A 57671-nucleotide genomic window follows, 5' to 3' on the forward strand; every position below is an offset into this window, starting at 1 on the left:
AGCCTTCGACACCGGCATATGTTCGTACAACGTGCTGGAGGCGCTGCCCCGTGACGTGAAGCCGCTGCTACGTGCCGCCATCGCGCTGTATGCCCGCTTCCGCCGCACGCGCGACGAACTGACCGAAGCGCAGGCCTATCGATGGCTCCAGCGCCGGGCCATGCAGACATCGCGTCGCATTGCGGCCGTCGCAGGGGAGTATCTGGCATCGCACAAAAGGGATGAGGCATCATGAACACACCGTTACGGATCGGCGTGCTGAAGCTGGCTGACAGCGCACCGGTGATCATGGGGCGACAGCAGGGCATTTTTGCCCGTCATGGTCTGGAGAGCGAGATCGTCGTCTCCCCATCGTGGGCCAACATTGCCGATGGTCTGGCATGGAACAGACTGGATGCCGCCGTCATTTTCGCGCCGCTGGCCATGATGACCGCTCTCGGGCGGCGCGGGCATGATACGGGGCTGCGCCCGCTGGGCCTGATCAGCCGGGGCGGCAACACGATCATGCTGCGCGGCGCGAACCCGGTGGAAGGGGCATGGAATGCCGGCCGTCAGGGGCGGCAGGCCTTTGACCGGTGGTCCACGGCCATCGGGCGGAAGCCGCGTATTGCCGTCGTGCATATGTATTCCACCCATCTCCTCATCCTCCGGCGCTTTCTGAAGATGATCGATGTCAGCATGGAGGATGAAATCGACCTGTCGGTCATGCCCCCGACCGACATGATCCATGCGCTTGCGGAAAACGCGATTGATGGCGGCTGTGTCGGTCCGCCATGGGGTACCGAGGCGGAACAGCTCGGGCTTGCCTTTCGCGTGGGCGGGTCAGCCACCGTCCTGCCCGGCCATGTTGAAAAGATCATTGTCGCATCGGGAAAGCTGCTGTCATGCACCGCGACGGCGCGGCGCATGTCGCATGCCCTGCGGGACGCGATTGCGTTCTGCCAGCAGCCGGCCCACCGCGCGGACATCGCGCGCGCGCTGGCGGCCCCTGTCGCGGATGGCGGGCTGACACTGCCGCTGGCGGCGACGGACGCCGTCCTGCCCGGTGGGGATGCCCGCGAATGCGTGACCTTTGCCGGGGGCAGCCTGCTGCCGTCCGACCTTGACTGGATCATAAGCGATATGACGGCGCTGGGATGGGTGGACAATGCCGAGCAGCAGATACTCATGCGCTGGATCGGTCCCATGCCCGCGGATCCCCCCCACGCCTGTGCGCGGTCACTGTGAACCGCGCGGGGAGAGGGAGGCCATGCTGTTCAATTTTGAAATGGATTTTGCCCTGTCGTTACGCTGTGTTCCCATGATCGTGCGCATGAAGCTGGACCTGTGCGGGGTAAAACTCAGCCTGCGTCAATGGAGCCGTTTCACGCCGCACGACAGGCAGGCACTGGTGGACCGTCCCGCCACCACGCCGCCGGAACAGGTGGCGTACCGGTCCTTCCTCCTGCACCTGATCAGGACCCGGGCAGGGGAAGAACCAAAACTGCTTCCACCTGCCCAGACCGAAGCATGGCAACTGGCTGCTGGCGTGCCTGATGCGATCAGGCTGAAAGCACAATCCAGCGGGTTGCGGCCTCCTACACCCGAACAGTGGGGGCACCTGTCCTGCCTGCAGCGCTTTGCGCTGGTCAAACTGACACGGCCGGGCCATGAAAACCGGAATTTCGGACCCGCCTTACGGGAATTTCTTGATACGGATGCATGACGAATGCCGCCCGTTTCAAACAGGCGGCATTTTCCAGGAAACCGTCTGAAAAGTCGGCTCATGAAACATCCCGTAAATCTGCTGGATGTTTCTGGTGGAGCCTGCTTCAGGAAAACCCGAAAAACGTCGCCTTTCTGAAAAATGGCGACACCCGGAAACGTTCCATTTTCCTGAAAACCAGCCCGTCACGCCAGAAGCTGGTCATGCCTGTTCATCAAAACCATCGGCAAGCATGTTCGTCAGCGTATCCGCCATGGAATGAAACTGCTCCGTGCGCATGATCGCGGCATCGCGCGGGCGGGGAGAGGGGACGTCAACCTCATGGGCGATGCGACCGGGGCGGGGCCTGAGCACAATGATGCGATCCGCAAGGAACAGGGCCTCGGCGACATCGTGCGTAATCAGCAGGGTGGTGATCTGCTGCGTGCTCCACAGCCGCATGAGTTCAAGGTTCATGCTGCGGCGCGTGACCGCATCCAGCGCACCAAAGGGTTCATCCAGCAACAGCACCTCTGGCGAAAGCACAAGCGCACGCGCAATGGCCGCACGCTGGCGCATGCCGCCGGAAAGCTGGCTGGGTCGCGCATGGGCGAAATCCGCCAGCCCGACCCGCCGGATCAGGTCATCCACCCGCGCCTGATCGACCGGATACCCGGCCAGGCGGAAGGGCAGGCTGATATTCGCCGTGATCGACAGCCATGGCAGCAGCGCCGCATCCTGAAAGGCGACACCAAGACGATGGGCGCGCGACAGTTCGGCGGGTGCCACACCTTCAACCCGGATCTGGCCCGCGCTGGGCGTGGCCAGTGCCGCGATCAGGCGCAGGATCGTGCTTTTCCCGCAACCGCTCGGCCCCAGCAGCGCGACGAATTCACCCTCCCTGATGGCAAGGGAAATATCGTCCAGCGCCAGAATGTTCCGACCGTCATTCAGCTGGAACGTCTTGGAAACGTGGCTCAGCTCGATTGCCGGGACCCGCTGCATCAGCTCTGGACCATCGCGTCAAACCTTTCCATGATCCTTGCCCTGCGTTCATTCACCCTTGCGCGCAGGGCCTCGATATCGATGTTGAGCAGCCTGCGGTCACGCATCACCACGGCGCCTTCGATAATCACATCGCGCACATCCCGCCCGACCACGCAATGCGCTGCAAGGAAAAGCGGGTCCATCGACCCCATGTGATCAAGGTCGGATGTATCCACCAGGATCAGGTCCGCGTGGCGCCCGGCCTCCAGACAGCCCAGTTCGTCCCCCATTCCCACGGCGCGCGCGCCGCCACGTGTCGCAATCTTGAGCAGTTCCTCCCCGGACATGGGAACACGCTGGTGATAGGCATGTCCAATGGCCGCGGCCTGACCGACCCGCGCGGCATGAGCGACCTGAAAGAGGTCGAGCGTAAAGGACGAGGCCGCGCCATCGGTCCCCATCCCGATATCCACCCCGCGCCGCCACATTTCCTGCAGGCGGGGCACGCCGATCCCGTAATTGCCAAAGGCACAGTGGCAGGCGGACATGCGGTGCGTGGCGTACAGATCGACTTCCTCGGCGGACAGGATGACCGAATGGGCGCAGTGCAGGTGTGGCCCAAGTGCGCCAAGGTCGTTCAGGTATTCGGTGGGCCGCTTGCCGTGCTGTTCCAGCGCGTAATCCACCTCATACGTCCCTTCGGCCAGATGGGTGTGGATCTTCACGCCGTGGGCACGCGCCGCGTCCGCCATGCCCGCAATCAGCGTGGGACTGCACACGATGATCTGGCGCAGCGACATCCAGGCCCTGACGCGGGGGTGATCGCGCCACCGTTCAACCAGGGCGATGTTCCTGGCCAGCGCCTCGTCCGTCGTCATCATCATCGACGGCGGCATGTCCCTTCCTGCGAAACTGGTATTCAGGTCCGATGTCGTCAGGGCGACAAAACCGCGAATGCCGGTTTCAACCGCCGCCCGGGCCATTTCATCTGGGTGGGGGCCACCAGCTTCGGCAAAGCAGGTCGTGCCGCACATGATCATGTTGGCATAGGCCAGCAGGCCGCTCAGATAGATGTCTTCGGGATCGAGAAGGGCCTCGAACGGGACATAATAGTTTTTCCATGGCGGGTTGCGCAGCGGGCCGAGGCGGCTCATTTCAGCCAGTTTGCCGCGCAACAGCTGCTGCGCGGTATGGACATGCGCGTCGATCATGCCTGGCATGGCGATCCGGCCCCGTCCGTCGATTACGGTCGTGGCGGCAATGTCGCCAATATCGGCACGAGGGCCCACATGCACCAGCCGGCCGTCGCTTATGACAATCACGCCATCGCGGATGACGTCCCCGGCATCGTTCATTGTTACGATATCGCATCCATGAATGACGATATCCGCCTTAGAGGGAAGCGCCATGTCAAATTCCTTTAAAAGCTTCGGGAACAACCGTGAAATCGGCAATCCGGTCGATATCGGGCAGGGCGGTGCGCCCCGCCGCGCGGGCAGCGGCATACATCGGCCCGGCCATCATGTCCCGGTCGAGGGAGAGTAGCGGGCGCGACGGCATCCCGCGGTAATGGGTGAAGGGGATCTGGCTTCTGTTCTGCAGGATCTGCTGGTCAAGGTCGAAACCGTAATCCTCACCATATTTTTCAACCACCAGACGGGCGGCGACCGCGGGATCGGTTTCGTTGAAGGTCCACCCCTGTATCAACCCGCGCAGGAAGGCCACGACCCGGGGCCGGTTCTGCGCAAGGTAGGCGCGGGTCGTCACCAGAAGGGCGGCAGGGGTGACAAATCCCAGATCGGCGAAATTCGTGAAAATGAAGTCCCGGTCCTGTTTCAGGCCCATCATTTCAAGCGTAAGCTTCTGGTTGGTATCGAACCCCACGAACGCGTCACCCTGCCCATCAAGCAGGGGATCGGGGGAAAAACCGGCGGGGACGAAGGTCCATTTCTGGGGCAGGCCCGCAATGGCGAGTACGGCATTGATTGACGTCGTCTCGTTAATACCCTGCGCAAGGATGCGCAGGCCAAGCAGGTCGCGCGGCACGCGCACAGGATGGGCGGGCAGTGAAATGACCCCGAGCGGATTACGGGGCATTTCGGTGCCGAGGATCACAAGGTCGTTGCCACGTGCGACCGCATCCAGAAACGGCAGCCATGACATGTAGGACAGGTCGGCCCGTCCCGCCGCCAGCATGACGGCCGGGTCCGGCGCGTTGGGACCGCCGGCCGTCCATGTGACGTCCAGCCCCTGGTTACGGAAAAACCCGTGATCAAGGGCGATCCATTCGCCTGCGTACTGGACATTGGCGATCCAGCCGAGCTTCAGCCTGACAACCGGCAGGGACGACGTTTCGGCCGCCCGTATGGAACCGGGCGCCACAGCACGGCACAGGACAAGGCTGGCGAGGAACGATCTTCGATGCCACTTCATGCCATGATCCCCGCCTGCTGTTCCGGCCTGCGCCGAAACCTGTCACGCAATTTTTCCCTGATGAAAAAATGTTACTTTATTTTCGAAATAACCGTCAACGTGTAAATTATATTACTGACATGACGGGGGCAGGCCGCTATCATCGTTTCTGTAAAGTTACGATTCCAATGCAGGCCACGCCATGCATTGCCACGTTTTCCCGCCGACTGTTCATATCCTGAGGGGGAGGGTGCGACATGCCCGTCCGGTATTCACGGAAGCGTAGCACGGGAACTCAACACAGGGGTGATGGCACAGGCCACACGATCCTGCGATCCCGACACGGGCACGCCCCGATACATCGCCACGGTGCGACAGCATGAAATACGTCACCCGCTTCCGTGCAGCCATCACTGCGACCGTGGGGTTCGCCATTGTTCTGGTCCTGTGGCAGGTCATCGGGAGCGCAAAGCTGCTTGGCCCGACCTTCCCGCCACCGAGCAGTGTCATCGCCAGCCTTACGGTGCCATACCGGCGGCATCTTTATATCCGTGCAAGTCTGGCAACGCTTTCAACAGCGGCATGGGGATATGGCATCGGGCAGGCTGGGGGGCTTGCAACTGCGCTGTTCGGGCATCTCCTGCCTTTTTCCCGGGCCGGGCTGGACCGGCTGGCAAGCGTTATCCATGCGATACCCATGATCGCACTGGGGCCGCTGTTCATGGCCGTGCTGTCCCCTGCGTGGGCCGGGACGGCCATCGCCGCAATCGGGGTCTTTTTCGTCTCCTACATCGCCGGCTGTACTGCAATTGAGTCGGCCGCGCCAACACATAGGGATCTGTTCCAGATATTCGGCGCATCCCCCCTGCGCAGGCTTTGGCTGCTTGATGTCCCGTCCGCCCTACCGGCACTGGTGACCGGATTGCGGCAGGCGGTGCCGGTGGCTTTTCTGGGTACCATACTGGGCGAATGGTTCGGCTCTGCCCATGGTCTTGGGCTGCTGATCCTCAGCGCAATGGAAAACTTCCAGATCGCCCTGCTGTGGAGCACGGTCATCCTGTGCTGCGGGCTGTCGCTCGTCATTTTTGTCCTGCTTGGCTATGTCGAGCGTATCGTGGGGCGGCATTACCGATGAGACGTTTCCTTGCGCGCTGGTGGGGCCCCTGCCTGCTGCTGCTGGCCTGGCAGGTCGGGGTGCAGGCCAGCGGGGTCAACCAGATCGTCATGCCGCACCCCATGGCCGTCATCATGGATATAGCGTCCAACCCATTGGTTTATGGCCGCGCCGCAGCAAGGACGCTGCTGGTCGCCGTTCCGGGCCTTACGGCGGGACTGGCGATGGGGGGCATGCTGGCGCTGCTGTGCCAGTTTTCCGCGGTAATGGAATATCTGCTGACGCCGCTTGCAATGATGCTGTCCTCCATCCCGGTTGTCGCCATCATTCCCGTTCTGTCGCGCCTGTTCGGTTACCACATGACAACGCTGGTCGTTATCGTGGCCATCATCTGTTTTCTGCCTGCCTTCGTGTATATGCACGCGGGGTTACGGTCGGTCCCGGCGGGCAGCCTGGATGTCTTCAGCGTGTTCGGGGCCAGCGCACGGATGCGGCTGCTGCTGCTTCGGCTGCCTGCATCCGTGCCATCCTGTATGACAGCCCTGCGCATTGCCGCCCCGACCGCGATCCTGGCAAGCCTGACTGCCGAATACCTCATGCAGACAGGGGGGCTGGGCGCGCTGTTCCGCATTACAACGGCCGAATTCCGGTCCGAACGCGCCTTCGGGTGCAGTCTTGTGGCAATGGTGCTGTCGGTCTGCTGTTTCTTTGTGGCCCTGCATGCCGAACGGGCCGTAACCCGACGCTGGCAATAGGCAAGGGGGGACGTGATGCACATCGCGGTTGTGGCTGACCTGAAAACAACGCTGGGCGAAAATCCGTTATGGGATGCCGGGACACAGCGCATCTTCTGGGTGGACAGCCTGGGCAGGCGCCTGTTCCGCGCGACGGCCGATGGACATGAAATCCGGGCATGGGATTTTCCCGCCAGCATCGGTTCAATGGCGTTACGCCATGGGGGCGGGGCGGTTGTCGCGTTGCGCACGGGGATCTTCATGCTGGATTTCCATACCGGCGCCCTGACCCGTGTGGTGGACCCCGGACATGATCGGGCGCACCTGACGCTGAATGACGGCAAGGTTGACCGGCAGGGCCGGTTTATCTTCGGCTCCATGGTTGTCGATGCGGCGGAAAACCGTTTTGCCGAACTGTACCGCCTTGATGCCGACCTGTCATTACACCGGCTGCGCGGCGGGATTGGTGTCAGTAATGGACCATGCTGGAGCCCGGATGGACGCCGTTTCTATTTCTCCGACAGTCATTCAAACGAAATGATGGTTTACGATTACGACACGACCGAAGGCACCCTGTCGCGCGGGCGGCCCTTCGCCTCCCTGCCGCACGACGGAACAGGCAGGCTTGATGGCGCCTGCGTCGATGCCGAAGGCTGTGTCTGGAGCGCGCATTGTGGTGCGGGACAGATCGTGCGCTACCGGCCCGACGGCAACATTGACCGGGTCATCCAGATACCGGTGAGACGTGTGACCAGCGTTGCCTTTGGCGGGGCCGGACTGGACATCCTGTTCGTCACATCCATGGCGCATGGCCTGCAACCCGACGCGGTGGCCGATCACCCCCTGCGGGGCGCCCTGTTTGCCGTGCACGGCCTTGGCGTGAGAGGCATGGTCGAACCACGCTTTGCCGGTTAAGCCTGTTTTCCTGCGGTCCTGCACGTCGCGCGGAAAACGAAAAAAAAAAGCGACCGCAACGCGAAAACCGGGTTTTGTAGGAGGGAGAGTTGCCACGACGCGCAATGCGCTGCAGAAAACATCCCCCAGGCGCGTATTCACCGTCCTTATGCGTCCGCCCTGCCTGCCATGTCCCATCCGCTGCGAAAGGGGAGGGGGCTAGATGAAATGATGATAAGGCCAAGTCAGGATACTGCCGAATGCAGCCACCCACATCCCTGCCACCACACAGCCCCATGGCGGAACGGATTGCCCGCGTCTATCCGGATCTTACGCAGGCGCTCAGGGATCTTGCCGATTTCGTGGTGGATGAGCCCATCAACGCCGCACGGCTGAGCATTCATGACATTGCAGCCCATGTCGGTGTTTCGACCGCAACCGCCAACCGGCTGGCGCGTGCGCTGGGATTTTCCGGCTATGCGGCATTCCGGGCGGAACTGATCCGCAGTTTTGAATCCGCTTTCGTGCCGGTTGACCGCCTGATCAGGAACCTGGACGGACGGTCGAACGCGCTGGAAGTCATGGCCGCCTCCCTGCAGGAGGACGTGCGCAATATTGAGGCAACAATGCGCGGACTATCCGCAGAGGGCTGCAGCAATGCCGTCCAGGCCATCCTCACGGCACGGCGCATTTATGTGGTTGGCATGGAAAATGGCAGTCATCTTGCAGCCATGCTGTCCAACGGCCTTGATATCTACCGTGACAATATTGATTCCGTTGGCATTACAGGCGGTGGGGTCAGCGCCGCACGCAGGGTGCGCCGATATGGCAGCAAGGACCTGGTCATTGCGGTGGCCTTCCCGCGTTATATGGCTGACACGATCACGGTGGCACGGGATGCCCGGGCACAGGGCGCGCGTGTCATGGCGATTACCGACAGCCCGGCTTCACCACTGGCGGCCCTGACCGATCTTGTCCTGTATGTCACGGCAGAGCGTCAGTTTGCCGCCAATTCGGATGCAAGCGTTCTGGCGATGATGGAAGCACTTTGCGCGGCGGTTGCCCACAGCACGCGCGGCGCGGCAGATTCCGCCAACAAGTATACACGCACGATCCTGCGTTGGCTCGATATGGAATCACGCCCCGGCAACCCCGGCGGGCCCAAGCGGGCGACCGCACCACGGAAATAAGTAAAAGATTAATTCAGAATACAATATTCATATTTCATGGATACTGCTTTTTGAAAAAGCAGCCTGTCTGAAGCTTTCTGAAAACAGCTTCACCAAAAACTTTCCATATGGTTTTCAGGACATGTCACAGGCAGAGGGTCGGGAAGAGGCTACCTGTGAATCTGGTGAAGTCAAAAATGTAAACGACTGCCCATTTCCTGTTGTCGTTTCTGCATGTCCTGTGCCTGGAAACCGCATCTTCCTGATCCAGGCACATAAATATCAAACGCGCCAACCATATTCTTTTGTCGAAAGGAAAGCCTGATCCCGTTCAGGCTTTCCGTCCACTGGCTTCAGAAACCTGTCGAAACCGTTACCATCGCGGCAAATGTACTGGCGACGTAATAGGCTGGCGAGTTCTGCGCGACTGTCTGACCATTGGCGGCCGTCGTCTGATAGGCGTTGGTAGTTACGGCTTCCACGCCTGACAGATAATGGAAGTCACCAAGGTTGTAGATGTTCAGCTGGATCTGGGGATGCTTGAGATACCAGACGTTTTTCAGACGATACCCAAGGGTCAGGTCAAGCTGGCCATGGGCGGGCAAGGCCTCGGTATTCATTTCGTCGGCCCACTGTTTTCCAGTCCAGTGGTAACGCAGGCTGCCGAAGATATGGCCATCATCATAGTTCAGTGCCGCGTTGACCATCCATTCGGGGGCCAGAACCGATGTTTTACCCTTCGTATGAATTGTCGATATGGCGCCGTTTTCGGTTACCGCCGTCACATCATTATCTTCTGACGCATGCAGGTAGGATGCTGAAACGTAAGGCGAGAAGTGATGCCATGGGCGCGTGCTGAATTCCATGTCCGCGCCGCGCAGCGTATTGCCGCCACCGTTCAGGGTGGTCTGGTAGGCAACGGTATTCGAACCGCTACCCATATTGATCACCGAGTTGAGGTTACGGTTCGTGATATTGATATTATACAGCGATACGGCAAAATTCAGCAGCGACCCGTAGTGGCGGAAGCCCAGTTCTTCCGTAATGGCGTATTCGTTCTTGGTGTTATACCCGCCCGGATAACCCGTGCCATCCCACGGGTTGTTATAGAACCCCGTGAAGTAGGTGGACGCCGACGGCATCTTGAAGTTTGTCGTGCCGGAAATATAGACCTGATCATGCTGGTTGATCTTGTAGCTGGCCGATACGCGCGGTTCCGGAACAGCGGTATTCATGCCGACGCGATAGGGGAAGTCGGAGCTTGATCCCGCGCCAGGCAGGTTGTTGGTGCCGCCACGGTTGACAATGACTTCACGGAAACCGGCACTCAGTTTCAGCCTGTCATGAAGATACGATGCCGAATCACCGAAGTAGATGCCGTTTGTCTGCGTGATCAGGTGGTAGTTCACCCCATACAGGATGTTCCCGCCCGATGTGCGCAGCTTGCCGCTGCCCCACACGCTGTTGGGCGATCCGTCCGTTCCGTACTGGGAATAGGTCTCGCTTTCATAGTCATCGTTATAATCATACCACCAGCCAAGGGTCAGCTTGTTGTGGCGATCGGCCTTGAAATCCACCGATGCATTGATGCCGGGGTGGAATTCGATTTCCGTATAATAAGCCTGTCCATTGAAATAGCCGTCAGACGTCTGGCCCGGATAGGGAAGGGCGATGGACTGCCCGGGATAGGCCTGCGACACGGTTTCCGACCCGGTATAGAAGGTGGATGCCGTCCCGGGGAAGGACGAACCATAGCCGCCGCCACCCGCACCATAATAGAAGTACGGCGATACATGCAGCTTCCAGCGATCCGACAGCTTGAAATGCATGGGCATGACAAGGATCAGGTTGCTCCATCCACCTTCCGAGCTTTTCCAGTAGGAAGATGGGTCGGATTTGTCACCTGTATACTCGCTCAGGCCCTTGATGCCCCCCTGTTGCCAATCTGCCATGCTGGGGTTGGTATAGCCGGGCGTGTTGTTTTCGTTATAGGCCTCGACAAAGCTGACCGAGTTCCCGTCACCCCATTCCTTGACGAATTTGGAATCGATATGACGGCGCTGGCCCGACCCGTAACCACGCCACACATCCCATGTCGCGTTGGAATAGGAGATATAGCCACGCAGGCCGGTATTGCCGATGTCACCTGTTTCCAGACGGATGAATTCACGGTTCGTGCGATGCGATCCATATGAATAATCAACCAGGCCACCATAATGGTGGGAGGGGTTGATTGTCTTCACGTTCATCGTGCCGGCCGTGGCGTTTGCCAGCGGCGCATTGATGTCCGACTGCCCCTGCGACAGCTGCACTTCCTGATAGTTTTCGGTATCGCCCCATTCCGTTGTATACGGGGTATAGGTGTCAACGTCCGCGATCGGCGCGCCTTCATACAGGTACCCGATTTCAGACTGCTGCATGCCACGGACATTGATCGATGTGGCATCGGACAGCCCGAACGGATCGGACGATGCGATATTGGCACCCGGTGCAAACTGCAGCATCTGTGCCGCGGATGTGGCGGGCGCCAGCTTCGAAATGAAATCACGGCTGACCGTGGTCTGGGACTTGGCCTCGGTCTCACGGTGCATCAGGCCGCCGCCCATCGCCCGGCCGGTCACGCCGTCGGCGCTGACGCCGCTGCTGGTGACACGGATATGTTCCGCAGCAGGCGCAGCCTGAACGCCGTTGACGGGCGTTGCGTCAGTGGCCGGGTTTGCTTTCGAGGCAGGCGTTGACGCATGCGCACGACCAGTTGCGCGCGCATGCGAGGCCACGGTTGCCGTCTGGGCGCTGGAGGTTGCGCTCTCCGCTATTCCGACCGTGGACAGGGCGGTACTGGCCGCCAGAATTTTTGTAATACGCCAGCTGATCAATGGTTTTACCCTTCGCTGATAACGGCCACTTGATTATGATTTCGTAACATATCAGTCAGGTTCGGTTTGCCTAAGGTAAAAGTTGACCATCCGTACGACATTTTTGGGTATGATGCATTTATACAACATGTTTTGTATACAACACGGCCCGGGCGCGGTCTGTTTGTGCCCCGGGATCCATGCTAAATGCATCATGCGATACGAACCCGACAGAAAAGTAGAGCAAGTGCCATGTCCGTAAATCCATCCATCCTGGTAGGGGACCCCGCCCCATGGTTTGTGCAGCAGGGGTCCGACGCACATGGCGACTATCATTTCGACAAGGCCGCCGGACGTTACAGCGTCCTTTTCTTCTTTCACTCCAGTCTGGAATCGGATGTCACCCCCAGCCTTGAACGGCTGGCGGCCCACGGTTCGCGCATTGACGGCATCCATACTCTTTTCTTCGGCGTTACGAACGACCCGCAGGACAGGGAGCGACTGCAGGCGCTGTCATCCAACCCTGCCATAAGGTTTTTCTGGGATACGGACTGCAAGGTCAGCACCCTGTACGGCTTTGCCGCCGATACGCGCCCGTTCTGGCTGCTGGTTGATCCCATGCTGCGAGTCCGCGCGGTCTTCCCCCACGGCCCGCATGTCATTGATGAGATCCTGCCCATCCTCGCCGCCATTCCATCCATGATGATGCGTGAGACATCCGGACCTGTTCCCGCGCTGATCCTGTCTGATGTATTCGAACCCGAATTCTGCGACCGGCTGATACGTCATTATAAGGAAAAAGGTGCGCGACCATCGGGCATATTCATGGAAAATACGCCCGGCCGTTCGGTGCCCGTGCTGGATTCCATGTTCAAGCGCCGCCGTGACTGCCCCATTGAGGACGCACACCTGGTCAATCAGGTGCAGTTACGCATCACACGGCGAATCGTTCCCGAAATACGCAAGGTTTTCCAGTTCAACGCAACACGGCTGGAACGCCTGATCATTGCCTGTTACGCGGCCCGTGAACGCGGGCGGTTTGGTCCCCACCGTGATGATACCCTGACAGCCGCCGCCCACCGGCGTTTCGCGGTGTCCATCAACCTCAATGACGCCTTTGCCGGCGGGCAGGTCACATTTCCTGAATTCAGTCCGCGTGGCCTGGCGCCCCCGGCTGGCGGCGCACTCGTATTCTCCTGCGGCCTCATGCACAAGGTCGAGCCCATTACACAGGGGGAACGTTTTGCATGCCTGACCTTCCTTTATGATGAGGAAGCCGCACGCATACGCGAAGCCAACTGGCAGGCCGCGCGCGCGTCACGGCGCAACACGGCGGGCTGACCGATGCGCATGGCGCGGGCCATATCGACGGGCGGCGTGTCACGGTGCCCTGCGTACCCGTGCAATTGCCATGCCCGGATTCCATTCATACGGTGGTGAAACGATGATCATGACACAAGCGAATCGAAACCCGTGGCAAAGATAGAAGGTGCCGGTCCGGAAACCGTCGAACGCCCCGTGCCGCCAGAATTGCAGACCATGTCTGCCGACCGGATATTCTGGAGTCATTTCTCCCCCAACCTCGCGCCGGCGGCGTGGGTCATTGGCGTGCTGGTGGTCAGCCTGGGGCTGGGCGGCTGGTCCGCCTTTGTGGTCCTGCTGATCGGCAACGTGCTGGGGGCCCTGCCGGTCGCAGCCTGCGCGGTCATGGGGCCGGATACCGGATTGCCGCAGATGGAAGCATCGCGGTTTTCCTTCGGCAGCAGGGGCAAACGCCTTCCCGCCCTGATCAACTGGGTGAACTGCATTGGCTGGGATGCCGTCAATAACGTCCCGTCTGCCATAGCACTCATCCTGCTGGTGCAGACATGGGGCATGACCCTGCCATTCTGGCTTGCGATGGCGATTCTGGCGTTGGCGCAGCTTCTGGCCAGTGCCGCCGGGCACGACACCGTGCAGACCATTGAGAAATATCTTGGGTGGATTCTTCTGGCGGCCTTTGCATTTAGCGGGTGGATGGCCGTCACGCATCGACCCGATGGCACACCGATGGTCGCCGCCCGTCCCGCACCGGACGGTGCGCATATCCTGCTGGCACTGGGCGCGGTCAGCAGTTTCACGCTGGCCTGGACGGCCTATGCATCGGATTACACGCGCTATGTCTCGCGCCGGACCGGGCGGGGCAAGGTGTTTGCGCTGACTTTTGGCGGCATATTCAGTTCCGCCATGCTCATGGAACTGTTCGGGCTGCTGACGGGCGCCATGATCGCCAGCCCTTCGCCGGAATCCGTCATTCTTGCCCTGCAGTCCTGGATGGGGCCGCTGGCACCCGTTGCCCTTGCGGCCATCGCGCTGTCATCCATCGCCATCAACGCGGCCAATGACAATACGGCCGCTTATGCCCTGATCTCCGCCGGGTCACGGCTGCCCCGTCCGCTCAGCGCCGTGCTGACGGCTGGACTGGCCTATGTGCTGGCCGTCATGGGGGAAGGGCGTTTTACGACCCTGTATGAAAACGCCCTGCTGATGGCGCTGTACTGGATTGCCCCATGGTGCGGGATCGTCCTGACGGACTGGTACGCCCGACCTCCTTCCCTGAAAGCGCGCCGCATGGTGACCCCGCAGGGCTGGAGTCCGTCCGCCATCCTGTTTGTTGCCGTGACGGTGGCCACGATCATCCTGTTCTCATCCACGCCGCTATATATCAGCCCTGTCGCCCGCCTGCTGCAGGGGGCTGACATTGGCTATTTCGTTGGTTTTGCAATGGCCGCGACCGGCCAGTATCTTCTTCTACGCCAGCAGGCGCGAAAGTACCGCCTGACCGGCATCAAGGTGACCCAGGCATGATGGATCTCGTTCTTACCAATGCAACGCTACCCGACGGCACGCGCGCCGATATCGCAATCCGCAATGGGCTGATTGCCGACATCGCGCCCCGGTTCACTGGTGAGGCCGGGCGGAAGATAGACGTGGGCGGCCACCTTGTTTCCCCCCCGTTCGTGGATTCGCACTTCCATCTGGATTCCACGCTTACGGCCGGGATCATACGGCACAACACCAGCGGTACGCTGGCGGAAGGCATTGCAATCTGGAAGGAACTGAAACCGACCCTGACCGAGGAAGACATCTATAACCGGGCAAAACGCCTGTGTGAAATGGCGATTGCCAAGGGAAACCTGGCCATTCGCAGCCATGTCGATACCAGCCCGGAGGAGCCGCGCGCCGTGCGCGCGCTGCTGGCACTGCAGAAAGACATGAAGCCGTGGATCGACATCCAGCTGGTCGCGTTCCCGCAGGATGGATTTTTCCGCATGCCGGGGGCGGCGGCACGTCTGGAGCACGCGCTGGACATGGGGGTGAATCTGGTCGGGGGCATACCGCATTTCGAACGGACCACCAACGAAGGCACGCTGTCGATTGAAGCCCTGTTCCGCATTGCGGCGGATCGGGGGCTGAGTGTCGACATGCATTGCGATGAGACGGATGACGCATCTTCCCGTCATGCCGAAACCATGGCGGCCTGCACGATCCGCTACGGCCTGCAGGGCAGGGTGGCCGGGTCCCATCTTGCATCGATGCATTCGATCGACAATGCCTATGCTGGCAAGCTGATCGGGATGCTGGCGGACTCCGGAATGGGCGTTATCGCGAATCCGCTGATCAACATCACGTTGCAGGGGCGCTATGATACCTATCCCAAGCGGCGGGGCCTTGCACGGATTCGCGAACTGGTGCAGGCGGGCGTGCCGGTCGGTTTCGGTCATGACTGCGTCATGGACCCGTGGTACCGCCTTGGCAGCCATGACATGCTGGAAGTGGCCTCAATGGGCGCGCATGTCGGACATATGACCGGTGAGGAAGAACTGCTGGACTGCTACCGCGCCGTGACGGAAAATGCAGCACGTATCATGGAACTTGACGGATACGGCCTGGCGGTGGGCAAGCGGGCGGATATGGTGGTGCTGCAAGCATCTTCCCCGATCGAGGCACTGCGGCTGCGTCCCACCCGTCTGTATGTAATCCGGGCGGGAAAGGTCATTGCGCAAAGCCCCGCGCAGACAACCACCCTGCATCTCGATACCCCGTTTGAGGAACAGCCAATCCGGGATTCCGGGCAGAACTGACCGGCCCGTACCGTCGGACGGTCGTACAGAAATCATGACCGTTTCCGAATGTCGCCTTTTTGGCAAAAAAGGCGATATGTCCCGACATCTGTCCAGAAAACCTCGACAGAAACATCCGTGGAATTTTCAGGATGTTTCACTGATCTCTTATTAAAGCAACCGGCCATCATTTTTCCCTGATTCCCATCAGGTTCAGTAACGCGGCGGCCCGATCGGGCTGTCGCGACGGAACGCCACGACCCGATCCGGGCAGCATGCCGCGCGTGACGTAATGGCATGGGCAGGCAGGTACGTTCACTCCCAGACCGCTCCGCACGAAACCAAGAATAGATTGTGGTAATTAATAGATATTACGTAACAGAATATGTAATATTACATTTAAAAATACCTGTAATACAATATGTACGTTGCTGATGTGAAATGATTAGGATATGTATACATATGTTGATTTATCCTTGTTCATGATCATTTAGAAAATGGGAGAATTGTCCATGTCTGAAACCGATACCATGCGCGTTGTCCGCTTTATGGAACCCAGGCGCCCGTTTGCCCTGCGCGCGGTATCCGTGCCGTCCCCCGGCCCGGATCAGGTGCGCGTGCGCGTTGCCGCATGCGGCGTCTGCCGGACCGACCTGCACCTGCGTGACGGGCTGCTTGACCTGGGAAAAAGGGATTTCACCGTAGGCCACGAAATCTCCGGCACCATCGAATCCTGTGGCGACAACGTACCCGCGCAATGGCAGGGCAAGCGCGTGGTGATCTATTACTATATCGGCTGCGGCCTGTGCCGGTACTGCCGCAGTGGCGAGGAATATCTGTGCCCCACGCCCAAGGCGCAGCCCGGCTTTTCCAGCGACGGGGGATACGCCGAAAATATCGTGGTACCGCTGCGCAACTGCGTGCCGCTGCCGGACAATGTGGACATGGCGGAAGCCGCCCCCATGGGCTGTGCCGGTTCCACTGCGGTACATGCGGGCAAGATGGCTGAAATCCGCCCTGGGGAATGGGTGGTGATCAATGGCGCGGGCGGCGTTGGCATGGCCGTGGTGCAATATGCACGTTATGCCGGCGGCCGGGTCATTGCGGTGGGCATGGGGGCCGAACGGATGGCGCTGGCCCGGCAACTTGGCGCGGAATACACGATCGACGCAGCGGAGGTGCCCGATGTCGCGGCCCGTGTGGCGGAAATCACGGGCGAGGGGGCGGACGTCGTTTTCGAACTGGTCGGCACCAGTGCCACGATGAAGGCCGCCATCACCATGCTGCGTCGACGCGGGCGGATGGTCATGATCGGGTATACCGCCGAGGACTTCCATGTTCATCCCGTTGAGCTGATCGTGCGTGAAATTACCGTGCGCGGGTCAGTCGGTTCATCGCTTGAGGATCTGTATGAAGCCATCGACCTGCTGGCGCGCGGGGTCATCCAGTCGCCCGTGGCACGTCGTCACAGTCTTGAAGAATTCGAAACCGCATTGTCCGAAGTGCAGGACGGCGAACTGCCCGGTCGTGTCGTACTGCTTCCGTAATCATGGCAGGCAGGGAAGGTCGCTTCCCTGCCTGTAACACCTTACGCCGCGCTGACTACAAGGCGCTGCAGAAGGGGCACGACAACCGCATCGAATGCTTCGGGCTGTTCCAGGTAAGGCACGTGGTTTGACTTATCGATAAACACCAGCTCCGGGTTCCCCAGCGCGGTACGGCACGCTTCACCGACCTCGGGCGGGACAGCCTTGTCCTGCCTGCCCCATACCAGCAGCATTTTCTCTGGCGGATAGAGCGCGGACAGCCGCTCCGCCACATAGTCGGCAGAAATGCCGTTAACCAGATAATCCCCCAGTCGACCGAACGCAGCCCCGGCACCAGGGAATGTATTGATCCGCCATTCTTCCTCGATCATGGCCGGGGTAATGCCCGACGTATCGTACAGGACAAATTTCAGCTTGTTTCCAAACAGGTTTTTATCCTGCACCCGAACGTTCCGGCTGATGGTCTCGGCCACGTCCTGGCTGATCGGCACGACACCCAGTGCGCCGACCAGAACAAGTCCCGGCACGCGCCCGGGGGCAGTACATGCCGCATAGGCCGCGATATGCGCCCCAAGCGATGTCCCGACCAGCGGGGCGGACTGGATATCCAGCGTATCCATGACCTGCAGGATGAAATCGGCAATGGCGGGAACGGTCGAGGGCGCCGTTTCTTCCTTGCTGGCAAACCCGTGTCCGGGCAGGTCGCACGCAATTGCGCGAAAACCCAGCGCACCAATGCGTTCAACGGTCGTACGCCAGCGGTCGGCGCGCGCGCCCAGACCATGGATGAACAGGACGGCGGGACCGGTTCCGGCCTCGATAATACGGGTAAAGCCGTTGCCAACAGCCAGCGGATAGCAGATGGAGGGAGTGGTCATGAAACTGGGCTTTCAGCTAGGGTTGCGATGGCTTCGATTTCCATCAGGGTGCCATCACCAATCAGTCCGGCAACCTGCACCAGCGTGCTGGCGGGACGCCATTCGCCAAAGATTTCGGACCGCACCTGATTCAGCGCGAAACGGTCCTGCAGGTCCGTCAGGAAAAAGGTGAGTTTCACCACATGGCGCAGGTCGGACCCGACACCTTCCAGAATGCGCGACAGAAGGGCGAAAATATGCCGGGCCTGTGCCTCGGCATCATTCACACCCACCAGGCTGCCATCCTCGGCCAGTGCAAGCAGGCCGGATACATGGATCTGTTCCCCCGCCAGCACGGCATGCGAATATGGCCCCACCGGCGCGGACAGGCCGGGGGGGCAGAGGGCACGCGGCATCATATCGGCGTGGCCAGCAGGGTCAGGATCGCACCGGTATCAACCAGAACCCGCATTTTTGCGATCCGCAGCACGCCGTCGACACGCTTCAGTTCGGCATGGTAGCGCCCGACGCTGAACAGCCGCGTCTCACCTGCCTGAATGGACTGGAACAGGGAATACGCGGCCGTGGCGGTCCACATACCGTCCTGCGCCGTGACGCGCACCGGGCCGATGATATGGCAGTCGTAATGAATGTTGAAGACGTTCGCTTCACGCAGGGAATAGACGCGGTCGTCAAGCATATCGCGGCTGTCACACAGCATGAGCGATAGTGGCAGGTTCTGTTCCACGTTTTCCCGGCTGATGATTTCATAGAGGCAGTCGGGCAGGAACAGGGTTGTCCAGTCTTCCAGCCTGTCCGCGTCCAGAAGACGGCCGTATTCCTCGAACAACATCGTGACTTCCAGATGCATCTCGGGTGAGATGCCACATATGGCGTTCATTATGCCGTCTCTCCCGCCCTGATACCCATAAGCTTGCAGTAATAGATCCAGAACCCGCGCATCGGCACGTCACTGATCAGGTTTTCCTGATCCGTTACCGGGCCACGGCCACCGAATTCGACAATGGAATGCTTGTCCATGTCCCGCACGATGGCACGGTGCACCAGTTCAACCGCTTCGCCATCCTCCATCGAGACCAGACCCGCAGGCCCCGCCAGATTCGCCTTGCGCAGGCGGTGACGCGTCATGGCCTCATCATCATCTTCGTAGCCGAAAAAGGTCGAGACGATTTCAAACTCATCGGCTGAACGCGGGCGCAACTGGCGTACGGCCAACGTATTGCCGATCTGCTGCAACGCCGCATTGGCAAACAGCGATGTCACCGCCAGCGTCAGATTGTCGGGAAATTCCTTGTAGTAACGCAGAAGGGAGGGATCCTTCAGCTTGATGTTCATGTCCCCACGGTCGGTCCCGGCATAGCCGCCATCGCTGGCGCCGTCCTGATCCGTGCGTCCCCCCTGTGCAGCCCAGGACAGGTTATGCTTGCCATCGGCGTCCACGCGCGCGCCGCCGGTCCCGCTCAGGCGCGCAATGCCGAAGGTGATCTGGAACATGTGCAGCAGACCGCCATGGTTGGGGTCGCGCAGGTTGTCCGTATAAAGCTTCCAGTTGCCGAAAATCCTCTGGCGCTGGTAGCCCAGGACCTTGACGGGCTTATGAAACAGCCGCTTGACCTGATGGGTGAACACCGGGCCCAGATACTCCTCCAGCGGCGGTGTCTCCTCGCAGAAGGTGCCGAAAATGGCGCCGTTCATCGTTTCCACCCGCAGGCGCTGCAGGTTGTGGCAGGCCTTGTCAAAATCGGCGGGCAGTCCGCCCACCCCCTTGATCCCCTTCTGGAACGGCACGCCGATCAGCTTGCCTGTCAGGTCAAAGGACCACTGGTGGTAGCAGCAGGTGTGCACCTTGGTATTGCCATGCAGGTTGCGCTGCACTTCCGCCCCGCGGTGGCTGCACCGGTTGACAAGGGCATGCAGGCTGCCGTCGCGCGCACGGTTGACGATGACCGGCGTATCGCCCACCTCAATCAGGCGGTAATCACCCGGATTGGGAATCTCCGCTTCCAGCGCAAGGTAATTCCATATCGGGCCACGAAAGATACGTTCCTGTTCCAGTTCGAATACGTCAGGATCGCGGTACATGCCGTATGGTATGCGACTACAGTCAGCCGCGGGGAAAGTATAGCGTGACAGGGCATCAGCCCCGGCGGGTGCGGTCATGAAGGATACTCCGTATGGGTCGATCCGGAATGTGGAAAGGGCACTATGGCAACTGCATTGGCGTATGGCCGGTGGACGCGCGGGTGTATGTCCGCGTCCAGTATCCCTGCGCGTTTTCACAGGGGTGACGTGGTATCTCCATCGGCATGTCAGGCAGCACGACACGCGCACCGCCAAGCCAGACATCCGTCATGCGTTTCCTGTCTTCAAGCTGCGTGATATCGGCCAGCGGGTCACCGTCAAACACAAGCAGGTCAGCCAGTTTTCCCGGTGCTATGCTGTCAAACTCCTGGCCACCACGCAGCAGGCAGCGGTTGCGGTGCGTTGCCGTACGCAGCACCTCGTCGGTCGGCATGCCAAGGAAGCTGACAAGGATCGACAGTTCCCGGGTTGCCCATTCGCCATAGGGCGTCATGGAGAAGCCGGTTTCGGATCCACTCAGGATCGGAACGCCTGCGTCATACGCGCGGCGCAGGTTATCGGTCGCTTCCGCCAGTTCCTGACGCTGCACGTTGGGCCACCAGTCATAGGACGGGTCATCGGGCTGGGCATACTGGATGTTGTTGACCAGCATGAGCAGGGAAGGGCAGATCGTGCAGCCTTCCCCCGCAGCGGCGCGCACGCCTTCGTCATCAATGCGGGAAGCATGATAGAGGATGTCCGCCCCGGCGCGCGCGGCATACAGCACGCCTTCGCGCCCGCGGGCATGTATGGCGACCCGGCGGCCAAGGCGGTGGGCCTCCCGGATCATGGCCGTCGTTTCATCCTGCGTGAAGGTTGCATACAGGCCACCCGAATTGCCGCCCTGTATCCCGTCCATCGCGATCTTGATGATATCGACGCCATCCTTTGTCTGCTGACGGATGGCCTCGATCGCCTCGGGAAGGGATGTGACCAGCCGGCCGGTCGAACATGGCGGGCAGCCGATCCATGACGGATAATAGTCATAAAGCCCCTGGCGGGCCGTCAGGGCCTGCCCGGCTGCGGTAATGCGCGGCCCCTGGAACATCCCGACATACAGGGCATTGCGCAGCGATGGCGTGACCAGACCCGCGCAGGCGGGGTCCAGCAGGCTGGTAAAGCCTGCGGCCAGCATGCGCTGGGCCGCCGCCAAAGCACGGATGGCGCGGTATTCCAGATTGGGGTAAAGATCCACTTCCTCTTCCGAACGGGCATTGCCGTACGACAGGTGGGTGTGCAGATCGCTCAGTCCCGGCATGACCAGGTGGCGGCTGTAATCAACCACCACGTCATCAGGACCGGGAGCGGGCAGGGAGGCTGCGGGATAAAGGCCCACAATACGGCCATCTTCGATCACCAGTGCGTGATCATGGCGGTAGGTGGACTCCGTGCCGGTAAAGACACGCCCGCATTTCAGAATGGTTCTCATGCGGAATATCCGGTGGCTAGAAGCAGAAGGGAAAGCGCTGCGTCCACATCCGCTGCCCGTTCGGACATGATGGCATGACCGCAGTCGCCCAGAAGGGTCAGATCGGCATGGGGCATATGGTCCAGCACCAGTCGGGCCATGGGGCCGGGCGGACATGCCCGGTCCTGCAGGCCGTGCAGGATGCGGACGGGCATGCGTATGGTGGATGCCTCCCTTGCCGGAAGGGATGCCGCCAGCAGGCAGGCATCGGGATCGGCCAGCATGGCGGCAAAGGCGGCGCGGCGCGCGCTGTCGCCTGCGGCCTGCCAGCGGGCCTCCACCACCATGGATGGCGGGGGGGCGCAATCGGCTGTCATCGGGCGCATGGCCGCCGCCAGCGCCGCACGGTCGGCCGGGGCGGACCAGAAATCACGCAGCGCAGGTGTTGCCTGCCGCTGCCCCGCCGGGGCGCCGATAACCATGACCCCACGCAGGGAAGGACGCCGTGCCGCCACGCGCAGCGACAGCGCGCCGCCGACCGAATTGCCAATCAGGTGGGCATCCGGCCCGGCATGGTCCAGCACCCGGTCAACCTGTTCGATCCACAGCGGCACATCGAAGGTACATGTCCTGCCGGGCGGCACGGCGCCGCCAAAACCGATCAGGTCGATAACGTGCACGTCATGGCCAGCGGGCAACCGGGCCAGCAGGGGGGCAAAATTAATCTGCCCCGTCGTGCCCGGACCGATGCCATGAACCAGTACCAGTGGGGGAGCCCCGCCCGTGCCACGGCGGATGCGCCATGAAAAGTTGATGTCGTCCACCCTGTCATGCGCCTGGACCCACTGCTGGGCCGCACCCTGTGCCGGGGCGTTCATCGGGCTGCCCCGCCATTGCCGGGCGCCCAGTACAGGATGCGGCGCAGGACCCGGTCCACCACCGTCCAGATCAGGACCGTCATGACCGCCAGCACGAACAGAGCAGCAAACATGACATCGGTCTGTATGCGGGCATTGGCGTTCAGCATGACATAGCCCAGCCCTGCGGACGCGCCCACCCATTCACCCACGATCGCACCGATGGGCGCGATGGCCGTGGCGACACGCAGCCCGGACCCGAAGGCCGGCATGGCTGCGGGCAGCCGCACATGGCGCAGGATGGCACCCTGTTTCGCCCCCATTGTATGGGCCAAGTCCAGCCAGCCGGGATCGGTATGGCGCAACCCATCGGAAAATGCGGCGGCGACGGGAAAGAAAATGACAATGGTGGCCATGACCACCTTCGACATCATGCCGAACCCGAACCACAGCACCAGAAGCGGCGCCATGGCAAAGGCCGGGATGGCCTGACTCAGCAGCAGCAGCGGCATGATCCAGCGCTGCAGGCGCGGGGAAAAGGCCATTGCCAGCGCACACAGGCTACCCAGAAGCGTGCCGATGGCCAGCCCGAGCGCCATTTCGGAAAATGTGGTGAATGTGGCTGACGCCAGCAGCATGCGCTGCTGCCACAGTGCATGCAGCACGGCGGGCGGCTGCGGCAGCAGGTAGAACGGAATGCTGCCCAGACGTGTCACAGCCCACCATGCGCCGATCAGCACGACAAACGTGACAACGGGCCGGACCAGTGTCGGGATCATGCGCCATGTCCTTCCATGAGAATACGCATGAGGTGCCCCTGTATGTGGAGCAGCGCCTCATCATCCGGTGCGCGGGGTGTCGGTCCCGGCACTTCTATCGGGGGGCCCAGTCGCGCGGGGTGGCCGGTCAGAACCACCAGCCGGCGCCCGATGCGACAGGCTTCAAGCGGGTCGTGGGTGATGAGCAGGACGGTATGGTCCTGCAGCAGTTCGGCGGTCAGGTCCTGCACCTGCGCGCGCGTGAAGGTATCCAGTGCGGAAAAAGGTTCATCCATCAGGACAAAGGGATGGCTTTCATACAGCGTGCGCGCGATGGCGACGCGCTGACGCATGCCGCCGGACAGTTCGGAAGGCAGCGCCTTTGCCCGATCCTGCAGCGAGACACGTTCCAGCAGGTGCCGCGCACGATCGGGTTCCTGCCGCTCGCCACGCAGGCGTGCGCCCAGCATGACATTCTCGATCACGGTCAGCCAGGGGTAAAGCAGGTCCTGCTGGCCCATATAGGCAATGCGCCCGGCCAGGGGCAGCCCGTCCGTCGCCGTGACCGTACCCGCGCTGGCGCGCGTCAGGCCGGCGACGATCTTGAGCAGGCTGCTCTTGCCCACGCCGCTCGTACCCAGCAGGACAACGAATTCACCGCCCTGAACGGTCAGGTCCAGATCGGTAAAGATGGCACGTGTGCCGTATTGCAGACCCAGTCCGGAAATGCGCAGTCCCGGCAGGTCGACCGGCTGGTGCGTGGACGGGCGGGGAGGGGCATCGTTATCGGTCATGTATACAAATTGCCAACGTCGAAACGATAACGCAACATGATTCGATGCTGATTCGAAAAAATTAATCCGTCATGTTCTGTTGTTTTCTTTATTTTACAAATAATTCTTAATCGGGACGCCACGCGTCGGTTTCTTGTTGCGAACCCGAAATGCCTATGTATACATTTTGGTGAATGTTCTTTTTTGGCGACATGTCCGGATGAACAGAAAAGGCAGCACATGAAACAGCAATCAGGGAACGGCGCCGTACAGCGGACCACAGTGGCAGCGCCGCAGGCGGCCCGCCCGGCAGGCAGGGGAATGATCCCGCTGTCCCGGCGCGGCTTTATGGGTGGTGCGCTGGCCATGGGCGCGCTGGGAACGCCACTGGCCCCCGCGCGCGCCGCGGGAGGCGAGAAATTTACGGTCATTCTGGACTGGCTGCTCAATGTCAATCACGCGGTCCTGTTTGCCGCGCAGGAATGCGGGGCATTCACGCGCGCAGGGCTGGATGTGGAACTGATTTCCCCCTCCGACCCCGATTCCCCATCCCGGCTGGTCATGGCGGGTCAGGCGGACGTGGCGCTGGGTTACGGCACACAGATCAACCTGCTGGTGGATCGCGGGCTGCAGCTCCTGCGCTTTGGCACGCTGATTGACCGGCCGATCAATGTCGTTGCGGCGATGGGAAACGGCTCCATCCGCAATCTGGCCGACCTGAAGGGCAAGCGTGTCGGCATTTCGGTCAGCGGGGTGGAAGAAAGCCTGCTGGCGGCAATGCTGCATTCCGTCGGGCTGTCGATTTCCGACGTGACGGTCACCAAGGTCAATTACCAGATGGTGACGGCATTGCTGACCAACCGGATTGACGCGGCCATCGGGGCCTACCGCAATGCCGAGGTGCTGGAGATCGAACAGACATCAGGCGTGGCCCCCGTCATTTTCGCACCCGAAGACCATGGCGTGCCGATGTATGACGAACTGATCGTCCTGACGCGACAGGATCTGCGCAACGATCCCCGCATGGCACGCTTCGTTGCAGCCATTGCACAGGGACGCGAAGCACTCGTCGCGCATCCCGATGACATGCGTCGTGCCTTTGTCGCCAGGCACCCTGAACAGGATACCCCGATCCTTGAAAAGGCGTGGGCCATGACAATCGGGGGGATACCCGAATCCCCCGGTCATCTGGACACGGCACGGTACGAAGCATTTGAAAAGTTCTGCCTGTCTTACGGCGTCATTTCAAAACTGGCGCCTCTGGACAGTTTTGCAATGGAAACCGGCGCATGAGAGCCAACGCCCCCCGGATCGATCCGGCCGACCTTGACCCGGTGCGTGAATTCCGGGCCTGCCCCATTGGTTTGCACAGCCCCGCGCTGGAAGCGATGCTGAATATCCTGCGCGCGGGAACAATGGGCGGGAAATACTGCATCATCTGCCTAGAACCCCACAGAAAATGGGCGCTGGGCCGCCTGTCGGGCATACGCGGCGTACCACCGGAGGTCGTGCCCGCCGTGGAATATGACGACCTTGAAGAAGCGGAATGGGATGTTTTCCGCCGACGGTGGGAGGCGGAAACCCGCACGCGCCTGCCCCCCGAATTCGACGCCCCCCTGCGCGAAACGCCCACGAACAGGGCAGGAGAAAGCCGATGAAAACCCTGCTTGGCTATGCCGACCAGATCAGCGTGACGGCGGGAGACGAAATTGCGTTCCGTGTCAGCAGCGAAACGGCCGAAGCGTATGACGCCACGATCGTGCGGATTGTAAATGGTGACCTGAACCCTGCTGGTTCCGGCTACCGCGAGGAAGAAGTGTCCGGCACCGCATGGCATATCCAGGGCCGGCCACAGAAGATTCACGCGGGTTCGTGCATCGTGGTTGACGCGGCGGTGCCGCTGGAACGCCTGGCCGATGGCTGGAGTGTCACGCTGCTGGCACGTCCGACCCTGCCGGACAGCAGCGGGCAGGACGGGACCGGACAGGTCATGTTCAGCCTGCGCGATCGTATGTCGGGCGGCGGAATGGAAATTGGCATAAAGGGGGAAGAAGGCGCTTACGTCACGGTGCAGGGCAGTCAGGCACGCGTGACCTGTGCCGCGGGCGTGCCCATGCGCCGCCATGAATGGTACAGGCTCCGCGTCGCATTTGACGCCGCAAAGGGCGAACTGACCCTGTCGCAGGCGGCGCTGGAAAGCTGCGCCGGCATTGCCGACAGCGCGGACGTCACGGTTGCCTGCTCCGTTGAACCGGCATGGACATCCGCCGCGCGCATCATCATCGCGGCCCGCGCCACCGCCGAAGGCGAAACCATTTTTGGTGGGTTCTATAATGGCAAGCTCGAAGCGCCCTGCCTGCTGGACCACGCGGGCGCAGTGATCGGGCAGTGGGACTTTTCCATCGGGATCGACGGACAGGACATATGCGATCAGGGACCATTCCACCTGCATGGTCATACTTGGCAGATGCCCGGACGCGCCATGACCGGCCACAACTGGAACGGCAGCATACGCGCATGGCAGGATGCGCCGGAACAGTATGGCGCCATTCATTTCCATGAAGACGATATTATTGACGCGGGATGGGCCACGGATTTTTCGTGGCAGGTTCCCCCAGGTCTGAAAAGCGGGCTTTATGCCGCCCGCCTGCGCAGTGCGACAGACGAGGACCATATCCCCTTTGTCATCCGTCGCACAGCGGGCACAGGGCATGCACCGCTGGTTTTTGTCCTGCCGACCGCAAGTTACCTGGCATACGCCAACGAACATCTTGCCATTGATGCCGCGCTGGCGGAGCGGGTGCACGACCACGTGCCCGTATTTGGCGCGTCGGACGTATTTCTGGCGGAACGGCGCGAATTCGGCGCATCGCTGTATGACCGGCACATCGACGGGTCGGGCATCATGATATCCTCGCGCCTGCGCCCGGTGCTGAACATGCGCCCCAAATATCAGTCATGGCTTGGGGGAACCGGGTCGGGCCTGTGGCAGATGAACGCCGACACGCATATCATCGACTGGCTGGAACACGAAGGTTTTGACTACGACATCATTACCGACGAGGACCTGGACCGCGAAGGGATAAAGGCACTTTCCCCCTATCGGTGCGTCATGCTGGCCAGCCACCCTGAATATGTCTCGACCCGGATGCTTGATGCGCTGGCGGCGCACCGTGCGGATGGCGGGCGACTGGTGTCGCTGGGGGGCAACGCGCTGTACTGGCGCGTGGTCTATCACCCCATCATGCCCGGCGTGATGGAATTGCGCCGTTGCGAGGTCGGCAATGGCTGGATTACCGACCCGGGTGAAAGCTGCCATGCCTTTGGCGGTGAATATGGTGGCCTGTGGGAACGCATCGGCCGTCCGCCGCACGAAACGCTGGGATCAGGCTTTATCGGACAGGGTTTTGACAAATGCACCTATTTCCGCCGGCAGGCGGACAGCTACAACCCGCGCGTGACCTTCATATTTGACGGAATAGAGGGCGACATCATCGGGGATTTCGGGCTGATTGGCGGGGGGGCCGCAGGCATAGAACTGGACCGTGCCAACAGCGCGAAGGGCACGCCGCTGAACACGCTGGTACTGGCGCGGTCGGAAGGGCATACCAACACCTATCTTCCCTCGACCTGTGCGCTGCTGATCAATTACGCGGGGCAGGGGGCGGCGCAGTCCGACCTTGTCCGTGCCGAAATCGTATTTTTCGAAACAGCCGAAGGCGGCGCGGTCTTTTCCACCGGTTCGATCGCATGGAGCGGCAGCCTGTCCCATGCGGATTACGACAATTCCGTCTCCCGCATGACGGGCAATGTCGTGCGGCGCTTTATCGACCCGGCACCCTTTGAACTGCCTGCATCGGCAGCCAGACCCGTCTCTTTCTGAAAAAGATGAAGATACATGATGAAAAGGATTTCGCGATGACGGCTTCCCGCATGGAACCCGACCTTGCAACCCTGCTGGGGCCGGATGCGTCCGCCATCCTGTCAGCGCCGCATCGTAATTTCATTGATGGCCAGTGGCGTGACAGCCTGTCGGGGGAAACCTTTCCCGTGACCGACCCGGCAACCGGGCAGGAAATCACACGCATTCCCCTGTCGGGCAGCGCGGATGTCGACCTTGCAGTGGCCAGCGCGCGCCGTGCGCTGCAGGACGGACCATGGGCGCGCATGAACGGCGCGGAGCGTGGCCGCCTGCTGTGGCGGCTGGCCGACCTGCTGGCGCAGCAGACGGACGTGTTCGCCCGCCTGGAGGCGCTTGATACCGGGCGGCCGGTTTTTGAAACCCGCCTTGTGGACCTGCCCGGATCGATCGGCATGCTGGAATACATGGCAGGCTGGTCCACCAAGATAAACGGGGAAAGCATACCCGTATCCGCCCCCGGCACGTTCCATGCCTATACCGAACGTGAACCGGTTGGCGTGGTGGCGGTTATCGTGCCGTGGAATTACCCGTTGGAGCTGGCAATATGGCGCATGGCCCCGGCACTGGCGGCCGGGTGCACCGTGGTCCTCAAGCCCGCGGAACAGACGGCACTGACCACGCTGCATCTGGGCCGCCTGATCGCGGAAGCAGGCTTCCCGTCCGGCGTTGTCAATATCGTGTCGGGGGAAGGTGAAACCGCCGGGGCGGCGCTTGCCGGACATGGGGATGTCAACGCGATCTCCTTTACCGGTTCCACGCAGGTCGGGCGCGAAATCATCCGCGCGGCAGCGGGGAACATGAAGCGGGTCTTTCTGGAACTTGGCGGCAAATCGCCCATGATCGTGCTGGACGATGCCGATCTGGAACAGGCGGTGCCGGGTATTGCATCCGCCATTTTCTTCAGCGCGGGGCAGGTCTGTACGGCGGGGTCGCGCGTGTTCGTGCACGAACGCATATATGACCGCCTGCTTGATGGCATTGTCGCCTTTGCCCGCAACCTGGAAATCGGGCACGGTCTGAATGATGCCACCCGCCTTGGCCCGCTGGTTTCAGCCGAGCAGCGTGACAGGGTAGCCGGGTATCTGGCGGAAGCAGCGCGCACCGGCACACACTTCGCGACGGGTGGCGCACCGGTTGATGGCCCGGGCTATTTCATGCAGCCGACCATTGCGGTTGATGTCGACCCACAGGCGGCACTGTACCGTGAGGAAATTTTCGGCCCGGTCCTGTGTGTCCGACGTTTTGGCGATGACCAGATCGATGATGTCGTGCGCATGGCCAATGACACGATCTACGGCCTGCACGCCAGTATCTGGACAACCGGCCTGTCACGCGCCCACACCCTGGCGCGGCGCATCAAGGCAGGCAATGTATGCATCAACACGCATAATTTCTTCGATCCTGCGTTTCCCATGGGCGGGTTCAAGCAGTCGGGCTGGGGACGCGCTGCGGGTTTCCCTGCTATAGAGCATTATACGGAACTGAAGGGAATTGTTGCGCGCCTATGACCGATGAAGATGCACTGACAGGAAACGTCACGCCGGCAACAGCCCGGGCGCGGGGCCGCCGCACCGCCCGCAAGGGGACGACGCGCGCGCCCACGCTGGCCAGTATCGTGCAGGAGCGTATCCAGAAGGCGATCGTATCCGGGGTCTTTACGCCCGGCATGTGGCTGGAGGAAGAAAGCCTGGGGCAGATGTTCAGTGTATCGCGCACGCCGGTGCGCGAGGCGCTGCGCCGCCTTGCCGCGCAGGGGACAGTTGAAATCCGCCCCCGTCAGGGCGTGATCGTCACCAAAATGAATGATGCCCGCGTATTGCAGACGCTGGAAGTCATAGCCGAACTTGAAGCAGCAACCGCAAGACTTGCGGCAGAACGCATGAGCGACGCGGAACGCGACAACCTGCATACGATCAACGAAGAACTGTCAGACATCATACGCAAGGGCAGCCGTGCCGGTTTCGACCGGCATAACGAACGCCTGCATGCCGCAATCAGGCAGGGTGCCCATAACGAGATCATGGCCGATTCCGTGGCGCAGATGCGCCAGCGCGTGCTGCCCTATACACGCGTCGAACGGATGGAATCAGTCGAACAGATGACCGTATCCCACGGCCAGCACCAGACGATTGTCTTTGCCATTCTGGAAGGACACGGCGAACTGGCTTACCAGACAATGCGCGTGCACGTCATGCAGACAGGCCAGCTGGCTGAAGACGGGGAATGAACCATCCGGCCGGCAATCCACCACAGCAGGGCACGCCAGATAGAGAAAGCATGCAGACATGAATATCCAGACAGGACCGGATACCACCCCCGAATGCATCAAGGGGACGTTTTTTGCACGGCTGCGCAACGCGGCGCCGGCCGCGTGGCAGGGTTACGTGGGACACCCGTTCGTACGCGGCATGGCGGATGGCACGCTGGATCCCGCGCGGTTCCGGGCGTTTCTCATGCAGGATTACCTGTACCTGCTCAATTACGCCCGGGCGTACGCGCTTGCGGTCTATAAAAGCGACAGTTTTGAAGAAATGCGGGAATCGGCCGATATCGTAGCGGGTATCCTGAATACGGAAATGGCCATGCATTTTTCGTATTGCGAAGGCTGGGGCCTTAGCCGCGCAGAAATGGAAGCCCATCCCCCAGCGCAGGAACTGCGTGCCTATGCGGGCTTCATCCTTGACCGCGCGCAGGCAGGCGACCTGCTTGACCTCCTGGTGGCACTTTCGGCCTGCCTGGTGGGATATGGCGAAATCGGTCTGGCGCTGGCGAATGATCCGGCGACCGTGCGCGAAGGCAATCCCTATTTCTCCTGGGTCAGCGTCTATGCCGATGAACCCTACCAGGACCTGATGCGCAGGGGCCTAAGCCGCCTTGATATCGTGGCCGCCCGGCGCGGGGGCGTGGCACGCCTGCCGGAACTGACGCGCCTGTTCACGACGGCCGTATCGCTGGAAACCGCTTTCTGGACCGCCGGACAGGCGGAGATGACGTAAATATACAACGCCATCATGGCAGCATGACAGCACACGGCTACAGTACAACGACAGGATACCGGTATGTCTTCAGCAAGTAATCGCCAGCGTGTCATGCGGTCACACGGTGCGCCGGTGCGACAGGGGGCGGGGCTGTGCGCCCTCATGGGAATGCTGGCGCTGCCGCATGCGGCGCTGTGCGGTGATCTGGTTATCCGCAATACAGGCGCGGCAGATGCACAATGCCACATCGTGGACAGCGGCAGGGCGGATGCCGTCTTTACCGTAAAGGCGCAGGACACGGCGCATGTGGGCGTCCCGGCTGGCGGCATGATCAACAGTGTTGAATGCAACGGCCTGAAAACCCGTGAAATGCACATAACCCCAAAGGGAATGGACGGGTACGTCGTGCTGAACGGCAGGCAGAAGCGCGTGCTGAATGTATCGCTCTATCCATTCATTCCCAGCCTGCCAAACGGCAATTTCCAGACACTGGTCCAGCATGTCATCACCACCTATCAGGACAGCAACCCGGACGTGCTGCTGAACGCCGTAATGAGCGAGGACGTGGATATCTATAATCCCGCCCGCCTGCTGCAGCTCCTGTCCGGCAGGGGGTATGATGTCGTCGAACTGGATACGTTATACATCGAATTCCTTGCCGCCCATAAACGCATCGCGCCGGTACGCATAAGCGGGGACGCCCCATGGCAACCGGGCCACGATGCGGTACTGTACCATGGCGTGACCTATGCCGTGCCAAGCTGGCTGTGTCTCGATTTCCTCTATTCCTATTCCCCGGATATCAAGGACATACATGGACTGGATCAGTTCATGTCCTACCTCAATCGCGAACCGGCGGGAAAACGCCATATTTCCGCTGATTTTTCAGGCACGACCCGCCTGCCGTCCCTTTATATAGACGGATACGTGCAACGTTATGGCTATGACCATATCCGCGATGCCTTCCGTATGCCGCCCGACCCGCAGGTCGTGAACAGCCTCATGCGCCTCGCCATTACCTGCACGGATGGGAAGGAAAACCATTGTGTTGACGGGACGCTCAGCCGCGCCGCGGATGGTGATGTCGACAGGATCTTTGCCGAAGGAAAAAGCGGTTTTGATATCGGTTTTTCTGAACAGAGCTTCTATATCAACCTGTTCAACCCCACCCATGCCGCATCCCTTGCCATGATCCCCGTGCCATGGGGCGAAAATGGCCAGACCATGCTGTACAGCGATGCCTTTGTCACGAACAGGACATCATGTTCCAGTGCGTCATGCCAGGCCGACAGCACCGCATTCACGACCATGATGACGGGAAAGGAAATAAAGACATATATCGCCTTTTCCCAGGATTTGCCGCAGGGAACGCCCGCACGACACCTTCTGGTCGGCACCCGTCCGTTCTGGGATCAGCAGCAGGTTCGTGACGATCCCGTCTACAGCCAGGTCAGGACTGTTATCGAAACGGGTCAGGCGTTTCCGCATGACCTGAATGAATCCCTGCGCGACCGGATGGCGCGGGATGTATGCCTCATGCTCAGGAAAGATATTCCCCAGTATGACTGCGACATGACGAAGGGACCTATGTAGGAGACGGGCCGGACGCAATCGCGTCATGACACGGCCAGTGCATCCTGTTCATGCTGGAGCAGGCTGCCCGCCAGGGCCCTGACCTCATCCGCCTCCCGGCCGGTCAGGCTTGCGAAAAACGGTCCCATGACGCCCGTATCGGCAATTCCGGCCAGACGCACGCCGTCATGCAGGACCGGGATGAGGGATATCCGGGCACGCAGGGCTTCAAATGGCGCGAACAGCGATGCAATGCGCTCCGCTTCCTCCATCTTACCCGCGCGGATCGCGGCATGGAGCTGCGTTGACAGCCGTGGCGCGATGACACCGGACCCGGATGTGTAGTTCCGGACGCCATACCCGGCCGTGGCGACGATACTCTTTTCCCCGGCGCCATCAATGATACGCTCGGGACTGCCCAGCACGTCGACCAGCTGCGCAAGGTAGGGATGCGTCCCGTCGTCGTCCGCCGCTATGCCGTATTCGATCGTGCACAGCACACCATCGCGGATCAGGGCCGCGGCATCCGTCACGCACAGATAAGCCGGATCCTTGAAGAACACCATCAGCGGCTTTCCCAGCCGGTCTGTCAGGCGACGCAGGCCGGTTGCGACACCGTTGCCATTGACAGGAGCAAACGGCAGGAGGATGGCAGTGGGAAAATCCCGTTCCCGCAGGATCGCGACCTGATCCCATGCCTTGCCAAAATCAGCGCCGATGGAGGGGATGACCCACTCATCCGGCTGCGCCATGTCCTCGATCAGGTCCAGCAGCGCCCCATAGGTGCTGAGCGGCTGGTTGAACAGGTTGGCCACGCCGCCATACATGAATGAACGGACGCCGCCATCGCGCAGCCATGCGTTCAGGCGCCGGTTTTCCGTCAGGTCGAACGACCCGTCCCCATGCCGCGCAACCGGGGGCAGGGCCATGATGGCGGCATTGATATCATTGGGGCTGATCTCGGTGGTTTTCATCGCGTATCCAGGGCTCCATGCAGATATGTCGGTATCGCCACGTCTCCATTGAGCGTGCGCCCGGCATGTCAGGCAAACATCAATTTGATGTCGTTTCGGCATCAAATTGATTGTTTGATACGCATTGCAGTGCGCTATCGTGTTTCCGAACCCACTGCCACCCTTACCCGCAGGGATATGCCGTAATGCTTCCTCCGTCTTCGGATGACATTCTGTACGAGGTCCGTGGCCCCAAATCATGGGAATGTATGACATCGGCCGAACTGGCGGGCCAGCTTGACATGACGGACTGCGCCATCGTGCCCGTCGGCGCGGTGGAACAGCACGCCGGGCATCTGCCGCTGGGTCAGGACAATTTCCAGATCAGCGAAATTGTCCGGCGCAGCGTCCTGCAGCTTGCGCATGAAAACCGGCATGTCATTTTCGGCCCGACAATTCCGTTCGGGCCCGTATCCAATGTCCGGTTTGCGGGCTGCATCAACATCCGCCCCTCGACACTTGCGGTCCTGACCAAGGAAGTCTGCCTGAACCTGCACCGCGACGGCGTGAATACCATCGTGCTGGCCATGGGCCATGATCTGTCACTTGGCGCACTGATGGTCGCGGCACGTGAACTGACCGAGGAAACCGGGGACCGGCTGCGTGTTATCGTCGCAAACTGGCTGCCCTATGTTGTCTCCCTCCTGCCACAGGTCTTTACGGACCTGCCGCCCGGCGCGCGCGACGGGCATGGCGGCGCGGGGGAAACCGCCCGGATGCTGGCACAGCATCCCGCGCTGGTCCGCATGGACCTTGCGCGCGACTACCATGTTGCCGCCACGCGCTCCGCCACGCCATTCGCCCATCCGGTCACGGCCGGGGGCGGGGTTTACATACCGCGGGCCACCACGATCAGGGATGAGGCATTCCAGGGCATTCTGGGCTGTCCATCGCTGGGGACGCCGGAAATTGGTGAGAAGCTTTATGACGCCCTGAGCAGCTGGCTGAGTGACATCGTGCGCGAATACTGTTTTGGCGCATCGGAATCCTATAATTACTGAAACGGGGGAAGTAGTCGGATCATGAATCGTCGCGGCTTCATCTCTTCATGTATCGCAGGCTCGCTTGCCATAAGCACACGCGCCTTTGCTGAAACGCAGTTGCGACCGTGCAGTTACCAGCTCAGCTGGATCAAGAACTTTCAGGGCGCGGGTGAATATATTGCGCTGGCAAAGGGATTTTTCCGGGAGCAGGGGCTGGATGTCACACTGCTTGCAGGTGGACCGACCATGCCGCATGAGCCGGTCGTCATGTCTGGCAAGGCGCTTTTGGCCCAGACCATGCCCGATAACACCGTCATGGCGAACATGCACGGCGCCACGCTGAAAGTCATCGGGGCGGGATACCAGAAAAGCCCGTTCTGCATCGCCTCCCTGCTGTCCGGGCACCCGATGCGCACGCCGCAGGACATGATCGGTCGCAGGATCGGCGTCCAGAGCGTCAACCTTGTCGTATGGCGTACTTTCCTGCGCCTCAACCATATCGATCCGGCGTCCATTACGGTCGTGCCGGTCCAGTTCGACATGGCGCCCCTTATCGCGGGCGACGTGGACGGGTTCTTTGGCTACCTGAATGACAACGTCGTGCACCTTGAGGTCGCGGGGCACCAGACGGCGGTCGTGCCCTTCGCCCGGTTCGGCTATACCGTGATGGGCGCGACACTTGTGGTCCGGGCGGACAGCCTGCAGGATCCGGCCCGGCGCGCCATGCTGGTATCATTCATGCGCGCGGACATTCAGGGATGGCAGGCCGCGATTGCCGATCCCGCGCTGGGGGCGGACCTGACCGTCAACACGTTCGGGAAGGGCAATGGCCTGGACCTGAAGGCGGAAGAACAGTCCTGCCGGGCCAGCAACGACCTGATGATGGACGCAAATACGGACAGCAAGGGCCTGTTCTGGATGAGCGATGCCAGCATAGCGGACACGGTGCGTATCCTGCGCCTGGGCGGGCTGGCCGCAAGCCCGGACATGTTTACCAACGAAATCCTTGTCGAAGCGCGCCAGGGCGCCACGACACGCTGATTGTTCCCGAAAGGAATGCCGATGGCCGAAAATTACCAGAGTCAGGATTTATGGAGCCGCACGACCACCCGCAACGGCTATGCTGCTGATGAACTGCGCTCGGTGCTGCAGAAATCAATCCGGCGCGGAATGGTGGAAGAAGCCATTCTGGCCGGATGCGAACTGTTTTTCGACAGCACGGAAACCGAGGAGATGCTCTGGCGGCGTCTGGAAATCATCACGACGGAAGATGTCGGCATGGGCTTCCCCGATGGACCAGCGGTGATCGAGGCGCTGTACCAGCAGGCGAAACGGATGGCTGATCCGGGTGATCGCTGGATGTACGGCGCCCATGCCATACGGATACTGGCCACCGCGCGGAAGGACCGGCTGAGTATGGAACTCGCCTGCTGGGCACGCGAAAGTCTGGCGCGGGGTGAACGCCGCATAGAAATCGAGGACTACCACCTCGACATGCATACCCGCCGGGGCGTTGAACGCGGCAACGGGCCCGAACACTGGTGGCGCAATGGCGCGCGACTGGACAACCAGATCAATGAGGTCCCCTCCAGATACAACGCATACCTGCGCAGACTGTACCTCGGGGACGGGGATGGAGAAGGCAGCTGAACGCGCCCGCACCGGACAGCGCGGGTGCCGCGATCATAGTGCGTGGCGTCACACGCACGTTCGCGCTTGGCGTGACACCCGTCGTCGCGCTGGAGGCCATGGACCTTGATGTCCCGGCCGGAACGCTTGTCTCCCTGCTCGGGCCATCGGGGTGCGGCAAATCGACGCTGCTGCGTCTTTTCGCAGGACTGGACGTGCCCGATGCCGGTTCGATCCTGATCGACGGGCGTCATCCCGGTGACATGCGCGCCAGCCACCAGATCGGTATTGCGTTTCAGGATGCGTCCCTCCTGCCGTGGCGTTCCGTCCGGTCGAATATCTGCCTGCCGCTGGAACTCGCACGGCGGCCGGCGGACCACCATCAGATCCAGGGACTGATCGACATGGTGGGACTTTCGGGTTTCGAGAATGCCCTGCCGGCACAGCTGTCAGGCGGCATGCGCCAGCGCGTGGCGATCGCCCGTGCACTGGCCGCCACCCCGGCCGTTCTGCTGCTGGATGAGCCGTTCGGCGCGCTGGACGAGGTGGTGCGGCTGCACCTCCATCTGGAACTGCAGCGCATCCGTGCCGCGCGTCCGGTCACGACGGTTCTGGTCACCCATACCATTGCCGAAGCCGTGTTCCTGTCGGATCAGGTGGTGGTCATGGCGTCCCGCCCGGGGCGGGCCGTCAGTACGATCGCGATCGACCTGCCATATCCACGCACGCCCGCCATGCTGCGTAGCGCGCGTTTCCATGAACTCTGCGATCGCTGTAGCGAGGTCCTGTTCGCGAACGTGGCGGGCACGGCAGCGTCCGCCGGAATGCGGGAATGACCATGCGGCGGTACAGTAACCTACGGCCTGCCCTGGCGTGGGGCGGCAGTTTCGGGGCGGTCGTACTGTTATGGCAGTGCGCGGCCCTTGTCGTGGCGCTGCCCGGGCCACTTGCCATCATGCGCCGTATCGGAACCGACGGGCCGGCACTTTACTGGAATGCGGGACTTGCGACCCTGCGCTGCGCACTGCCGGGATGGGCAGGGGCCACCGTGGCCGCCGCCCTGTGCGCCCTGCCTGCCACGATGTGGCCCGTCTTGGCGCCCGGCCTGTTCCAGCTTGGCGTCATGTCCTACTGCCTGCCGTCACTGGCCATCGGGCCTGTCCTGATGATCGTGCTGGACGGCGACGGGCCACGCATCATGCTCGCGGCCCTCGCGTCATTCTTCACGATGCTGGTGGGAACGATGACGGGGCTGCGCGCGTGTTCGCCATCGCAGACGTTACTGGTCACGGCATTTGGCGGCACTGCGCTTCAGGCCCTGTTGCGGGTGCGGTTGCATGCTGCGCTGCCTGCGTGGTTCGCGGCACTGCGGATCTCAGCGCCCGCTTCGGTGCTGGGGGCGATGGTCGGGGAATTCCTGGGTGCGGAACATGGACTCGGGGTATTGCTGATCAATGCCCAGCAGAGCCTCGATCTGTCGCGGACATGCGCCGTCACACTGGTTTCGGCGGCATTCGCGGGGGTGCTTTATGCCGGCGTCGGCATTGTGGGACATGCCTGTACGCACTGGGCACGCGACATGCCCCTTGATCTGGCACGCGACAGCGAGGCCCTGCGTGCCGGCTGGACGGCAGGCCCGAACCGCATGCGGGTGCTGCTGCATGGCGCGGGACGGCTGGCCGGGACGACGGCACTCGCGCTGGGCGCATGGTGGCTGGTGCTGCGCATGTCCGGGGTGACGCCCTATGTGGGGCGGTCCCCGTATGATGTGCTTCTTTACCTGACCGATGGGGCGGAAGGACCGCCGCGGATCAGCGCGATTGCCGGGGAACTGGGGATAACCCTGCAGGACATGGCGGCGGGGCTGGTCGGCGGGATCATGGCCGGGCTGGTTCTGGCCATGTGCTCACAGCTCTGGCCGCCGCTTCATCGGCTGCTTGCCGGGCCGGTCTTCATCATGCAGGCCATACCGCTCATCGCCACGACGCCCCTGCTGATCCTGCTGTTCGGCCGCGGGGAGGCAATTGTTGTGACTGTCGGCACCATCGTCACGTTCTTTCCGGTGTTCGTCACCGTTTCCCAGTCTTTTGCACAGACGCCCCGCACGGCGCTTGCCCTGATTGCGGCCAATGGCGGGGGGCGTGTAGACGCGCTGCGCAGGGTCCAGTTGCCGGCGGCCCTGCCGTCCATATTCGCGGCACTCCGCATTGCCGCCCCGCTGGCGATGACGGGGGCGCTGATCGCTGAATGGCTGGCAACGGGGCGCGGCATGGGGTACATGCTGCTCAACGCCGTATCGATGTCGGATTATGACGGGTTATGGGCGCGCGTCACCGTGACAACCACCGTTTCCATGATCCTCTACGGCCTGGTCGGGCTGGGCGAGGTTGTGGCCATGCGCGCCCTGACGGGGGGACGTGACCGGTGATTTTCCCGCACATGTGCACGATCATGCAAGCGCGCCATCAAGGATGCCCAGACCGTGGTCAAGGAAACCCCGGCAGGCATCCGAAAGGCCGTCATCTGTCATGATACAGCACCCCATCAGGCTGTACCGCGCAAGGGGTTCCGTAACCCGCACGTAGGACAGGGCCGGGTTACGTGGGCACAGTTGCGCCGGCAGCGGCGTCTGTAGCGAGACAAGGTCGCTCCGGGCTGCGAAATCCCGCATGATCTGGAAGGAATTTGTTGTCAGGAACGGCAGGCATCCCGACGGTTCGCGCATGGCAAGCCGTTTCCGGAACGCATTCAGGTAGGCGGCATCATCCGGCAGGGCCAGTGGGTAGGCGCTGCAGTCGTGCAGTGTCACGAAGTCCCGTGATGCCAGCGGGTGGTCATGACGCATGACGGCACAGGTTTCGAGCGCGTATTCCCGCACGACCCTGATATTGATGTCTGTCGGGGCATCATAGACAAAGACCATATCAAGACGTCCACCGCCAAGATGCGCCAGCAGTTCGGGCGCGCGTCCTGTCCGGATGGTGAAACGGACATGCGGATCACGTGATGCAAAGGACAGGATCAGGTGCGGCAGCATTTCACGTGCCAGCGCGTCATGGGCACCGATCCGGACATGCCCGGGCGACAGGCGGTGCAGGTCGGCCAGTTCCTCGCCCGTCATCGCGACTTCATCAAGGATCCGGGTCACCCTGCGCAGCAGCGTCTCACCCGCATCGGTCAGCGTGAGCGCGCGGCTACGGCGTTCAAACAGCGGCAGGCCGATGGCGGCCTCAAGCTGGCGCACATGACGGTTGACCGCGGATGCGGCGATATTCAGCTTCTCCGCTGCCGCACGAAACGAACCGGTCAGGGCGACCGTATGGAAATAGCGCAGGGCTGGCAGGTTCTGCAGCACGCGCGTCAGCCCGGACTGCATCTGGTCGGCTTTTCCCATGGCGTTGGTAGGTGCTGTGCCCGACACGAACGTACTCCTGCAGATAACCTGACGTCTGATAGATAACAGGTCACGGGCTGGTGCAAAGAAACTCATGGTGATCGACGTATCATGGCGGGATGCAGGCGCTACGGGTGGCAGGCCCCGGCCCGTGACGGGCCACCACGGATCATGCGGGGACACCATCATGCACGGCAATGGCCATCGCTGCCGGGTCGCACACCAGCCAGACAAACTGGATATTATTTGCAAATAGTTCACTGACATGGATGACAGATGGCTTCGGGTGTCGCTGGCCAACTTTTCAAACAGAATTCAAAGTAATGACACATCGGCATGCGTCATGGAGAACGATTTTTATTTAAATGATAATCATTTTCATAATAGAATTTCATATAAATTCCTTCCCTGAACCGGATATTCAGGTTCGCGTCAGGTTTTCCTGTTATCAGCAGGGTGTCATCATCACGATGACCGGCACTTTATATATGACGGGGAATGGACGCATATCATGCGAAGGATGTTGCTGGCCTGCCTGTATGCCGCGTGTCATGTCGTCCTGACCACGCAGGCCGCCCGGGCAGAAAGCGGGCCGGAAAGCATATGCGCGACAGACCGGGGCGGTATCCGGCTGCATGTGGATGGCATGTACGGGGGCTATCCGCACTCGGTGCTGCATGATGCCGTGGTGCGGGGCGTATCCTGCCCGTCCGGTGCGGCGCAACTGCATGCGTTCAGCCTTATTGCAGACCCATCGCCACACCTGCGCATTTCCGTTACGCGGCCCATAGGCCAGGGGCAGCAGGGCGCGATTTCCACCCGGCTGTTTTCAAAAGGGCATTTCGTGATCGGGGAGCGCATGTCCCTTTCCCCGCTGGCGCGTTCTCAGTCCCCGTTTTCGGTCACCTCCGACATCAATCTGACAATGGCGCGGCTGTGGGAGGATCTGGCCGCGCGGATCGGCCACGGCGGTCCCGTCATTCCATGACGGGAAAAGCGTGAACACTCCCATGCCGCCCATGCGCCTGCCTGTTGCCATGACCTGTATCGTGATGTGGTTCTCTCCCGCATGGGCGCAGGTGCCGCAGTCCGGCCCGTCATTCCATGATGCGGTCGGCATGGCATGGGCCATCGATCCCGTCCGCACCGAACTGCAGGTCGGCCACCATTCCGCCACGGCGCGCGCCAGCGCCGCCGGGTCATGGTTTGCCGGCGGGCCGACCCTGTCGGGGGAATACATGGATGACCACATGCTGGGCAGTAATGAAGGCTATACGACCTATCAGGGCGGGGTGTCCGTGCCGCTATGGCTGCCGGGGCAGGGCAGCGCGACCCGGCAGGTGGCCAGCGCGGAAGCGGCCTCCATTACTGAACAGCTCAATGTCGAACACATGGCGCTCTCCATCCGGGTGCTTGATGCCAGCGCCGCCGCCCTGATCGCCCGTACCCGCATGGACACGGCCCGCACCCTGTACGACGCGACGGCACGCATGGCCACCAGCGCCACGCACGCGCTGCGCGGGGGCGAACTGGCCCAGGCCGATACCCAGATGGCACAGGCGGCCATGGAAAACGCCCGGAATGAACTGGCACTGGCACGGGAGGAGGCAGAAAACGCCACTTCCACACTGGAGGCACTGCTGGGCCGCCCGGTCATGCCGGATCTGGCGCGTTATGGGGACGGTGATGTCACCCATGCCCGCTTCGTCGCACCCCGTGACATGGAGGACAACGACCCCCGCATAAAGGTTGCGCACCGGAATGTGGAGGCCGCGGAAGCCAATATGACGCTGGCACGCCGTTCCTTCATGCCCAACCCGGAAATTGGCGTGGATGCGATTCATGAAAAGCAGTACGGCAGCCCGTGGGATGATCGCGTGGGGCTGAATTTCAGCATTCCCCTGCCCAGCGAGGTCCGCAACACCCCCATCATGTCCGAAGCGCGCAACCGGCTGGCCACGGCCACCAGTCAGGAAACACAGGCAAGACGCATGGTACACCTGGAACTGATGCGCGTGCGTGAACGCCTGATCGCAGCCACCACGGCGCGACAGGCCACCCGCACCGCCGCCGAAAGCATGGAACGGCGCGCCGCGGCACAGGAACATGCATGGCGCGTGGGTGAGGCCAGTCTGGACACGGCACTGGCCGCCCGACAGGCGGCTGCCAGCACCCGGCTGGCCAGCACGCGGGCCGAGGTGGAATGGCATGTCGCAAGCATCCGCATGCTGATCGCCACGGGCATCGTGCCATGAAACGCATTGCCCTTTCCCTGCTGCTTCTGGCGCCCGGCTGCCTGCAGGCCCGGGCGGATGAGGGAACACTGCCCCCCGTCGTGAAGCTAGACGCGGCGGCTGTCACCAATGAGGGCGTGACCATCGCCACGGCTACACCCGGCACGGTTGCGCCCGTGCTGCCGGTCATAAGCCGGATCATGCCCGATACGACGCGGGTCGTGCATATATACCCGGCGGGAAGTGGCAAGGTGCTGTCGGTTCTGGTCCAGCCGGGCACGCATGTGGCACGCGGGCAGGCGCTGCTGCGGTACCAGGATCATTCCCTGCATGTCGCCCGCATGCAGGCCATCCAGATGCATGCGGCGCTGACAGCCGCCATCGCGGCCAGGAACGATGCCGCCGCCGCCGTGCAGCGGGCCAGGACGCTTGTCGGGGAAACCATCTCCGTAGCCGAACTGCGCCACAGGCAGGATGCACTGGCGCAGGCGGACGCCACCACGCGCGCGCGACAGGCGGATGTGGACACGCTGGGCCACCGTTTCGCGGAGGAATTCAATTCCACGTCCGAACAGACCGGACACGCGGGACAGGACGAGACATCGACCCTGATCTCCCCGGTAGATGGCATGGTACAGGCGCTTGATGCCGCCGTAGCGGGCGACCTGACGCCAGCCACGGACGTCACGACGGTGGCGGACCTGTCAACCGTATGGATCGTTTCCGACATTCCGCCCGATCAGGCGGCGCTGGTCCGGCCCGGAGGGCAGCAGGTCACGCGCACGGCGGACGGGATGCTGATGTCGCGGATCGACACGGTCGGGGGGATGGCCAGTCCATTGACGGGACTGGTGCGGGTGACAGGACACGTGGCCAACCCGCATGGTGTCCTGATGCCCGGCATGGTGCTGGACAGCACACTGGCGCAGCGCGACAGCGTGGCGGGGATCGTCATACCGTCGGGGGCCATACAGCACATCGACAGACGCAGCGTGGTGTTCGTGCGGGAAAGCGAGACGGATTACCGGCCCGTCGTGGTCGATATCGCACTGGATGACGGGACGCAGGCGGTCGTACGCTCGGGGCTGAACGGGGGCGCAGCGGTGGTGGACCACGGCAGCTTCGCCCTGCGCTCGGTCATCGGACTTGCCGGGATGGATGCGGACTGATGGCGCGCAGGTATCTTGAATCCCTGCTGCGTGCGCGCATGCTTGTGCTGGGCGGGCTTGGCCTGCTGCTGGTGGCCGGACTTGCGGCGGTACTGGGCCTGCCGGTGGAGGCCGTGCCCGATATTTCGCCAAAACAGGTGCTTGTCTCGGTCGTCGCACCCGGCCTTGCGACGGAGGAAGTGGAAAAGCTCATAACCTTTCCTGTCGAGGCCAGCATGACCGGCATTCCCCGCATGACCGACCTGCGCTCGGTCTCCCGCGGGGGGGTATCGGTCGTGTACGTGCAGTTTGCCGATGACACCGACATCAACCTTGACCGCACGCGCGTGAACGAACGCATACAGCAGGCGCGCGCCACCATATCCGTGCCCGGCATTACGGTCAGCATGGGACCGCTGGCCACCGGCATGGGCGAAATCATGCAGTTTCAGATTCATGGCGGCGGGCGGTCTCTCATGGACCTCAACCGCATCATGAACTGGACCGTGGTACCGCAGATGCGCCTTGTGCCCGGCGTGGTTGATGTCAACGTCAATGGCGGGACGGAAGAAACCTATGAGATCATACTGGACCCCGCGCGGCTGATCGGGGCCGGCCTGTCGGCAGGTGATGTCTATCGCGCCGTGGATGCGAACAACGCGGCATCCGGCGGCGGATGGATCGCCCACCATGCCGAACAGCAGAGCGTGGTCGGACGCGGGCTGGTGGGCAGCCTTGCCGATTTCGGCAATATTGCCGTGCGGACCAATGCCGATGGCTCGATCGTGCGGCTGCGTGACCTTGGCCGCGTCACCACCGGGGCGCGTACCCGGCTGGGCGCCGTGACCCGGGACGGGCAGGGGGAAATCGTGATCGGCGTGGTCATGATGGAAAGCGGGGCCAGTTCCAACGCCACCCTTGCCGCCATCCAGCGCGCCCTGCCGGGCATAAGGCAGGCGCTGCCCGCGGGGGTTACGCTGGAACCTTACTATACCCGTGCCACCCTGACCGGGCAGACCATCGCCACCGTGCGCGACAACCTGATAATGGGGGCGGTGCTGGTGGTGGGCGTGCTGGTGGTGGTGATCGGCAGCTGGCAGGCGGCTCTTGTCATTGCCTCCGTCATTCCCGTGGCCCTTGTATGCGCCATGGCCGGAATGCGACAGTTCGGGATTTCGGCCAACCTGCTCAGCCTTGGCGCGATCGATTTTGGCATGATCGTCGATGGATCGCTGGTGGTGATCGAACACGTGCTGTCGCGGCGGGAGGCGGAACCGGACGTGGAATTCGCACCCCTGGTCATCTCGTCCGTGCAGCAGGTCATGCGCCCGGTGGGGTTCGCCATACTGGTCATCGTCATGGTTTACCTGCCGATCCTGACCCTGCAGGGGATCGAGGGACACATGTTCCGCCCCATGGCACAGACGGTCATCATGGCATTGCTGGCATCGCTTGCGTACTGCTTCATCTGCATGCCCGTACTGGCCAGCGTTGCGCTGGGGCGTATGCGGCCCGTGGGCGATACAAGGCTGATTGCCCTCATGCGCCGCCCCTATACACGCATGATGGCATGGGGGGAGGCGCATCCACGCATCCTGTTTGGCGGCACGGTTGCGGTGCTGGCCATATCGGCAGGGCTTGCGACACGGCTGGGGGGTGAGTTCATACCCCAGCTTGACGAAGGGGCGCTGGCGGTCACCACCACGCGGTTGCCCTCGGCCTCGCTCGATACCGTGCTGACGTCGGTCACGAAGCAGGAGCAGATCCTGCGCCGCTTTCCCGAAGTTCGCTCCGTGATCAGCAATACGGGCACGTCCGCCATTCCCACCGACCCGATGGGCGTGAACGAGACCGACAGCTTCATCTTCCTCAATCCACCCTCCACATGGAAAACCGCACGCACGCAGGCAGGCCTTGTGGCCGCGATGGATGATACCCTGCGGCGCGAACTGCCCGATGCGCTGTATTCCTGGAGCCAGCCGGTGCAGATGCGCATGGATGACCTGCTGTCGGGCGTGCGCACCCAGATTGCCGTCTCGATCTTCGGCGATGACCTGATGACGCTGGCCGATCTGGGCGACCGGGTCGTGACCACCATGTCGGGGGTGAGGGGGGCAGCGGATGTTGCGGCAGCGGGTGATGGCACCGTGCCGCTGATCGTGGCCGACATCGACCGCACGCAGGCGGCCAGCCGCAACGTGGCGGTGCAGGACATTCTGGACACGGTGGAGGCCATAGGCGGGCATATCGGCAGTCGGCCGGTGATTGTGGATAACGCCATCATCAGCACGCAGGTGCGCCTTGATCCCCGCATTGCCGGTTCTGCCGCCGCCATTGGCGCGCTGCAGGTCCGGCGCATGGACGGGCAGGGCAGCGTCATGCTGTCGCAGGTGGCGCATGTGCGTGAAGTCGATGGCCCGCCGCGCATAAGCCGCGACAGGGTGCGCCGACGCATGGTGGTGCAGGCCAACGTGCGCGGACGGGATCTTGCGTCCTACGTGGCCGAGGCACAGGCGCGCGTAGCGCGCGACGTGAACCTGCCCGCAGGCTATACCATGCAGTGGGACGGGCAATTCCGTAACCTGCAGTCGGCCATGCAGCGGCTGGAAATCGTGCTGCCCATGGCGCTTGGCCTGATCTTTGCCCTGCTGGTCGTGGCGTTTGGCGCGGTCCCGCCCGCGCTGCTGGTATTCGTCAACCTGCCGGTGGCGGCAACCGGGGGGATTGTGGCGCTGACGGTGCGGGGCATGCCGTTCAGCATCTCCGCCGGGATCGGCTTCATTGCGCTGTTTGGCGTGGCGATCCTCAACGGCGTGGTGCTGGTCAGCGCGATCGCGGCCCTGCGGGCGCGGGGCATGGTGGTGGCGCAGGCGGCCTTCGCCGCTGCCCAGTCTCGGTTCCGCCCGGTCATGGCCACTGCACTTGTGGCGAGCCTTGGTTTCTTTCCCATGGCGTTTTCCGACAGCGCCGGGGCAGAGGTCGAACGCCCGCTGGCCAGCGTGGTGATTGGTGGACTGGTGACCTCCACGCTGCTGACGCTGCTGGTGCTGCCGTCACTTTACGCCCGGATCATGCGTGAAAGGGTTCAGGACTGATGCGTATCCTTATTGTGGAAGATGAACATGACCTCGGCGCCGCAGTGCAGGAACGCGTGCGGCTGGATGGCCATGCCGTGGACTGGTTCACGACGCTGGAGGATGCGCGTGCGGCCGTGGCGACGGTGGATTATGATTTCATGCTGCTTGATCTTGGGCTGCCGGACGGGAACGGGCGCGACCTGCTGCGCGAAATCCGCAGGACGTCATCTGACATTGCCATTCTCATCACCACAGCGGAAGACCAGATCAGCGACCGCATCGCAGGGCTGTCCGATGGTGCGGATGACTATATCGTCAAACCCTATGACCTGAATGAACTTGTCGCCCGCATCGCCGCCGTGGCGCGACGCTATGCCACCCCGCGCAGACGCGCGCAGTACCGGGCTGGCGACATCATGATCGACCGGGAAAGCCGCGCCGTCCTGCGCAACGGGCAGGTACTGGACCTGACCGCGCGGGAATGGGCCATCATGGAACTGCTGTCGCGTCATCCGGGCCGGATCTATTCGCGCCAGCAGATCGACACGGCCCTGTACGCGCTGGATCAGGATGTGGACAGCAACACGGTCGAGGTGTTCATAAGCCGCCTGCGTAAGAAGGTGGGCACGGCCACCATCCGGACCGTCCGTGGCCGGGGCTACTGCCTGGCCGATGGCACGCCGGCATGAAAAGCTGGAGCCTTGCCACCCGCATCGTCAGCAGTGTCCTGAGCGCGGTAACGCTCAGCCTGCTGGCCCTCAGCCTTGCCGTCGCGGGGTTTACCCGCCACGAAATAACGGAACGGCTGGACAATTCCCTGCAGGAAGTGTCCGAACGGCTGCAGGCCACCGTCGCCGCGCAGCCACACGGGTCGCAGTCGGACAATGTGGCATGGGTTCCCGATGTCGGGCCACGGACGCTGGCCTATCAGGTGGTCGACCAGGCGGGGCATGTGGTGCTGCGGTCCCAGAACGCACCCGTCCGGCCCTTTGTGTCCGACATCCGTACGGGTTTCACCAGCACGCCGCACTTCCGGGTCTATGTCGCAGCCCCCACCATGACGGCCTATCGCGTGCTGGTGGGTGAACCCACGCTGCACCGGCGGGGTGCGACATGGCGGGCAACGGCAATCGCGGTCATGCCGGTGCTGATGTCCCTGCCTGTCATCTGGTGGCTGGTGCGCCTGATCGTCCGACGCGCCCTGCGCCCGCTAGACCGCCTGCATGACGAAATGCAGTCCCGCGGCAGCGGGAACCTGCGGCCGGTTCCATCACTCGACCTGCCGGTTGAACTGGTCCCCATCCAGCATGCGGTCAATACCCTTCTGTCGCGGCTGGAAACGGCGCTGTCTACCGAACGGGCCTTTGCTGCAAGTGCCGCGCACGAACTGCGCAACCCGCTGGCCGCCCTGCTGGCGCAGGTGCAGATGCTGGGCCGCATGGTACAGCCGGACCCGGAAGCGGGCAGACGGGTGGACATTATTGCCGAGCGTACCCGCCGGCTGGGCCGGACGGTGGAAAAGCTGCTGCAGTTTTCCCGTGCCACCTCCGGCATTGCCTTCCGGCGTAACCGGTTCGACCTGCTGACCGTTGTGCATGTGCTGGTAGACGACCTTGGCCACAACCCGCATGACGGACAGGGCATTGTCCTGACACCCAACGGGATCAGCCATATATTCGTGCATGGCGACATGGATGCGACGGGCATCATGCTGCGCAACCTGCTTGAAAACGCCCTGCTGCATGGGAAACACGGCACACCCGTGCGTGTGACCGTACTGCCTGATGGCGGCATCGACATAACCAATGACTGCCCCGCACTGCCGCCGGACATGCTGGACCGGCTGACCAGCCCGTTCGTGCGCGGCGGGACAGGCACGCATGGCAGCGGCCTTGGCCTGGCCATCGCCAGCAACATCGCGACACAGATGGATGCGATACTGCGCCTGCGCTCCCCGCTGGACGGGTCCGTCAGGGGGTTTGGCGTGTGCGTCACCTTTCCCGGCTCCGACATGACGTAATCATGCGAAGCTCATGATTACATCCGCGCCCTACGCGACATCAAACAGCTTCAGGCGGTAATGAAGCTGCCGTGCCGTCATGCCCAGCTGCTGCGCGGTGCGTGACTTGTTGCCGCCATTCAGCCTGAGCGCATGCAGCAGTTCTTCCTTGGAATGGGACGACGCGGGCAGGTACGGCCGGTACGCGCGTTCGCCCTGCACTGCCTGCAGGGGCACCGACTGCGTACTGTCATGCAGGAACGCGCGTAGGTCCCGCGCCGCCATGACCGGCTGTGGGGCCAGCAGCACGACACGTTCGATCACGTTGGACAGCTGGCGGATATGACCCGGCCAGTCCTGTTCGGTCAGCAGGTCAACTGCCGAACGGGACAGGCTGATGTTGCGTTCATGCCGCTGGTTGAACTGGCTGAGGAAATGGCTGCACAGCAGGGGAATGTCCTCCCTGCGGGCGGCAAGGGTCGGCAGCGTGATGGGAATGACATTGAGATGATAGAACAGGTCATAGCGGAACAGCCCCATCTCGACACGCTTGCGCAGGTTCTGGCTGGTCGCGCTGACAACCCGGATGTCGATCCTGCGCGCAAGACCCGTGCCGGCACGCGTGAACGTGCCCTGTTCGAATACATGCAGAAGCCGTCCCTGCATGGCCAGGGGAAGTTCGCCGACCTCGTCAAGGAACAGCGTGCCGGTATGCGCCTGCTCAAGCTGTCCCGTCCGGCGTGCCCTTGCACCGGGAAACGCCCCGCGTTCATGGCCAAAAAGCTCGGTTTCAAAGGCGTTTTCGGGAATGGCGGCGCAGTTGACGCGCACGAAGGGCTGCGTCCGCCGCGGACTGGCCATATGCAGTGCGCGCGCAAACAGTTCCTTGCCCGTTCCCGCAGCCCCGCACAGCAGCACGCTGGATGACGCGTGCGACACGCCCTCAAGCTCGGCAATCGCCTTCAGCAGGGCAGGGGAGGTGCCAATGATGCCATACCGCATGGTGGCGTTTTCCAGCGCGTTTTCCAGCAGCTGGTTATGCTCATGCAGGGCGCGCGTCTGTTCTTCCACCGTATCGCCCAGTTTCATTAACTGCCCGATCAGGGTGGATATGATCTGCAGGATCATGATGTCATCGGACAGGTTCCTGTTCCGGTGCCGCAGCCGGTGGCACGCGATCAGGCCGACCCGGTTGTGCCCCAGGTCAATGGGCATGGCGATGAAGGCCACCTTTTCCGACGGCAGGTGCTCGCGCAGGACGGCACGGCCAAGGAAAAGGGGTTCCCTGTCGATATCCTGCACGATAATCAGATGCCGGTTCTTCAGTGCTGTCCCCGTTATGCCCTCACCCAGCCTGTAGACACCGCGTGTGATCTCGGCCGTTGTCAGGCCATAGGCATGGCGGATGCGGTAGGTGTCCCCCTCCGGATCCTTGAAAATGATACGCACGCGGTTGAGCCCCAGCAGTTCCGACAGCAGGTGCACGACCTCACGTAGGACGCCATCAAGGTCAAGCCCTCGCCCGACAAGGGCCATGACGTTCTTGAGCAGCAGGATTTCCTGTGAACGCCAGAACTCGGCAGGGAAACCATCATGGGTGTCGGGAGCGGACATATGCGCCAGCAAGCCTGATAAGAAAAAGGAACCATCTGGCTGGCTGCCCGCGACGGAACGCCGGCAGCCAGATCGCAGCCTACATGGATAGAGTGCTCCTGTCAGTCAGAATACGAACTGCATGGTCTGCATGTAATAGGCGCCCGAGTTCAGCCCCGCCTCACGCACCCCGCGGGAGGCCAGGATACCGGCAATGTCATGCGTCCAGACCCAGTGCGGGGCGAAAGACCAACTGACCTGGAACTGTGGTATGGCGCCTACGTACCCCCCATGCAGCCCGTCACGCGGGGTATAGACGCGTCCGATCCCGTATAGCGCGTCCTGCGTGCTGTCACGCCAGAAGAATGGCGCGTGCAGTCGTAGCGAGACCTTTTTCGCCGCCGCAAAGGTCATGACCGGGCCCACGCCAACCAGGTTCTGGTTGTTCAGGGTCATGGTCACGTCATTGTAGTAGGGAAGCGGAAAATAGGGCGTGCCGAACGTCCCCACCGATCCCGATGTCTGGTTGTAATTTCCCCCCGAAAACAGGTCCGCCTGCACGCCGAATGTCGGTGCGCCCGTAACCTTGGGAATGGTATAATTGATACCGCCATTGACCGCGTAGGCGTCTACCCGCCGGTGCGCACCGTTATTGACAGGATGGAACGAGCCGCCCTGATAGATGCCATCCAGATTTACGGTAAAGGGGCCGACCTTGCCCCACAGCCGTCCGCCTATGCCATCCCGACGCGTCGTGCCTGCCGTGGCTCCCCCGACCGTTGCCGTGGGAACCGACGCCAGCGGGCTGCCATACAGGTAGCCCATGAAGAACGCATCAAGGTAAAGCTGGGACCGCTGCCCCATGAACCGGAAGGCGGGAAGGGCGCCGGACGCATAGGCCCCGTACAGCCGGCCGGAATAGTTCGTGCCATTGGAAAATATGCCGACAGGCTGTTTGTTCGTCTGGAAGAAATCAAAAATATCAATACGGAAATTCTTCCATAACGCATAACCGCGAAACCCGTCCCATGTCTGCTGCACGTTGGGGATATCGCGCGCGGACTGCATCATGACCGGTGCATCAAGGAACAGTTGCCGTCCCCCCATTACTCCCATATGCGCACCAAGAAATTTGCCCCGCAGTTCGACAAAGCCCTGCTGCATGTCGAGCCGTTCACGTTGCAGGCCGGTCTGGTAGCCATATGTATTCGACCCGCCAGCCACGGCATCAAGCAGTTCGGCATAGATACGGACATGCGACCCCAGATGCAGGTCGGCCCCGTACTGGTTGCGCAGCAGGACACGGCTGGCATCCGTCACCCCGGCCTTGCCCAGTGCCGGCTGGTTTTCAAACACATAGCGCAGACGTTCTTCGCCGCTGAAGCTGACCCATATGGAGCCACTGTCGTTCAGCCGCACGTATTTCAGGCGGTTGAACCAGTCCCTGCGCCGGACATCGGCGGGTTCATGGGCAAGAAAGCTCCAGTCCTCGGCCCAGCGGGCCTGCCCGTACGGGCCAACCGTGCCGAAGCCGGATGCCGCGCCATTGGCCGCGGTGAACCGGCCAAGCCAGGCAGGCATGGGCACGGTCTTTTTAACCTGTGGCGCTCCCTGCGCAGGCCGGGTTGTGACCACCTTTGGCACCAGTCGCGCCGTATTGGGTGGTGGCAGGCCGCCGCGTGTACTGTCCGTGACAGGGGTCGCTCCGTATGCGCCCGATGAACCCAGACCTGCAAGCGTGATGGACAGGGCGGCAGCCTTTCTGAACGACTGCGCCTGTCCGGGAAGAAGAGTCCTGTAGGCATGCGACATGGTCTGTACTCCTTGTTACGATGTCGGACCGTAAAGAGCGCAAGAAACCGTACCGTACTGGGACGATCATTTTATTTTCTGTTATTTTATTGTGGTGGGCAGAATTTTGAATTCCGCCCATTTTATACTGTCAGTATTTTTTGTAAGGTAGGAATTTACCGGAAATATTGACATGGACCCGGTCACCAGCGGGATCAGGCTCGCGTTCAATATGCATCCTGAAGTCGATGGCGCTCATGATCCCGTCCCCGAACTCCTCATGGATCAGTTCCTTGATGGCGGGACCATAGACGCTGATCATTTCATACCAGCGATACAGCAGCGGATCATCCGGCGCGCCGCCGCCCAGCGTGCCCTTGTAGGGCACGGTCTGCAGCCACGGCAGGGCGGAGGGATCAAGCTCAAGCAGTGCGACGAGGGCTTCGGCCTCCCCGGCGCTGAAGGTCATCTGGCCAAAACAGGCCGCCGTAGTCCATTCCTTGCTCCGGCCCACGGCCGTCGCCACATCCGCCCAGCGGATGCCCCTGGCAACGCGCGCGGCAATGATGGCATGCGTGACCTCTTCACGGCTTTCAAATACAGGCATGGTATTCTCCTTTCATTACATCAGTTTTCGCCTTTGCCGACCAGCGCGGAGCGGCGGACCAGAAAGTCGACAAGGTGGTTGCGCAGGTCGTAAAACCCGGTTTCATGATGCATGCTTTCCCGTGTCCGGGTACGGGGCAGCGGATTGTCGATGCTTTCCGCCAGACGGGCATCGGGCCCGTTGCTCATCAGTAAAACACGGTCCGCCAGCAGGATGGCTTCATCAACATCATGCGTGATCATGAAGACGGTCTGCCGTGTGCGGGCACAGATCTGCAGAAGTTCCTCCTGGATCAGCCCGCGCGTCAGGGCATCCAGCGCGCCAAAGGGTTCGTCCATCAGCAGCATGCGGGGCTGCGTGGAAAACGCCCGTGCAATCCCCACGCGCTGGCGCATGCCGCCCGACAGTTCGGCCGGCTTCTTGTCCAGCGCATTATGCAGCCCGACCAGATGCAGGTAATGTTCGGCCTTTTCCCTGATTTCGGCGCGAGATAAGGTCGGAAAACGTGACCGCACGGCAAAGGCCACGTTCTGCACCGCACTCAGCCACGGCAGCAGGGCATGCCCCTGAAAGACGACGCCGCGTTCCAGTCCCGGGCGGGTGATCTCGTGCCCATCCATGATGACCGTGCCGCCCGATGGCTGTTCCAGCCCCGCCAGGATATTGAGGATGGAACTCTTGCCGCAGCCAGAATGACCGATCAGGCAGACGAATTCACCCGGCTGGATGGCGAACGAGACATCGGAAAACACCGGTGGCCCACTCTCACCATACCGTTTTTCCAGCATGGAGACCTCAACCAGCGGTCGGGAGACGGCATGGGCCGCAGCCGGTGCTGCATGTGCGCTGTCATTCGGCATAGGTCACGCTCCTCTGCAGGGCCGCCAGCGCGCCGTCCAGCACCATGCCCGTAAAACCGATCAGCAGGACCGCCAGCAGCACGTTCGAAAGGGACAGATTGTTCCACTGGTTCCACACGAAATAGCCAATGCCCGAACTGCCCACCAGCATCTCGGCCGCGACAATGGCAAGCCACGCGATCCCCAGCCCGATCCGCATGCCGGTGATGATGGTTGGAGCCGCCGCTGGCAGCAGCACGAACAGGATCCTGCGTGTCCAGCTGACTTCCAGCGTGCGGGCGACATTCAGCCATTCCCGGCGCACACTGCCCACACCAAAGGCCGTGTTGAGCACAATGGGCCACAGGGAACAGATGAAGATGACAAAGATGCCACAGCCTTCCGCATTGCGGATCGTGTAAAGCGCAAGCGGCATCCATGCCAGGGGCGAGATCGGACGCAGGATCTGGATGAACGGGTCAACCGCACGACGGATGACGGGATGCAGCCCGATCAGGAACCCGAACGGCACGGCAACTACAACCGCCAGCCCGTATCCGATCGCGACACGCAGCAGGGACGCGCCAACCTGCCAGCCAATGCCCCGGTCGCTGGGGCCATTATTGTGAAACGGCGCATGCAGGGCCTGCAGGGCGGACGCGGCGAAGCGGGCCGGGCCGGGAAAGCCTTCCCGGGTCTGGGTGGTTCCGGGGGCGTGGCCCATCAGCATCTGGTATTCCGCATTGCCCTGCGGGATACCATACGGGGACCGGGGGGGCGCGGACGCGGTGGACAGCTGCCAGACCAGCAGCAGACCCGCGAAAAGGGCAAGGAAAAGGAAAAAGGCCCGACGGCTTTCCACTGAAATCATGGCGGCTATCCCTGATTGAAGAAAGACGGATGGTCAGGATCGAAATGCTGCCCCATGATAGTGAAGGAGGGCCAGTTATCGCCCCCATCCGCAGGCGGGGGGAGGTTCATGGCCTGCGCCTGCTGCCTGACCGCATCGATCAGGAAGACCTGCTGGGCCACATCGCGGTAATCCACCGGCCCCTTCAGGTACCCCCACCGTTCGAACTGCGACATGATCCATACCGCCATGGACGGATAGGGGTAGGGCGAATAAGCCGCCCGGCGCGGGTTGTCGCGCACCACGCCCAGGCCATCCGCGTAATGCCCGGTCAGGCTCTGGCGAATGACCAGTTCGGGCTGGTTCAGGTAGCGCGGCTGGGCCATGATCCGGGCTGCCTGCGCGCGGTTGTCGGGCTGCTGCATGAAATCGGCAGCGCGGATCATTGCGCGTTGCAGGGCGGCGGCGGTATTGGGGTTTGCGTCCATGAACGCCGCCGTCATGCCAAAGGCACAGCACGGGTGGCCGTCCCATATCTCCGCCGTCAGGATATGCACGAAGCCCACTTCCTCGATGACCGCGCGCTGGTTGAAGGGTTCCGGCCCCAGAAAGCCGTCAATATTGCCGGCCCGCAGGTTGGCGACCATGTCCGGCGGGGCTGTCACGCGCAGGGTCACGTCATGATCCGGGTCCAGCCCGTGCCGCGCCAGATAGGCACGCAGCAGCAGGTTGTGCATGGAAAACTCGAAGGGGATGGCGAAGGTCATCCCCTTCCACTGCCGCGGGTCGCGCCGGTCATGGTGGCGCAGGGCAAGGGTGATGGCCTGCCCGTTGAGGTTCTGCATGCTGGCCACGCGCACGGCATGCGGCGCATTCCCGCCCAGCCCGAGCGACAGCGCCAGCGGCATGGGCGAAAGCAGGTGGGATGCATCCAGATGGCCATCCAGCAGCCGGTCGCGGACCAGCGCCCAGTTGGCCGTTTTCTGCAGCTGCACCCGTAGCCCTTCCTGCGTGAAGAAGCCCTGTGCCTCCGCCATGATCAGCGGTGCGGCGCAGGAAATCGGCACGAAACCGATGGTGACATCGGGCCGTTCCAGCGGACCCGCCGGCACTGCCGCGCGCAGCGGGGATGGCAGGCTGCCCAGCACCGTTCCCGCCGCCAGCGCGCCCAGCACCGCCCGGCGGCCGATCCGCACGGGCGTGGCATGCACGACACCGCAGCCACAGACTGCCCCTGCCGGAACAGCGGGGGCACACCGCAGCAGGGCGGCACGGGGGGGACGCAGGAAGGAAAATCCGCTCATCACGATACCTCCAGCCGCGCTGTCGTGGCGCCGCCACAGCGTTGTTGCATGACAAGGCGTTCGGTCGTGTCCGTCACGATTTCCCATGGCGCGGCCGGATCTGGCGTGCCGGTCAGTTCCAGCGGGGCCACCCTGCTTTTCAGCCGGACCTTCGGGGACTGGTGAGCATACCCCTCATGGCGCAGCCCCAGGATTTCATGCGCAATTGCATCCGCCTGCGCGGCAATCGGGCCGATATAGCGACATGGCTGTCCATGGATGCTGATGCAGTCACCCAATGCATAAATATCGGCCTGGCTGGTACGCAGTGTTGCCGGATCAACCACAATGCCCGCATCCGTATCGAGCCCCGCCGTATGGGCCAGATGCAGGTTGGTTTCCAGCCCGATGGCGGCAATCACGATATCCGCCTCATACAGGGCAGAGCGACCTGATGTCACAACATCCACCTTCATCGTACGTTCTGACTTCGTAACATTATGGACAACAGTATCATTCATGACATGAATCCCGGCATGCTCCAGTCGCGCACCAAGACGCCGTCCCGCCGCGGGCGGCACAAGACCATCCAGTGGATAGGGGCCACGACCAATCAGCGTGACCGTATGCCCGGCCTCGGCCGCGTCTTCTGCCAGTTCGAATCCGACCAGCCCGGCTCCGACCAGAACGATGCGCCGTGGCGTGTCACCAATGCTCCGGCGCAGCCTGAGCCATGCTGACAGGGAATTGACCCGCCACACCAGATCCGCTGGCAGGCTGGGCAGGCGCACGGGCTGTGCCCCCTGCGCCAGTACCAACGCGCCATATCGCAGCGTGCCCCGCGTGGTGCGCAGCCGGTGCGCGTGCTGGTCGATGCCAGAGGCGAAGGTCCCACCCATCAGCGTGATCCCCATGCCCGCGGCCGTATCCGCACCCTGGCCCCGGCACAGGCTGGCTGCATCCAGATTGCGTGACAGCGCCATGGACAACTGGGGCTTGGCGTACAGATCACCCGCACACCCGGTGACCAGCGCGATCCGTGCGGACGGACTCAGGGCACGCAGGCGCTCGGCAACTGCCCAGCCTGCCGTGCCCCCCCCTACGATCACGGCGTCCCAGACGCTGCGGGCGGTGACGGATATGTCGGGCGTCGCCCTGGTAGCAACGGCGACAGCGGGCAGGACATAGGGTTCAAAATCCGCTTTGGTCACGCCGCACAGGGGGCAGGCCCAGTCATCAGGGATATCATCAAACCGCGTTCCGGGCGGCAGGCCGCCATCGGGGTCCCCCAGTGCCTCGTCATAGATCCAGCCACAGACCCGGCATATGAATTTGCGGTAGGGGATCATGCTGGAAGTTCCTCCGTCATGAGCCGCGCCATTTCCAGACGCAGATGCTTGATCGCGGGGGTTACGATCGCCACGAACTGCGCCTCCCGGACGCGGCGCTGCGGGGCGGCGGTGCTCAGATATCCCCGTGCCCCCTGATGCAGCAGGGCTGACTGTGACGCGCGCAGCGCCAGTTCAGACCCGTGCGCCCGCACGTCCAGCACATCCAGCAGGTAGGACGTGTCTGTCTCACCCGGTGTGCGCGCCAGTTTCAGGGCACGTTGTGTAAAGGCATCCAGTTCGGCCTGCATGGTGTCCGGCCGGTCCTCGAGGAATCGGTTCACATGACCAAGCTGAGGTTCCACCTCCAGCATGGAATCAATGCATCCCTGCACGATACCGGCCGCCATGCCGGCCTGCAGCAGGATGAAGGGCGCCTTGATGACGCTGACCAGCGGCTGCGCGGGAACGGCAATGACGTCGCGGGCGGGCAGGAAGTAATCATCCAGCCGGATGCTCCACGTACTTGTACCTTCCATCCCGGAAAAATGGGGGCAGGGGCGAAGTGTCGCCTGTCCATCGAAGCGGAGCAGGAACAGGATCTCGCGCCCTTTCTGTCCGTCTATCCGGGCCATGGCGCCACAATACTGCCCCGGCGCGATGTGACTGACCCACGGCAGCACCCCGCTGACACGGTAGCCACCCGGTGCTGGCGTGGCCTCAAGCGCCATGCGCTCGATCCCGGCCAGGGCCTTCATGGGGTTGGACAGCGCCGTGCCACCAAAACTGTGCCCAAGGGCATGGGTGGACAGCAGGTCCGTATTGAGGGCTCTATCGGGCGCTTTTTCCAGATAAAGGCCACAGACCATGTGGCACCACATAAGGAAGCCGGTCGCGCCACACTGGCGGCTGACGGTGGCCATGGCCTGAATGGCCAGACCGAAATCCGCCCCATTGCGCTGGAGATGGGGGGCCAGCGCCCCCGCTTCCCCCAGCGCACACAGAATTTCGAGCGGATAATGACCGTTCAGGTCAATATCCGTCACGATTGCAGCCAGCGGCCCCCGTGCGATCCCTTCAACACGCTGGAGAAGAGACGTATCCGCCTGAACGGCCTGTGTCATGTTCCGGGCTGGC

The 57671-nt window shown here is 62.1% G+C and carries 51 protein-coding genes (1 of these 51 running past the window's edge); 29 read left to right on the forward strand and 22 right to left on the reverse strand.

The window, feature by feature from the left end:
• The 3 genes from CFR80_RS08975 to CFR80_RS08985 form a co-directional block, all read left to right on the forward strand.
• Positions 1–235 (forward strand): ANTAR domain-containing protein (locus tag CFR80_RS08975; RefSeq protein ID WP_146221623.1); only part of this gene is annotated, 235 nt, incomplete at its 5' end.
• The gene (locus CFR80_RS08980) at positions 232–1227 is read left to right on the forward strand and encodes an ABC transporter substrate-binding protein (protein ID WP_110507258.1); all 996 of its coding nucleotides are present in this window, start codon (positions 232–234) and stop codon (positions 1225–1227) included. The genes CFR80_RS08975 and CFR80_RS08980, both read left to right, overlap by 4 nt.
• Before the next feature lie 22 nt (positions 1228–1249).
• Positions 1250–1705 carry a nitrate reductase associated protein gene (locus CFR80_RS08985; protein WP_010515341.1) on the forward strand — a complete coding sequence of 152 codons (456 nt, stop codon included), beginning with the start codon at positions 1250–1252 and terminating at the stop codon, positions 1703–1705.
• A 201-nt stretch (positions 1706–1906) separates the two neighbouring features.
• Here CFR80_RS08985 and CFR80_RS08990 read toward each other — a convergent pair whose 3' ends face one another.
• From CFR80_RS08990 to CFR80_RS09000, 3 genes are read right to left on the reverse strand one after another with little or no spacing between them, the layout of a single operon-like run.
• On the reverse strand, positions 1907–2689 hold the full coding sequence (locus CFR80_RS08990) for an ABC transporter ATP-binding protein (RefSeq protein WP_110507259.1): 783 nt from the start codon (positions 2687–2689) through the stop codon (positions 1907–1909).
• Positions 2689–4080 (reverse strand): amidohydrolase family protein, encoded by a 1392-nt coding sequence (locus CFR80_RS08995; RefSeq protein WP_010515338.1) that lies wholly within the window; start codon positions 4078–4080, stop codon positions 2689–2691. Before CFR80_RS08995 ends, CFR80_RS08990 begins: the two co-directional genes overlap by 1 nt.
• Position 4081: 1 nt before the next feature.
• Positions 4082–5104 (reverse strand): ABC transporter substrate-binding protein, encoded by a 1023-nt coding sequence (locus tag CFR80_RS09000; RefSeq protein ID WP_010515336.1) that lies wholly within the window; start codon positions 5102–5104, stop codon positions 4082–4084.
• 358 nt (positions 5105–5462) lie between these two features.
• Here CFR80_RS09000 and CFR80_RS09005 point away from each other — a divergent pair, with 358 nt between their 5' ends.
• The 4 genes from CFR80_RS09005 to CFR80_RS09020 all read left to right on the forward strand — a co-directional run bounded on the left by CFR80_RS09005 (position 5463) and on the right by CFR80_RS09020 (position 9015).
• A complete protein-coding gene (locus CFR80_RS09005) occupies positions 5463–6218 on the forward strand; it encodes an ABC transporter permease (protein WP_010515333.1) in 756 nt (251 codons plus the stop codon).
• Positions 6215–6952 carry an ABC transporter permease gene (locus CFR80_RS09010; RefSeq protein WP_010515332.1) on the forward strand — a complete coding sequence of 246 codons (738 nt, stop codon included), beginning with the start codon at positions 6215–6217 and terminating at the stop codon, positions 6950–6952. Before CFR80_RS09005 ends, CFR80_RS09010 begins: the two co-directional genes overlap by 4 nt.
• Before the next feature lie 15 nt (positions 6953–6967).
• Positions 6968–7846, forward strand: a complete 879-nt coding sequence (locus tag CFR80_RS09015; protein WP_010515331.1) for an SMP-30/gluconolactonase/LRE family protein — start codon at positions 6968–6970, stop codon at positions 7844–7846.
• Between the two features lie 239 nt (positions 7847–8085).
• Positions 8086–9015 carry a MurR/RpiR family transcriptional regulator gene (locus CFR80_RS09020; RefSeq protein ID WP_010515330.1) on the forward strand — a complete coding sequence of 310 codons (930 nt, stop codon included), beginning with the start codon at positions 8086–8088 and terminating at the stop codon, positions 9013–9015.
• A 332-nt stretch (positions 9016–9347) separates the two neighbouring features.
• Here CFR80_RS09020 and CFR80_RS09025 read toward each other — a convergent pair whose 3' ends face one another.
• On the reverse strand, positions 9348–11870 hold the full coding sequence (locus CFR80_RS09025) for a TonB-dependent receptor (protein ID WP_010515329.1): 2523 nt from the start codon (positions 11868–11870) through the stop codon (positions 9348–9350).
• A gap of 231 nt (positions 11871–12101) precedes the next feature.
• Here CFR80_RS09025 and CFR80_RS09030 point away from each other — a divergent pair, with 231 nt between their 5' ends.
• The 4 genes from CFR80_RS09030 (at position 12102) to CFR80_RS09045 (ending at position 17499) form a co-directional block, all read left to right on the forward strand.
• Complete coding sequence (locus CFR80_RS09030; protein WP_010515327.1) at positions 12102–13190, forward strand: 2OG-Fe(II) oxygenase; 1089 nt, start codon at positions 12102–12104, stop codon at positions 13188–13190.
• A gap of 132 nt (positions 13191–13322) precedes the next feature.
• On the forward strand, positions 13323–14696 hold the full coding sequence (locus CFR80_RS09035) for a purine-cytosine permease family protein (protein ID WP_110507260.1): 1374 nt from the start codon (positions 13323–13325) through the stop codon (positions 14694–14696).
• Positions 14693–15973 (forward strand): cytosine deaminase, encoded by a 1281-nt coding sequence (locus CFR80_RS09040; protein ID WP_010515325.1) that lies wholly within the window; start codon positions 14693–14695, stop codon positions 15971–15973. The genes CFR80_RS09035 and CFR80_RS09040 overlap by 4 nt, the downstream gene beginning before the upstream one ends.
• A 491-nt stretch (positions 15974–16464) precedes the next feature.
• Complete coding sequence (locus tag CFR80_RS09045) at positions 16465–17499, forward strand: alcohol dehydrogenase catalytic domain-containing protein (RefSeq protein WP_010515323.1); 1035 nt, start codon at positions 16465–16467, stop codon at positions 17497–17499.
• 41 nt (positions 17500–17540) lie between these two features.
• Here CFR80_RS09045 and CFR80_RS09050 read toward each other — a convergent pair whose 3' ends face one another.
• From CFR80_RS09050 to CFR80_RS09085, 8 genes are read right to left on the reverse strand one after another with little or no spacing between them, the layout of a single operon-like run.
• Positions 17541–18377 carry an alpha/beta fold hydrolase gene (locus tag CFR80_RS09050; protein WP_010515321.1) on the reverse strand — a complete coding sequence of 279 codons (837 nt, stop codon included), beginning with the start codon at positions 18375–18377 and terminating at the stop codon, positions 17541–17543.
• Positions 18374–18775: a RidA family protein gene (locus CFR80_RS09055; RefSeq protein WP_010515320.1), complete on the reverse strand. Its 402-nt coding sequence runs from the start codon at positions 18773–18775 to the stop codon at positions 18374–18376. Before CFR80_RS09055 ends, CFR80_RS09050 begins: the two co-directional genes overlap by 4 nt.
• Positions 18772–19257 carry an aromatic-ring-hydroxylating dioxygenase subunit beta gene (locus tag CFR80_RS09060; RefSeq protein WP_010515319.1) on the reverse strand — a complete coding sequence of 162 codons (486 nt, stop codon included), beginning with the start codon at positions 19255–19257 and terminating at the stop codon, positions 18772–18774. Before CFR80_RS09060 ends, CFR80_RS09055 begins: the two co-directional genes overlap by 4 nt.
• Positions 19257–20537 carry a Rieske 2Fe-2S domain-containing protein gene (locus CFR80_RS09065; RefSeq protein ID WP_029329598.1) on the reverse strand — a complete coding sequence of 427 codons (1281 nt, stop codon included), beginning with the start codon at positions 20535–20537 and terminating at the stop codon, positions 19257–19259. The genes CFR80_RS09060 and CFR80_RS09065 overlap by 1 nt, the downstream gene beginning before the upstream one ends.
• Before the next feature lie 43 nt (positions 20538–20580).
• Positions 20581–21927 carry a metal-dependent hydrolase family protein gene (locus CFR80_RS09070; protein WP_010515316.1) on the reverse strand — a complete coding sequence of 449 codons (1347 nt, stop codon included), beginning with the start codon at positions 21925–21927 and terminating at the stop codon, positions 20581–20583.
• Positions 21924–22784, reverse strand: a complete 861-nt coding sequence (locus tag CFR80_RS09075; protein ID WP_010515315.1) for an alpha/beta fold hydrolase — start codon at positions 22782–22784, stop codon at positions 21924–21926. The genes CFR80_RS09070 and CFR80_RS09075 overlap by 4 nt, the downstream gene beginning before the upstream one ends.
• Positions 22781–23542, reverse strand: coding sequence for an ABC transporter permease (locus CFR80_RS09080; RefSeq protein WP_010515314.1), 762 nt, complete (start codon positions 23540–23542; stop codon positions 22781–22783). The genes CFR80_RS09075 and CFR80_RS09080 overlap by 4 nt, the downstream gene beginning before the upstream one ends.
• A complete protein-coding gene (locus CFR80_RS09085; RefSeq protein WP_110507261.1) occupies positions 23539–24315 on the reverse strand; it encodes an ABC transporter ATP-binding protein in 777 nt (258 codons plus the stop codon). Before CFR80_RS09085 ends, CFR80_RS09080 begins: the two co-directional genes overlap by 4 nt.
• Positions 24316–24615: 300 nt before the next feature.
• Here CFR80_RS09085 and CFR80_RS09090 point away from each other — a divergent pair, with 300 nt between their 5' ends.
• The 7 genes from CFR80_RS09090 to CFR80_RS09120 all read left to right on the forward strand — a co-directional run bounded on the left by CFR80_RS09090 (position 24616) and on the right by CFR80_RS09120 (position 32787).
• On the forward strand, positions 24616–25587 hold the full coding sequence (locus CFR80_RS09090) for an ABC transporter substrate-binding protein (protein ID WP_258367756.1): 972 nt from the start codon (positions 24616–24618) through the stop codon (positions 25585–25587).
• On the forward strand, positions 25584–25952 hold the full coding sequence (locus CFR80_RS09095; RefSeq protein ID WP_010515311.1) for a hypothetical protein: 369 nt from the start codon (positions 25584–25586) through the stop codon (positions 25950–25952). Before CFR80_RS09090 ends, CFR80_RS09095 begins: the two co-directional genes overlap by 4 nt.
• On the forward strand, positions 25949–28177 hold the full coding sequence (locus tag CFR80_RS09100) for a N,N-dimethylformamidase beta subunit family domain-containing protein (protein WP_110507263.1): 2229 nt from the start codon (positions 25949–25951) through the stop codon (positions 28175–28177). Before CFR80_RS09095 ends, CFR80_RS09100 begins: the two co-directional genes overlap by 4 nt.
• Positions 28178–28212: 35 nt before the next feature.
• Positions 28213–29724 carry an aldehyde dehydrogenase family protein gene (locus CFR80_RS09105; RefSeq protein ID WP_110507273.1) on the forward strand — a complete coding sequence of 504 codons (1512 nt, stop codon included), beginning with the start codon at positions 28213–28215 and terminating at the stop codon, positions 29722–29724.
• The gene (locus CFR80_RS09110) at positions 29721–30443 is read left to right on the forward strand and encodes a GntR family transcriptional regulator (protein ID WP_010515306.1); all 723 of its coding nucleotides are present in this window, start codon (positions 29721–29723) and stop codon (positions 30441–30443) included. Before CFR80_RS09105 ends, CFR80_RS09110 begins: the two co-directional genes overlap by 4 nt.
• Before the next feature lie 58 nt (positions 30444–30501).
• Positions 30502–31212, forward strand: coding sequence for a thiaminase II (gene tenA, locus CFR80_RS09115; protein ID WP_010515304.1), 711 nt, complete (start codon positions 30502–30504; stop codon positions 31210–31212).
• A 63-nt stretch (positions 31213–31275) separates the two neighbouring features.
• Complete coding sequence (locus tag CFR80_RS09120; protein WP_146221624.1) at positions 31276–32787, forward strand: type 2 periplasmic-binding domain-containing protein; 1512 nt, start codon at positions 31276–31278, stop codon at positions 32785–32787.
• Positions 32788–32810: 23 nt separating this feature from the next.
• Here the strand turns inward: CFR80_RS09120 and CFR80_RS09125 are convergent, their stop codons facing one another.
• Complete coding sequence (locus tag CFR80_RS09125) at positions 32811–33740, reverse strand: beta/alpha barrel domain-containing protein (RefSeq protein ID WP_110507264.1); 930 nt, start codon at positions 33738–33740, stop codon at positions 32811–32813.
• A 185-nt stretch (positions 33741–33925) separates the two neighbouring features.
• On the opposite strand from CFR80_RS09125, the gene CFR80_RS09130 reads away from it, so the two are divergent.
• Genes CFR80_RS09130 through CFR80_RS09150 form a run of 5 tightly spaced genes read left to right on the forward strand, consistent with a single transcriptional unit; the run spans position 33926 to position 38819 of the window.
• Positions 33926–34780, forward strand: coding sequence for a creatininase family protein (locus CFR80_RS09130; protein WP_010515299.1), 855 nt, complete (start codon positions 33926–33928; stop codon positions 34778–34780).
• 21 nt (positions 34781–34801) lie between these two features.
• Positions 34802–35803 carry an ABC transporter substrate-binding protein gene (locus tag CFR80_RS09135; RefSeq protein WP_010515297.1) on the forward strand — a complete coding sequence of 334 codons (1002 nt, stop codon included), beginning with the start codon at positions 34802–34804 and terminating at the stop codon, positions 35801–35803.
• A 21-nt stretch (positions 35804–35824) separates the two neighbouring features.
• Positions 35825–36412 carry a hypothetical protein gene (locus tag CFR80_RS09140; protein ID WP_010515296.1) on the forward strand — a complete coding sequence of 196 codons (588 nt, stop codon included), beginning with the start codon at positions 35825–35827 and terminating at the stop codon, positions 36410–36412.
• 38 nt (positions 36413–36450) lie between these two features.
• Positions 36451–37227: an ABC transporter ATP-binding protein gene (locus CFR80_RS09145; RefSeq protein WP_010515295.1), complete on the forward strand. Its 777-nt coding sequence runs from the start codon at positions 36451–36453 to the stop codon at positions 37225–37227.
• The gene (locus tag CFR80_RS09150) at positions 37224–38819 is read left to right on the forward strand and encodes an ABC transporter permease (RefSeq protein WP_110507266.1); all 1596 of its coding nucleotides are present in this window, start codon (positions 37224–37226) and stop codon (positions 38817–38819) included. Before CFR80_RS09145 ends, CFR80_RS09150 begins: the two co-directional genes overlap by 4 nt.
• A gap of 21 nt (positions 38820–38840) precedes the next feature.
• Here CFR80_RS09150 and CFR80_RS09155 read toward each other — a convergent pair whose 3' ends face one another.
• Positions 38841–39812, reverse strand: coding sequence for a LysR family transcriptional regulator (locus CFR80_RS09155; protein ID WP_181418185.1), 972 nt, complete (start codon positions 39810–39812; stop codon positions 38841–38843).
• A gap of 484 nt (positions 39813–40296) precedes the next feature.
• On the opposite strand from CFR80_RS09155, the gene CFR80_RS09160 reads away from it, so the two are divergent.
• Genes CFR80_RS09160 through CFR80_RS09185 form a run of 6 tightly spaced genes read left to right on the forward strand, consistent with a single transcriptional unit; the run spans position 40297 to position 48264 of the window.
• A complete protein-coding gene (locus tag CFR80_RS09160; protein WP_372380105.1) occupies positions 40297–40773 on the forward strand; it encodes a hypothetical protein in 477 nt (158 codons plus the stop codon).
• Positions 40774–40783: 10 nt separating this feature from the next.
• Positions 40784–42040, forward strand: a complete 1257-nt coding sequence (locus CFR80_RS09165; protein ID WP_110507268.1) for a TolC family protein — start codon at positions 40784–40786, stop codon at positions 42038–42040.
• Entirely contained in the window at positions 42037–43188 is a 1152-nt protein-coding gene (locus CFR80_RS09170) for an efflux RND transporter periplasmic adaptor subunit (protein WP_110507269.1), read from the forward strand. The genes CFR80_RS09165 and CFR80_RS09170 overlap by 4 nt, the downstream gene beginning before the upstream one ends.
• Entirely contained in the window at positions 43188–46262 is a 3075-nt protein-coding gene (locus CFR80_RS09175) for an efflux RND transporter permease subunit (protein ID WP_110507270.1), read from the forward strand. Before CFR80_RS09170 ends, CFR80_RS09175 begins: the two co-directional genes overlap by 1 nt.
• Positions 46262–46933: a response regulator transcription factor gene (locus CFR80_RS09180; RefSeq protein ID WP_110507271.1), complete on the forward strand. Its 672-nt coding sequence runs from the start codon at positions 46262–46264 to the stop codon at positions 46931–46933. Before CFR80_RS09175 ends, CFR80_RS09180 begins: the two co-directional genes overlap by 1 nt.
• On the forward strand, positions 46930–48264 hold the full coding sequence (locus tag CFR80_RS09185; RefSeq protein ID WP_110507272.1) for a sensor histidine kinase: 1335 nt from the start codon (positions 46930–46932) through the stop codon (positions 48262–48264). The genes CFR80_RS09180 and CFR80_RS09185 overlap by 4 nt, the downstream gene beginning before the upstream one ends.
• Before the next feature lie 30 nt (positions 48265–48294).
• Here CFR80_RS09185 and CFR80_RS09190 read toward each other — a convergent pair whose 3' ends face one another.
• The 8 genes from CFR80_RS09190 to CFR80_RS09225 all read right to left on the reverse strand — a co-directional run.
• A complete protein-coding gene (locus CFR80_RS09190; RefSeq protein ID WP_110507275.1) occupies positions 48295–49857 on the reverse strand; it encodes a sigma 54-interacting transcriptional regulator in 1563 nt (520 codons plus the stop codon).
• 105 nt (positions 49858–49962) lie between these two features.
• Positions 49963–51648 carry an alginate export family protein gene (locus tag CFR80_RS09195; RefSeq protein WP_010516942.1) on the reverse strand — a complete coding sequence of 562 codons (1686 nt, stop codon included), beginning with the start codon at positions 51646–51648 and terminating at the stop codon, positions 49963–49965.
• Between the two features lie 130 nt (positions 51649–51778).
• Positions 51779–52234, reverse strand: a complete 456-nt coding sequence (gene cynS / locus CFR80_RS09200) for a cyanase (RefSeq protein ID WP_010516944.1) — start codon at positions 52232–52234, stop codon at positions 51779–51781.
• Between the two features lie 20 nt (positions 52235–52254).
• Positions 52255–53094 carry an ABC transporter ATP-binding protein gene (locus CFR80_RS09205; protein ID WP_010516945.1) on the reverse strand — a complete coding sequence of 280 codons (840 nt, stop codon included), beginning with the start codon at positions 53092–53094 and terminating at the stop codon, positions 52255–52257.
• Positions 53084–53944: a nitrate ABC transporter permease gene (gene ntrB, locus CFR80_RS09210; protein ID WP_010516947.1), complete on the reverse strand. Its 861-nt coding sequence runs from the start codon at positions 53942–53944 to the stop codon at positions 53084–53086. The genes CFR80_RS09205 and ntrB overlap by 11 nt, the downstream gene beginning before the upstream one ends.
• 5 nt (positions 53945–53949) lie before the next feature.
• Positions 53950–55227: a CmpA/NrtA family ABC transporter substrate-binding protein gene (locus tag CFR80_RS09215; RefSeq protein ID WP_010516949.1), complete on the reverse strand. Its 1278-nt coding sequence runs from the start codon at positions 55225–55227 to the stop codon at positions 53950–53952.
• On the reverse strand, positions 55227–56555 hold the full coding sequence (locus tag CFR80_RS09220; protein ID WP_010516951.1) for an FAD-dependent oxidoreductase: 1329 nt from the start codon (positions 56553–56555) through the stop codon (positions 55227–55229). The genes CFR80_RS09215 and CFR80_RS09220 overlap by 1 nt, the downstream gene beginning before the upstream one ends.
• Positions 56552–57671: the 3' portion of an acyl-CoA dehydrogenase family protein gene (locus CFR80_RS09225; RefSeq protein WP_010516952.1), read on the reverse strand. 2 nt of this gene lie beyond the right edge of the window; only the last 1120 of its 1122 coding nucleotides appear in the window; the start codon is cut by the window's right edge — 1 of its three bases falls inside, at position 57671; it ends in the stop codon at positions 56552–56554. Before CFR80_RS09225 ends, CFR80_RS09220 begins: the two co-directional genes overlap by 4 nt.

The sequence above is a fragment of the Komagataeibacter oboediens genome, assembly GCF_003207815.1.
Taxonomy (GTDB): Bacteria; Pseudomonadota; Alphaproteobacteria; order Acetobacterales; family Acetobacteraceae; genus Komagataeibacter; species Komagataeibacter oboediens.

Excerpts from the sequence above, each read along its gene's own strand:
- CFR80_RS09080 (WP_010515314.1), bottom strand. The coding sequence starts at position 23,542 with ATGATCCCGACACTGGTCCGGCCCGTTGTCACGTTTGTCGTGCTGATC.
- CFR80_RS09130 (WP_010515299.1), top strand. The coding sequence starts at position 33,926 with ATGCTTCCTCCGTCTTCGGATGACATTCTGTACGAGGTCCGTGGCCCC.
- CFR80_RS09040 (WP_010515325.1), top strand. The coding sequence starts at position 14,693 with ATGATGGATCTCGTTCTTACCAATGCAACGCTACCCGACGGCACGCGC.
- CFR80_RS09170 (WP_110507269.1), top strand. The coding sequence starts at position 42,037 with ATGAAACGCATTGCCCTTTCCCTGCTGCTTCTGGCGCCCGGCTGCCTG.
- CFR80_RS09140 (WP_010515296.1), top strand. The coding sequence starts at position 35,825 with ATGGCCGAAAATTACCAGAGTCAGGATTTATGGAGCCGCACGACCACC.
- CFR80_RS09220 (WP_010516951.1), bottom strand. The coding sequence starts at position 56,555 with ATGATCCCCTACCGCAAATTCATATGCCGGGTCTGTGGCTGGATCTAT.
- CFR80_RS09010 (WP_010515332.1), top strand. The coding sequence starts at position 6,215 with ATGAGACGTTTCCTTGCGCGCTGGTGGGGCCCCTGCCTGCTGCTGCTG.
- CFR80_RS09020 (WP_010515330.1), top strand. The coding sequence starts at position 8,086 with ATGCAGCCACCCACATCCCTGCCACCACACAGCCCCATGGCGGAACGG.
- CFR80_RS09075 (WP_010515315.1), bottom strand. The coding sequence starts at position 22,784 with ATGAACGCCCCGGCACAGGGTGCGGCCCAGCAGTGGGTCCAGGCGCAT.
- CFR80_RS09175 (WP_110507270.1), top strand. The coding sequence starts at position 43,188 with ATGGCGCGCAGGTATCTTGAATCCCTGCTGCGTGCGCGCATGCTTGTG.
- CFR80_RS09045 (WP_010515323.1), top strand. The coding sequence starts at position 16,465 with ATGTCTGAAACCGATACCATGCGCGTTGTCCGCTTTATGGAACCCAGG.
- CFR80_RS09160 (WP_372380105.1), top strand. The coding sequence starts at position 40,297 with ATGCGAAGGATGTTGCTGGCCTGCCTGTATGCCGCGTGTCATGTCGTC.
- CFR80_RS08995 (WP_010515338.1), bottom strand. The coding sequence starts at position 4,080 with ATGGCGCTTCCCTCTAAGGCGGATATCGTCATTCATGGATGCGATATC.
- CFR80_RS09015 (WP_010515331.1), top strand. The coding sequence starts at position 6,968 with ATGCACATCGCGGTTGTGGCTGACCTGAAAACAACGCTGGGCGAAAAT.
- CFR80_RS09070 (WP_010515316.1), bottom strand. The coding sequence starts at position 21,927 with ATGAGAACCATTCTGAAATGCGGGCGTGTCTTTACCGGCACGGAGTCC.
- ntrB (WP_010516947.1), bottom strand. The coding sequence starts at position 53,944 with ATGATTTCAGTGGAAAGCCGTCGGGCCTTTTTCCTTTTCCTTGCCCTT.
- CFR80_RS09135 (WP_010515297.1), top strand. The coding sequence starts at position 34,802 with ATGAATCGTCGCGGCTTCATCTCTTCATGTATCGCAGGCTCGCTTGCC.
- CFR80_RS09125 (WP_110507264.1), bottom strand. The coding sequence starts at position 33,740 with ATGAAAACCACCGAGATCAGCCCCAATGATATCAATGCCGCCATCATG.
- CFR80_RS09120 (WP_146221624.1), top strand. The coding sequence starts at position 31,276 with ATGTCTTCAGCAAGTAATCGCCAGCGTGTCATGCGGTCACACGGTGCG.
- CFR80_RS09005 (WP_010515333.1), top strand. The coding sequence starts at position 5,463 with ATGAAATACGTCACCCGCTTCCGTGCAGCCATCACTGCGACCGTGGGG.
- CFR80_RS09030 (WP_010515327.1), top strand. The coding sequence starts at position 12,102 with ATGTCCGTAAATCCATCCATCCTGGTAGGGGACCCCGCCCCATGGTTT.
- CFR80_RS09095 (WP_010515311.1), top strand. The coding sequence starts at position 25,584 with ATGAGAGCCAACGCCCCCCGGATCGATCCGGCCGACCTTGACCCGGTG.
- CFR80_RS09205 (WP_010516945.1), bottom strand. The coding sequence starts at position 53,094 with ATGCCGAATGACAGCGCACATGCAGCACCGGCTGCGGCCCATGCCGTC.
- cynS (WP_010516944.1), bottom strand. The coding sequence starts at position 52,234 with ATGCCTGTATTTGAAAGCCGTGAAGAGGTCACGCATGCCATCATTGCC.
- CFR80_RS09050 (WP_010515321.1), bottom strand. The coding sequence starts at position 18,377 with ATGACCACTCCCTCCATCTGCTATCCGCTGGCTGTTGGCAACGGCTTT.
- CFR80_RS09085 (WP_110507261.1), bottom strand. The coding sequence starts at position 24,315 with ATGACCGATAACGATGCCCCTCCCCGCCCGTCCACGCACCAGCCGGTC.
- CFR80_RS09180 (WP_110507271.1), top strand. The coding sequence starts at position 46,262 with ATGCGTATCCTTATTGTGGAAGATGAACATGACCTCGGCGCCGCAGTG.
- CFR80_RS09190 (WP_110507275.1), bottom strand. The coding sequence starts at position 49,857 with ATGTCCGCTCCCGACACCCATGATGGTTTCCCTGCCGAGTTCTGGCGT.
- CFR80_RS09060 (WP_010515319.1), bottom strand. The coding sequence starts at position 19,257 with ATGAACGCCATATGTGGCATCTCACCCGAGATGCATCTGGAAGTCACG.
- CFR80_RS09110 (WP_010515306.1), top strand. The coding sequence starts at position 29,721 with ATGACCGATGAAGATGCACTGACAGGAAACGTCACGCCGGCAACAGCC.
- CFR80_RS08985 (WP_010515341.1), top strand. The coding sequence starts at position 1,250 with ATGCTGTTCAATTTTGAAATGGATTTTGCCCTGTCGTTACGCTGTGTT.
- CFR80_RS09090 (WP_258367756.1), top strand. The coding sequence starts at position 24,616 with ATGATCCCGCTGTCCCGGCGCGGCTTTATGGGTGGTGCGCTGGCCATG.
- CFR80_RS09150 (WP_110507266.1), top strand. The coding sequence starts at position 37,224 with ATGACCATGCGGCGGTACAGTAACCTACGGCCTGCCCTGGCGTGGGGC.
- CFR80_RS08990 (WP_110507259.1), bottom strand. The coding sequence starts at position 2,689 with ATGCAGCGGGTCCCGGCAATCGAGCTGAGCCACGTTTCCAAGACGTTC.
- CFR80_RS09215 (WP_010516949.1), bottom strand. The coding sequence starts at position 55,227 with ATGAGCGGATTTTCCTTCCTGCGTCCCCCCCGTGCCGCCCTGCTGCGG.
- CFR80_RS09195 (WP_010516942.1), bottom strand. The coding sequence starts at position 51,648 with ATGTCGCATGCCTACAGGACTCTTCTTCCCGGACAGGCGCAGTCGTTC.
- tenA (WP_010515304.1), top strand. The coding sequence starts at position 30,502 with ATGAATATCCAGACAGGACCGGATACCACCCCCGAATGCATCAAGGGG.
- CFR80_RS09000 (WP_010515336.1), bottom strand. The coding sequence starts at position 5,104 with ATGAAGTGGCATCGAAGATCGTTCCTCGCCAGCCTTGTCCTGTGCCGT.
- CFR80_RS09105 (WP_110507273.1), top strand. The coding sequence starts at position 28,213 with ATGACGGCTTCCCGCATGGAACCCGACCTTGCAACCCTGCTGGGGCCG.
- CFR80_RS09185 (WP_110507272.1), top strand. The coding sequence starts at position 46,930 with ATGAAAAGCTGGAGCCTTGCCACCCGCATCGTCAGCAGTGTCCTGAGC.
- CFR80_RS09065 (WP_029329598.1), bottom strand. The coding sequence starts at position 20,537 with ATGACCGCACCCGCCGGGGCTGATGCCCTGTCACGCTATACTTTCCCC.
- CFR80_RS09100 (WP_110507263.1), top strand. The coding sequence starts at position 25,949 with ATGAAAACCCTGCTTGGCTATGCCGACCAGATCAGCGTGACGGCGGGA.
- CFR80_RS08980 (WP_110507258.1), top strand. The coding sequence starts at position 232 with ATGAACACACCGTTACGGATCGGCGTGCTGAAGCTGGCTGACAGCGCA.
- CFR80_RS09055 (WP_010515320.1), bottom strand. The coding sequence starts at position 18,775 with ATGATGCCGCGTGCCCTCTGCCCCCCCGGCCTGTCCGCGCCGGTGGGG.